Below are 57,671 nucleotides of genomic sequence, written 5' to 3'. Positions count from 1 at the left end.
GAATTTAGAAGAGAAAATTGAAATGTTAAAAAGTGACTATATAGACATAGTAAGCAATCAAGCAGCATCTAAAAATGAACTAAATTCGGTTAACCAGCAATTAGAGAATCAGGAAAAGAGAACATCTCAGCTTGATGAGGAAAATGTTAATTATACAAATGAGCGTGTCCGTATTCAGGAAAAAAAGACAAGTATTTCAGCAAAGCTTAAGGAGCTTTCTGACGAACTAGAGAGATGGTCGACAGCTTGGAAAGAAAAACAAAGTCATTTTGCGGGAATAGAGGCAAAAGTTCAACAAGTGGAAAAGTCTCTTTATCAATCCTACCAGTTTGCCCAGCAGGCAAAATCGAGAAAAGAAATGTTGGAGGAATTGGAAGACGATTATTCTGGATTTTTCCAAGGAGTTAAGGAAGTTCTTAAAGCAAGAGGCAAGTCTTTGCACGGCATTAGAGGAGCAGTTGCAGAATTAATGCAAGTGCCAAAGGAATATAGTGTGAGCTTGGAAATTGCTTTAGGTGGTTCGATGCAGCATATTGTTGTGGAAACAGAACAAAATGGTCGCGAGGCAATTGCGTATTTGAAGAAAAACGGTTATGGACGAGCTACTTTTTTACCAATGAATGTTATTAAAGGAAAATCCCTTTCCGATTCGCAACTAAGGCTAATTCAAGGTCATCCTGCGTTTATTGGCATTGCGGCAGATTTGATTAACTATGATAGTCAATATCGCGAAATTATGCGCAGTTTACTTGGAAATGTCGTTATAACCAAGGACTTAAAGGGTGCCAATGAAATGGCGAAAATCCTTCAGTATCGTTCCCGCTTTGTTACATTAGACGGAGAAATTGTTAATCCTGGTGGTTCCATGACAGGGGGAGCAATCAAGCAAAAGCAAGCATCTATCATCACCAGAAAAGGTGAATTGGAAGAGCTGAAGAAAAAGATTTTTGAAATGGACAAAACATCTCTTAAGCTTGAGGAACAGCTGAAAAAGGGAAAAGCGGCATTGCAAACAGAAGAATCAACCATGGAAGAAGCTCGATTAAAAGTCGAGGATCTTCGTTTCCAAATTCAAACATGGAAAGATGATTTAAAAGAAGTTGAATTTGAAGAAAGAGCCATGAATGATAAATTGTCGCTATATGATCGGAATAAGGCAGATTCTAATCAAGAGCAAGAGCTTCTTCTAAAAAGAAGAACGGATTTACAAAAAGAGCTTGAAGAACAGAATAAAAAACTTACTGAATTGGATAAAGAGATTGCCTTATTAACAGAGCAAAAGAATAAACAATCTGTTTCCAAAGAATCGGTAGTAAATGCAATTAGCGACCTAAGGATCCAGTCTGCGGCAAAAAAAGAAAAGCTTAGACATGAGAAAGAGAAGCTTGCGACCATTTTGCAAGAACATCAAGCAACGGAAGAAAAATGGAAGCTTGTCAGTGAAGATCTTCGCTTGCTTTCTTCTGAAATGAGCAATTCGCATTCTGGAGAAGCGACGCTAGAAGAAGCAGCAGAGCAAAAGTTGCATGAAAAGCAAGAAACTATCCAGCTAATCTCTTTGCGTAGAGAGGAAAGATTGCAAAAGCAAATGCGATTAGAAGAGCTGGAGCTTGAAACGAAGGAGCAGCGCAGACTTCACAGAGGTATCGTCCAGGCTTTAAAAGATGAAGAAGTAAAATTGAACCGTGTAGATGTAGAACTAGATACACGATTAACTAATTTACGTGAGGAATACTTATTAACGTATGAAGGAGCAAAGTTAGATTATCCTTTAACGTTAGAAGTAGAGGAAGCGCGTAAAAAGGTGAAGCTTATTAAATTAGCGATGGAAGAGCTCGGCACTGTCAATCTTGGTGCTATCGAGGAATATGAACGAATTTCGGAAAGATATGAGTTTCTTCTGGAGCAGAAAACAGATTTAGAAGAAGCGAAAGATACTCTTTATCAAGTAATTGATGAAATGGATGAAGAAATGAAAAATCGCTTTGAACAAACATTTGAAGGCATAAAAGAGCATTTTGAAACTGTCTTTCAAAGCTTATTTGGTGGAGGAAGTGCAGATTTAGTTTTAACAAATCCAGAAGATCTCTTAAACACAGGAGTAGAGATAGTTGCCCAGCCACCAGGGAAAAAGCTACAGAACTTAAGTCTGTTATCTGGTGGAGAAAGAGCGCTAACTGCTATTGCTTTATTATTCTCGATTCTGAAAGTGAGACCTGTTCCTTTTTGTATCTTGGATGAGGTCGAAGCAGCATTGGATGAAGCGAATGTATTTCGATTTAGTTCCTATTTAAAACGATATAGCCATGAAACCCAATTTATTGTCATTACCCATCGCAAAGGAACAATGGAAGAAGCCGATGTTCTTTATGGGGTAACGATGCAAGAATCTGGCGTATCAAAGCTAGTTTCCGTACGCTTAAGTGAAACGAATGAGTTAGTAGCTAATGCATAATCCTTTTGCAGACACTAATACTTCTAGTTAATAATTTTTAGTTTCCAAGGCCAATTCCTCCTACAGAATAGCTTAGTAATTGGCCTTGTGAAATTTAATCCTAAATCGTTAATAGAAAGAAAACTTACATAACCACGGGGCATATCAATAAACTTTATAAAAAAAAACCTAAATGAAAGAAGGGATAATAATTGAGTTTTTTTAAAAAGTTAAAAGAAAAAATGTCTCAGCAGACGAGTACAGTAACCGAGAAGTTTAAAGAGGGATTATCGAAAACAAGAAATAATTTTTCCGAAAAAGTCAATGATCTCGTTTCTCGTTATCGTAAAGTAGACGAAGATTTCTTTGAAGAGCTGGAAGAAATATTAATTGGCGCAGATGTTGGCTTTGAAACAGTTATGGAGCTAATTGATGAATTAAAAAATGAAGTCAAGCGAAAAAACATCCAAGATCCAAAAGAAGTCCAGGATGTTATTTCAGAAAAGCTCGTTGCTATTTATCAGAACGGAGAAGACGAATCTTCTACAATTAATATGCAAGCAGACGGCTTAACGGTGATTCTTTTTGTAGGTGTCAATGGAGTAGGAAAAACAACGACAATCGGTAAGCTTGCCCATAAGTTTAAAGAAGAAGGCAAAAAGGTTTTACTTGCTGCAGGAGATACTTTCCGCGCTGGAGCTATTGAACAATTAGAGGTGTGGGGAGATCGTGTCGGAGTGGACGTCATTAAGCATACTGAAGGCTCTGATCCAGCAGCAGTTATGTTCGATGCAGTACAGGCTGCAAAATCTCGTCAAGCAGATATTCTTCTTTGTGATACAGCTGGAAGACTGCAAAACAAAGTGAATCTAATGAAAGAGCTAGAGAAAGTAAAACGAGTTATTGAGAGAGAGGTTCCAGGTGCTCCCCATGAAGTTCTACTCGTGCTAGATGCGACAACTGGACAAAATGCATTAGTACAGGCGAAAACGTTTAAAGAAACAACAAATGTAAGTGGGATTGTCTTAACTAAATTGGATGGCACAGCTAAAGGTGGTATCGTGCTTGCAATTCGCAACGAGTTGCATATTCCAGTAAAATTTGTTGGTTTAGGAGAAAAAATGGATGATCTCCAAAGCTTTGATCCAGAAAGATATGTATATGGCTTGTTTTCAACATTAGTAGAAGAAAGTGAAGAGTAAAAAGTGAATTTACATAGATGTCGCAAAGGAAACTTTGCGGCATTTATTTATTGGCTGTTTTTTTGATTGTTAAATATTTGCAAAGGCGTAATAAAAATAAGAATAAGTAGAACAATAAAAAGTAGCATATTACTTTATTTTTCGGAGGGAAAACGTATGATTATTCAATGCGTTGTTTTACTTGTTCTTATTGGAGGAATTGCCTTAATGATAAAAGGACATCTTGTAGAACATCATGCCTATGTTCAACTTGGAGACTCCTTACCAGCTAAAAAAATGGAGGAAGCAGACTGGGGAAATCTGCTTACTTTAGAAGAAGAAAATCTATTTCTAAATAGTTTATCAGGCATGCGCATGAAAATAATCGGCGCGCTTTTAATTGCGATTCCAGCAAGTATTCTAATTTTATTTCATATTCATTAGTTTTTGGTTTGGCTGAAAAAAGAGCAAGAGTGGCTGATAAAATGGCTAGATGACATATAAATTAGATTTTTGTTTGATTATAAGGATGCTTTTGCTATCAATTCGTCCGAAAAGTAACCAAATCAATAACGGATATATACTAAAACTCCTGTTAACTTTCACAAACAGGAGTTTTTGATTCGAAAATACTAAAAAATAGTTTCTGGCATATAAAACCTTTCGACCATTTCCTTCGTCTAATAACAAAAGAAGAAAAATTTTACAAAAAATATGTATAAAAAGTATAGTATATTGTAAAATTACATTATGAAATTTTTCTAATTTGGTGTAGGGTGAAAACTATTACCAATCGTCTATTAAATAGAATGAAAAAATAAAAAATGGGGGAAACACAGTTTGCGAAAAGTCAAAAAAGTTTTAATCATCTGCTTTATTTTATTTTTGGCCACCACTTTTATTGTGAAAGAAGCAAATGCAGCAAGTACATCCGGCATAAAAATTACAACAGAAGCTGGTTTGGATGGCAAAGTAATGGATGGCAAAGGATTTATGCTAAAGGTCACGATTGAGAATAAAGAGAAGGATTTCAAAGGTGACTTACTTATTCCTTATTCTCCTAGTTATGATATCGGTGGACAAACATTAGTACCTGTCGATATACCAGCAAACAGCAAGAAAACGTATACTGTAACAATACCAGGGATGTCTTCGGATTCTAACTATACTAGTAATAAAATGAAATTATATCGAGATAGCTGGCAAAAAGACGAGGAAGTAAGTTTTACTGGTGTTAAAGAAGTAAGGCTAAACTTAATTTCAGATCAGACTTTAGGCATTCTTACCGATCAGTATGACAAATTTAAAAATTTGCGAAAGCTTTCAAGCAGTTCCATTATTACGACGGATCTACTTAAAGAAGATATACCAGATCAAGCATTAGGCCTTGAAACGCTAAGCTTTTTAATGGTCGATCAATTCTCCTTAACAGAATTAACAGAAGAACAGCAACTGGCGATTAAGAAATGGATAGAAAAAGGAGGAATCTTAATTACCGGTGCAACGACAAATGGAAAGCAAGCATATGGCAATTTAGAATCACTAATGCCATTGGCTCTTGGAAATGAGGAAGAGATTCCATTGTCTGGAATTGACACAAAAACGAAAGAACAGAAAAAGATAACTGCTTATCGGTCTTCGCTAACAGACGGTTCTGACGCCATAACGATACATAATGAGCATCCACTGGTTGCGAAAAAAAATCTTGGGGAAGGGAAAATTATTCAAACCTCTTTTTCACTTAGTGATTCTACCTTACTGAATTGGCAGGGCTTTAATAGTTGGATGGAGAATCTATTGCAAACAGAGAATACACGGATAACGGCAAATTATCAATATAGTGGGAATCCTTTAAGTAATCTTTACTATCAATTTGTCGAATCAAATGAGTATTTTAAAAGCTCAACGATTACAACTGGTCGTTTATTAATAATACTGGCAGGTTATTTATTAGTTATTGTGCCAATATTGTATTTTGTACTAAGAAAATACGATAAAAGAGAGCATGCTTGGTGGATTATTCCGAGTCTTTCGATTCTTTTATCATTAGGAATGTTTATTACTGGGGCAAAAGATAAAATAAAAAATCCGCAGATAAATGAAATGGGTATCTACCAATATAGCAATAATTATTTATCTGGCTACCAAGCAACAACCCTTTTATCGAATAAATCCGGTGATTTTGCTTTAACCTTTGATCAAGATACATATACTCCTTTTCCTTATTTAGGATATGGAGAGCTGCAAGTTAAAGCTATTAAAAATGAAAAAGTGAAAAATAGTGAAATCATTTTTCCAGAAGTAGAATATTGGTCTAGCCGTACCATGTATGGAAAATCCTCTATGCCAATAGAAGGTGGATTTAGCCATGATTTTGCTGTAACAGAAAAAGATATTTCAGGAACGATAACGAATCTGTATCCATTTGATTTTTCAAAAGTCTTTATCTGGTCAGGTAATGAAAAAATCGAACTAGGTCCTATTAAATCTGGTGAAACAAAGAATGTTCAAGTCACACATAGCAATAAATACTTTTCTAGACCAAGTGGAAATGGCAATGGTTATTATATTTACGATTATAATGGCCATGATTTAAAGGAGTTTAGAGAATTAGTGGTGGAAAGCATGGTATTAAGTACGGATTACTTTAAAAACATATCTACTGGAGAGCCGGTGTTAGTTGCGATTACGAATGAAGATATCGTGGATGTTGGGATTGCTAGCGAAAAGGAAACGAAAAATAGCACTAATTTAATCATGGAGCCGATTATTTTAACCAATCATTTTCCAGGAACATTTACGATAAATGAAGGAAATATGGAACAAAAATTAACCGTTATCGAAGGAGCCATTTATAGTGAGAACTACCAAAATAATGATATTTCATTAGAAGATGGCGAGTATTTATATACACTTCAAATTCCTAAATCGTATGATATAAAATCGCTATCGTTTGATTCATTAACTGTTCATCCAAATGGTAATCCAGGTGTCACATACAATATTTATAATAAAGAAACAGATTCTTATGAAAAAATAACTAGTCTTTTTAAAGTAGATAAAGATAAAGTTTCTGCCTATTTAGATGAAAATAAAATAATCAATATGAAGGTAGTAAAAGCAACGAATGGAGATCCATATATTCAGCTGCCATCTGTTAAGATTAAAGGAGAGATAAAAGAATGATAGAAATTAAAGGTCTTTCCAAAAAGTATGGAAAGTTTACAGCGCTTGAACCGCTAGAACTTCAGATTGAAGAAGGATGTGTGTTTGGGTTTGTTGGTCAAAATGGGGCAGGTAAATCGACGACATTTTCCATTCTTGCTACTTTATTAGCACCTACCTCTGGCACGGCAACTATTAATGGAGCGGATATCATGAAGCAGCCGAAAGAGGTAAGAAAACAATTAGGGTATATGCCTGATTTCTTTGGTGTTTATGATCAGCTAAAAGCAGAAGAATATTTAGATTTCTATGGCGCTAGCTATGGGATTCCGGCAGCAAAAAGAGAAAAATTAATCCCACAGCTATTAGAGCTAGTAAATCTTTCTCATAAGCGAAAGGATTATGTGGATCTTTTGTCGAGAGGAATGAAACAAAGACTTTGTCTTGCTAGAAGCTTAATTCATGATCCGGCGGTTCTAATTCTAGATGAACCTGCTTCTGGCTTGGACCCTCGAGCCAGAATTGAAATGCGTGAGATTTTAAAAGAATTAAAAAATATGGGGAAAACTATTCTTATTTCTTCACATATCTTGCCAGAGCTAGCAGAAATGTGTGATGTTATTGGAATTTTGGATCAAGGGAAACTAGTCGCACAAGGGACGGTATCAGCAATTCAGCAGCAATTGCAAAGTGAAAAAATGATTAGTGTAAAAACACTGGATATGCCAAAAACGATTGCATTTTTAGAAGAAAACCCACGAATTACAAAATTGGAAGTCTTGGAGAATGCTAAAACGATTCAATTCCTGTTTAAAGGCGGAGATGAGGAACAGTTGAGCCTTTTAAAAACAGCAGTTAATATGGAGATTCCGATCATTAGCTTCGCCGAAATGGAAAGTAATTTAGAGGATGTATTTATGGAAATTACAAAGGAGGTTGAATTCTCTTGAAAACCTATTTTATGAATCCTGTATTAAATAAAGAGTTAAAGTTACGCTTTCGTTCAGGGAAAACATTTCTTGGAATCCTGTTTTATCTCCTTGCTCTCTCCTTGCTGATGGTTGCTTTTATGTTTGTACTAAGAACATCGAGCCCAGTTGGTTTTTTCAAACCGCAGGAAAGTCGTATGATGTTCATGTTTTTGGCTTTCTTTCAATTAGGTTTAGTTTTATTTATTACTCCAGGTCTTACTGGTGGAGTAATTAGTAGTGAGCGGGAAAGGCAAACCTTAAGCATTTTGTTAACGACAACGCAAAGCAGTTTTACGATTATTATTGGAAAATTACTTTCTTCTGTTGCATATTTGGTTTTATTAATCCTTGCGAGTCTACCAATATATAGCTTTGTATTTCTATATGGTGGTATCTCCCCGACACAGCTAGTGCAAGTATTTTTCTTTAGCTTATTTACAATCTTAGTTATTGGTAGCTTTGGTGTTTTATTTTCGACGCTGATTCGCAAAACGATTGTCAGCATGGTTACAACCTACAGTGTTACCTTATTTATTGTCGGTGGAACGGTCGTGATATCGCTCATTCTCTTTCAAATGGCAGATATCTATTCTAGTTCAGTACCCAAAAAAGTACCTTCCGTCTATTTTAGCGCGATGTTTAATCCCGGTATTGTGCTAGCAGATATATTTGAACCAACCGTTTCTGATCAAATAAAGGAATGGACAGGAATTAAATTTCCTATATGGGCGGCACATGTCATTAGTTATTGTGTAGTCATTGCGCTTTCGCTGACAATTAGTGTCCGTAAATTACGGGCCAATATGAAAAAAGGGAAGTAGATAATCGTATGGAAAACCACAAACAATATAAGGAATTAGTGAAACCGGTAAGACAGTCCCTAGCAAGAGAATTGATTGCAAAAGAGTTCTGTTTTTTACTTGCGGTTTTAGGAGGAGTTTATCTCCTTCTCTATGTTTTTGCCTATTTTTTTGTGCTTCCGTTTTTATCATCCATTCTTTTTCTAACAGCTTGTATTGGTGTCCTTCTTTTTCTGTTTCGATTATGGAGAAAGTGGCCAACTGAAAAACAGGCTGTAAAACTATATAATCAGTTCGTTTCAGATGATTATGCAACGACTGCCTATGCCTATTTACAGAGTAAGGGCGCTGTAGAACAGTTAGTTGTAAAACAGGCGATATCGGAAATGGAACAGAAGCAATTAGCTGTATTAAAACGGAAGAAAAGCTATTTCTCCCCGAAATTTGTTTTATCAGGAGTTGCTTGTCTTGTTATTTGTGTCCTGTTGCAGCTTTTCCCATCCATTAATATGGAAGCAGCGAAGGAAAAAGAGAATGAGATAAAAACAATGGCTAAAGCGGAAAAAGAATTAGAAAAAGCAATAAAAAAAGAAACAAATCAACAAGTAAAAAAAGAACTTAAACAGGTTCAAAAGGAATTAGAGAAGAAGGATACGGTCGAAAAAACCTTTGCGGAATTGGAAAAACAAGCGAAAGAGCTACAGCTAAAAAAAAGAAAGCTTCAAGAGAAAAGCAATGAACGACAAAAAGCGGAAGCAAAGCTGAATGAAGCTGGCTTTATGTCTCTTTCTAAAGCCATTTCAGAGAAGAATCAAGAATTAGTCAAGAAGGAATTACAAAAAGCAAACGAGCAATATGATCAGTTAACAGATAAACAAAAAGATGCCCTAAATCAATTGACTGGTGGAAATAAGCAGTTAACAGAAGAACAGTTACAGCAGCTATTAGACCAGATGGAAGATTTATTAAATAATGAGGAGCTTCTTGAGCAATTGGAATCTGTACAGACTGAACTAGCTCAAGTAGAAAATCTTCTTAAAAATGAAAGTCTTGCAAATGGAATAACAGTACCTAATTCTAGCACAGTTGCTGATGGATCAAGTAATGATGGTGAGAATTCACCAGAAAATGCAAATGCTAATGGCCAACAAGGGCAGAAGGACAATCACGGCTCTACTAATGGAAATGATGGTAGTGACGGCTCAGGGAATGGGGATGGTTCAGGAACAGGGTCGGGCTCAGGATCGGGCTCAGGCTCAGGCTCAGGCTCAGGAAATGGCTCAGGTTCCGGGAATGGTAGTGGGTCTGGAGGTGGAAATGGCTCTGGAGCAGGATTTGGGGGCGGAAGCAGAGAGTTATTAACTGTCCCAGAAAAAGTAGATGGCAAAGATAACATCGAAGTGGATTCAGGTGAATTAGGGAATGGAAAGCAAGGTCAGGTGATAGAAGGGGAAGGTCCAGTTCTGAAAGGGAGTGTTCGTCCATATGAACAAGTATTTTCAGAATATGAAGCTTCTTATAGGGAAAGTACATCAAGATATACATTACCACATGACTTGGAAAAAATTGTGAAGAATTATTTTACTGATATAAAACCAAATGAAAAGTAGGGGAAAAGATGGAAAAAGAACCAGTAGAACAAGATTTTATCCAAGCAGAGTCTTTACTTAAAAAGGTGAAAGAAGAGATTGGCAAGTTTATTGTCGGCCAAGAAAAAATCACTGATGAGGTACTTTGGAGTATGCTAGCAGGCGGACATGTACTTTTAGAAGGACTTCCTGGTCTTGGAAAAACGATGATGATTCGAACAATTTCGGAAGTAATGAACCTTACCTTTGCACGTATTCAGTTTACGCCAGATTTAATGCCTGCAGATATTACTGGTACGATGGTGCTACAGCCTGATGAGAAAGGCAAACAGCAATTTGATTTTCATGAGGGACCTTTATTCAAGCATATTGTCCTTGCTGATGAAATCAACCGAGCAACACCGAAAACGCAAAGTGCTTTATTAGAAGCAATGGGAGAAAAAACGGTCACCATTATGGGAGAAACGAAAAGATTAGAAGCACCATTTTTTGTATTAGCAACTCAAAATCCTCTCGATATGGAAGGAACATATCCATTGCCTGAGGCCCAATTGGATCGGTTTTTATGTAAATTACATGTAACTTATCCTTCAAAAGAGGAATTAAAAGCAATTATTAAGCGGACTACAGGAACAGACTCAACCACTTTGAATCAAGTTGCCACTGTAGAGAATATTATTCATTTGCAAAGTCTTGTTAAACAAATTCTTGTGGCTGACGATATTTTAGACATTGCAGTAAACATTGTTTCTGCTACTCATCCAGGCTCAGAGGATGTGACAGAATTAGGAAACAATTATATTCAGGCAGGCAGTGGACCAAGGGGGCTACAGTCTTTAGTAACGATGGCAAAAGCTAGAGCGTTAGCCTCTGGAAGATTGCATGTTTCTATTGCCGATTTGCGATATGTGGCACTGCCTGTTCTTAGACATCGAATTCTGCTTAATTTTGAAGGGGAGATTGCGGGGGTTACTCCAGATCAGATCATCGAAGATATTTTGGAAAAAACATTACGTATTGAAGCAGGAAAGGGTCGATGAAGAACTATCATTCCTTATTAGCAAGAATGAATCGAAAAAGCCTGCAAGTTTTGATGAAGGGTACAGGAATGCAAAATGGCAGAAGAAATTCTCATATCCATGGCACTTCCCTGGATTTTGCTGATTATAGAATCTATCATCCTGGTGATGATATCCGCCAAATTGATTGGAATGTCTATGGTCGCACGAATAAGCCATATATTAAAAGATTTCAAGATGAAAAAGAGATTTCTGTTAGAATACTCCTTGATGCTACCTCTTCGATGAAACAAGTCCCTTCTAAATGGGAGTTAGCAAGAGAGCTAGCAGCAAGCTTAGCCTATATTACACTGTCTCATGAGGATCGATTGAGTTTTGCTGCTGTTTCAACAAAGCTTTCCTTTCATCGCAAAGGATCGGTTCATAATAAAAGAACCTTTTACGAAATTGTCGATATGAAGGAGCAGACAATAAATGAAAGCTTTACACAATCATTAATTAGTTCTTTATCAGCGCCGTCACAAATGATTGTTTTGATAACTGACGGTTTGGAAGCATTGTCGTTTTTTGAGGAAAGTTTTAAACGGTTAAACCGTCGAAATCAACAAGTATGGCTGATTCAATTACTAAGTGAGACGGAAATAAATCCGCATCTTTCTGGCGATATACAGTTAGTTGATAGTGAAAATGGAAAAATGGTAGATGTAAGTCTTAATAATTCGATTAAAACGCTTTATAAAAAAAGACTAACACAGCATAATCAGGAGCTAGAAATTCTTTGTGCCACACATGGAATCCGTTATTGTCAAATCAGCGATAAATTAGATATACAAACAATCATTTTACGTGAACTAGCATTTACTGGATTGGTTCAATAATTCTTATTCATTTCGAGCCAAAAGGAGAGAAAAAATGCATTTAGCAAATCCATACTACTTTTTGCTGCTATTTTTAATTGGATTATTTATCCTATTATATTTTTTTCGGAAGAAATATACTAAACAAATCATCCCTTCCAATTTACTTTGGGAGGAAGTTCTTAAGGAAATGAAGGCATCCTCATGGTTACATAAATGGCAAAATAACGTCTTATTCTGGCTGCAGCTTATTTGCTTACTTTTGCTGATGTTAGCACTTGTAGGGCCATATTTTGCTAAAGAGGCGATTAAAGGGGAACAAATCATTTTTATGTTTGATACATCGGCTTCGATGGCCGCAAAGGAAAATGCCTCTAATAGATTAGAAGAAAGCAAAGCTGCTGCGTTAGAAATGATGGAACGTATTCAGCAAAACCAATCTGTCACGGTTCTCGAGGTAAATGATCATCCTAAAATACTTCTACATGATGAGTCAGACCGATATAAAGTAAGTGCAGCGATTAAAGACATAGAGCTTTCCTATACCCATGAAGACTGGCAAAGTGCCACAGAACTAACCGCAAGCCTAGCAAAAGAGGGAAAAACGGCTATTCATATTTTTTCTGACGGAGTAGAGAAGGAAAGGATACAGAGTATTAATTCCTTCTACGTAGAAGTACATAATCAAGAACAGGAAAAGCCAGATAATATTTCGATTTTATCTTTTGGTGTATCAAAAAATGGTGATGGAGTAGCAGGGATTGCTATGGTGGAAAATCAATCAGATTCCCTTAAGACAATACCTTTTCAAGTTGAAAGCGAAAAAACAGTGCTTTATCAGCAAGAGATTGAGCTACAGCCAAAAGAAAGAAAAATAATCGCAATAAACGATTTACCCGAGAAATCTTATTACAATGCCAAACTTACTGCTACAGATGATTATGTAATCGATAATAGGCAAACCGCTGTATTTAATAGACAGATTACAACTATGTATACAGATAAGGAAATGAATCCTTTTTTGGTAAAGGGGTTTGAGGCGATTGGTCTTCGTGTCATCCAAATGGAGGATAAAACAGAATTTTTAACGAAACAGGACAGTATTTTCCTATTATCTGGTTCTACGCTACCTGAAAATATTGGGGCTCCGTTTGTATTCTTTTTTACGGATGGAAAAAAAGAAGAATTACAAACAGAGATAGAACAAAGTGAAGATGAATTATTATTACATGTAGATATGAAGGATGTTTTTATCGCAAGTGCTATAAAGCAAACGATGGAAAGTATGAAACCGATTGTTAAAAGTGGAGAGCTGCCGTTGATTCAAAAAGGGGAAGTAAATAATCAGCCAGCCATATTCATTCAATTTGATTTAAAAGATAGTGATTGGCCATTACACCCAAGTTTTCCGATTCTTTTATACAATATGTATCAATGGCTTTCCTCACAATCCAATTATGTTGGAGATTTTCAGCCTTTAGAATCAAGAACCATTTCATTAACAAATCAAGAATCCGATTGGGATATATATAATGAAAATGACCAATTAGTAGACTCCTTTTCGATGGAAGATGGCTTCCAGGCACCGAAGCTACCAGGTGTTTATCAGCTTACAAATGATTCTGAGCTCCTTTATTTTTCTGTGAATTTAGATGACCGAGAGAAGACCATTGAATCGCAAAAGTCGTTTATATTAAACGAGACCCAACTAAAGGAAAATCAGGTTACAAAAACGGAAAGTGATTGGCTATGGTATGTTTTATGTTTACTTGTTCTTATCATTTTATGTCTGGAATGGGAGGTTTATCGCCGTGCAAATAGAGTTTAAATACCCATTCATTCTATTACTATTCCTTCCTGTTGCTTTTCTTCTTTACCGATATTGGAAGCAGATGAAGCTGATGACAAATAGAAAGGAAAGTCAGGTTATACTCTTTTTAAGAACATGTATTTTTTCCCTATTAATCATTGCGCTTGCTATTCCTCAAATAGTTTTGCCGCAAAAAGAAACACAAGTTGTATTTCTAATGGATCGAAGTGCAAGTGTACAAGATTCAGGAGACCAGCAACTCGAATGGCTGGAAAAAAGCGTGCAAAATAAGAACGAAAAAGATGAATATAGTGTTCTTTCCTTTGGAGAGAAAGCAACCATTGAACAAATGATGGGAAAAGAAGGTCTCCGTTTTCCAAAATGGAATGAGGAGACAGGAAAAGATCATACGAATATTGAAGGGGCCATTAATCTTGCCAGTAGTGTTTTTCCGAATAATAGTGGTGGAAGAATTATTCTATTTACGGACGGAAACGAGACGATGGGGAATCTCACCGAAGCTGCGAAGTTATTAAAAAATCGCTCTATCGAATTAGATACTGTTTTGCTCCAATCGCATTCTTATGAAGATACTGCCGTTAGTGAAATAGAAGTGCCTTCCACTTTATATGAAGGGGAACAAGCGTCGGTTTCTGTAACGATTGAGAGTAATATTGCAAAGAGTGGATTGCTTCATTTTTATGAGAATAATAATAAAATTGTTTCCAAGTCAATTGAAATAAAAGAAGGAACAAATGTTATCCCAATCCAGTTTCCAGTGGAACAGGCTGGATTAGTAACCTATAAAGCGGAACTAGAATTGACGAATGATGCTTACGCTGAAAATAACAAGCTGCAGGTCGTGAATATGGTTAAAACGATTCCGCAAATTCTCTTGGTTCAAAATGATTCAAATAAAGCGCTCGTACAAATCATGGAAGGAGCAGGGTATAAAGTAGAGGTACGTTCATCGATTCAGCTGCCAACCGTACTTTCTGGCTATTTGAATTATCAGTCGATTATTTTTAATAATATTGCTGCAACAGATATTACGGAAAATCAAATGAGTCTTATCGAAAAAAGTGTCAAAGACTTTGGTGTCGGTTTTCTCATGACAGGTGGGGAAGATAGCTTCGGGCTAGGGGGATATTTTCAAACACCTATAGAGAAGCTTCTCCCAGTAGATATGGACATCAAAGGAAAAAAAGAAATGCCTTCAATGGCGTTAATGATTGTTTTAGATCGATCTGGAAGTATGGATGGGCAAAAGTTTTCGTTAGCGAAAGAAGCGGCAGCAAGATCGGTTGAATTGCTTCAAGAGACAGATACGTTAGGGTTTATTGCTTTTGATGATAAACCATGGGTGATAGTGGAGCCTAAGCCTTTGAAAAATAAAGAAGAAGTAGTAAATAAAATTCGTTCTGTTCCAGTTGGTGGAGGAACTGAAATATATGGGTCATTAGTGGAAGCTTATGATCAAATCAGTGATTTAGATGTAAAAAGAAAACATATCATTTTACTCACCGATGGACAATCTGCGACGAATAATGATTACGAAGAGCTAATTAATGAAGGCAGTAAGAAAAATGTTACGATGTCAACGGTAGCTTTAGGCGCAGATGCGGACCGAAATTTGTTGGAGGAATTAGCAAAGCTTGGGGCAGGGCGTTTTTATGATGTACAGGATTCAACGGTTATTCCTTCCATTTTATCAAGAGAAACTGTTATGGCGACAAGAACCTATATTGAAGACAATCCATTTTATCCTAATATTAAATCTGGCTATGGATGGGATTCGTTGTTTAGTCAAGGAATTCCCCAGATGAATGCCTATATCGCAACAACACCCAAAGCAGAAAGCACCGTTCCGATTGAAAGCACAAAGGAAGATCCGATATTAGCAGAATGGCAATACGGTTTAGGTAAGACGATAGCTTTCACTTCTGACGTAAATGGTGCATGGAACGGGGATTGGGCTCGCTGGAACCAATGGAGCAGCTTTTTTACAAAAGTGGTCGCGAATACTTTGCCACAGTACGATTCAGAAGCGTATTCTTTATCTGTCGAAAAAGAGCAGGATCGAACCTATTTATCCGTTTCAGCAGATAAATTATCGATGCTCCCGATTGAAACAACCATTATTTCAGAAAGAGGAGAAGTGGTTGAAGGAAATACAAAAATGATTGCCCCTGGAAAATATGAGGTGGATGTTGACAATGATCCAGGTCTTTATTTTATTCATGTCAAACAGACGGATGAGGATGGAAATGTCACCGTTTACCAATCAGGCTTTACCGTCCCTTATTCTGATGAATATTTAATTACCGGAGCCAATGAAGAAAAGGTAAACGAGCTTCTGGCAATAACTGACGGCTCTCAGCTAGAAAAAGAATCACAAGCATTTCGACCGCTAAAGAATCCAGTTAAACAAAAGCAGGAGATTACAGAAGTTTTGCTGTTCATTAGTTTCCTGCTTCTATTGATAGAAATTGCCATTAGAAGATTAGGATTACCAGTTAAATTCCTTGCTGTGTTTGAAAAAAAAGAAGGTGTTAAACGGCAAAAGACCTTTAAGCAAAAGATCAGCTCAGCACCTAGAGAGACACCAGTATCTATAGGGAAAGAGGCACAGCTGGATTCTAATAGAGAAACAAATAAAAAACAAGCAAAACCACCGAAAAAGACGAAAAAGCTAAATACAAAGGAAGAGAACGAAAACCATTTGGATCAATTGTTAGAGATGAAGCGGAAGAAAAAACGATGAGATAGGTTGGTATGATACGAACTGCGGGTATACTTTAAAAGTTATCTGCAGTTTTTTATGGAAGCAGCGGTTTAGGTTATAAACTGGTTTATAAGTAACAGAGGAGCGTTCTTTGAGCCCGAACCGTAAGGAAAAGAAGAGGAGAAGGTAACATAGAAACCTTATAAAAGCCCATTTGTATTTATTAAAAACAAACTAGGGAAGAGACAACATTAAATTGTCGCATTTTTAAAAGTATCTCAGTCAGCCCCCCTACTAGTTTGTACAACGATAACCAGGCGCTTCCGCTTTTCAATTAGTCCAGCTCCGGGTGCCCAGGGGCTGATGGGCTTCACGATGCTACCCTACGATAAGTCAACATCAGTTCACTGCCGTTCACTGTGTTTCCTATATCTCAGGAATCATCGCTCCACCCCACACGCCCCTAAACGGGCACCCTCCGCTTTTCAATTTGTAAAGATATTTTCTTGACATCTTTTTTTCTGGTGTGTAAAATAGTCGATGTAAAGGCTTTTGACTTAACACGGGGGTATTATTCGATGCTTGAGAAAACAACGAGAATGAATTATTTATTTGATTTCTATCAGTCGTTGTTAACACCGAAGCAACGAAGCTATATGTCTCTTTACTATTTGGATGATTACTCTCTTGGGGAGATTGCTGCTGAGTACAATGTAAGCCGTCAAGCGGTGTATGACAACATTAAACGTACAGAAGCAATGCTAGAAGAATATGAGAATAAGTTATTATTACTTCAGAAATTTCAAGAGCGTCAAGTTCTTTTTGAAAAGATGAAAAAAATGCTAGAACATGATACCTTATCTATATCTGCGTTGCGAGAGGCAGTAGAGGAACTAGAGAAATTAGATTAAGGAGGCTGACGTATGGCATTTGAAGGTTTAGCTGACCGACTGCAGAACACGATGCAAAAAATCCGTGGAAAAGGGAAAGTAAATGAAGCGGATGTAAAAGAAATGATGCGTGAAGTACGTCTTGCGCTTCTTGAGGCAGACGTAAACTTTAAAGTGGTAAAAGACTTTGTCAAAAAAGTAAGTGAACGTGCAGTTGGACAGGAAGTGCTAAAAAGCTTAACTCCTGGACAACAAGTTATTAAAGTAGTAAAAGAAGAGCTTACGGAATTAATGGGTGGAGAAGAAAGCAAAATTGGTGTGAATAAACGTCCTCCAACTGTCATTATGATGGTCGGACTTCAAGGGGCGGGGAAAACAACAACCACTGGTAAGCTTGCAAATTTACTGCGTAAAAAACATAATCGTAATCCACTATTAGTAGCTGCAGATATTTATCGTCCTGCTGCGATTAAGCAATTGCAAACATTAGGAAAACAGCTTGATTTTCCAGTTTTTTCACTAGGAGACCAAGTTAGTCCTGTTGAAATTGCAAAGCAAGCGATTGAAAAAGCGAAAGAAGATCATCATGATTATGTATTAATTGATACAGCAGGTCGTCTTCATGTAGATGAAGCCCTAATGGATGAATTAAAGCAAATCAAAGAACTTGCAAACCCAGAAGAAATATTACTAGTTGTCGATGCAATGACAGGGCAAGATGCTGTCAATGTAGCCGGAAGCTTTAACGAGCAGTTAGGATTAACGGGAGTTGTCTTAACAAAGCTTGATGGTGATACACGTGGGGGTGCTGCGCTTTCCATACGTTCTGTTACAAACACACCAATTAAATTTGTTGGTTTGGGAGAAAAAATGGACGCGCTTGAAACATTCCATCCTGAGAGAATGGCTTCTAGAATCCTAGGAATGGGTGATGTGCTTAGCTTAATCGAAAAAGCGCAAATAAACGTGGATGAAGAAAAGGCGAGAGAATTAGAAAAGAAAATGAAATCAGATTCATTTACCTTTGACGATTTTCTTGATTCCTTAAGCCAGGTGAAAAGCATGGGACCACTTGACGAATTAATTAAAATGATGCCAGGTGCGAACAAAATCAAAGGCTTAAACAATATGAAAGTGGACGAAAAGCAAATTGCACATGTAGAGGCAATCATTAAGTCCATGACTAAGCAAGAAAAAGAACATCCAGAGATCATCAATTCTGGCAGAAGAAAGCGTATTGCAAAAGGAAGCGGTAGAACCGTTCCGGAAGTAAATCGACTTTTAAAACAGTTTGATGACATGAGAAAAATGATGAAGCAAATGACCAATATGGGTCAAAAGGGCAAGAAAAAAGGTAAATTAAAATTACCTTTCAACCCGTTCTAACGACAGTTTTTTATATAAAATTGGCTTCGTTTGTCCATTGAAATTGGGCGAAAACAGACTGTTAGAGGGCGTAAATAAAGATTTTTAACACTGACAAGAAAAAACACTTTACAAAGTGTTGGAGTATCTGATAATATACTATCTTGTGTGAAACTATTCGGAGGTGCAATATTAAATGGCAGTAAAAATTCGTTTAAAAAGAATGGGAGCAAAAAAATCTCCTTTTTATCGTATCGTAGTAGCAGATTCTCGTTCACCACGTGATGGACGTTTCATTGAAACAGTAGGAACTTACAATCCGGTAGCAAACCCAGCTATCGTGGAAATCAACGAAGATAAAGCTCTACAATGGTTACAAAATGGTGCAAAACCATCTGATACAGTACGTAACCTATTCTCTAACCAAGGTATTATGGAAAAATTCCACAATATCAAAAACGCTAAATAATTTTTGATGCAATGAAAGAGCTTATAGAAACGATTGTTAAGCCCCTTGTTGATTTTCCAGAGGAAGTGGCCGTAACTGTAACAGAAGAGGATAATCGTATCACTTACTTGCTTTCTGTCAACGAGAATGACATAGGAAAGGTAATAGGGAAGCAAGGGCGAGTAGCGAGAGCCATTCGAACGATTGTTTATGCAGCAGGATCATTACAACAAAAGAAAATTATTGTTGATATTAGAGATTAAATGAAAAGGAAGGAGGGGGAACCCTCCTTCCTTTGTTTTTTAGGAGAAATATGGGTTTGGCTGATTAGTGCGCTTCTTTGGCTGATATCGATGGAGATTTGGCTGATAAATAATTATTTTGGCTGATAAACATGTTACATTGGCTGATATATTAAACTTAAGTGCTAGCATTTCTTCAGAAGTAGCTGTAGTGTTGGTAAAATGATTGATAATTTACTTGTATTTAGACGAAAAATGCAATATATGTTACCTTGTTAGTAGTATGTACAAAGGTTGTCATCTGTTAGGAGGAAGTATATGAAGATTCTTCAGTCTGTAACAGTAAAACAAGTTTTAACAGAGAAAACGCGAAAGTCCATTTCTGAACGATATCGGCAAGAAATAGAGCAACTAGAAAAAGAAGTACAACAGCTTCATTTTGAAGAAAGAAAACAATTGAAAAATCACCCTTCTGGTTCGGAAATTAAACGTTTTTTTCGAAAGGAAGTTACAAATAAATTAGAGAAACAAAAAACGATAGAGTTTCAATTAAATCAATTACATATACTACCATTAGGGACAGAAATCAAGGAGCAAGAAGTAATGGCTGTTGTTGATGTTCAGGTGGGGCAGGCTTGGGAAAATACAAATAAGTCAATTATTGTAAAAGATGGAACAGTGGTTGATATTCGATAGAGGTGAATGCAATGGAGAAATGGTTTAATGTTGGTAAAGTTGTCAATACACATGGGATAAGAGGAGAAATTCGTGTTATTTCTCGTACTGATTTTCCAGAAGAACGCTACAAAATTGGGAATACGATTTATTTTTTTCAGACAGATAAAGCGAATCCGCTTGAATTGAAAATTAAAGGCCATCGAGAACATAAGAACTTCAATCTGCTTACATTTGAAGGCTATGAAAATGTGAATGATGTGGAATTTATGAAGGGCGGCCTTTTAAAGGTGCCAGAGAGCTTTCTTGGAGAACTTGCAGAAAATGAGTATTATTTTCATGAAATTATCGGTTGTAAAGTGGTAACCGTAGAAGGGGAAGAGCTTGGAGAAATTACGGAAATCTTAACACCGGGAGCGAATGATGTGTGGGTTGTGAGAGGCCAAGATAAAAATGAAATCTTGATTCCATATATCGAAGAAGTAGTGATGAAAGTAGATGTGCAAGAAAAACTAGTTGTAATAGAGCCAATGGAAGGGCTGTTTTCTTAATGAAGATTGATGTACTTACATTATTTCCAGAGATGTTCGAAGGGGTTCTTCATAGTTCTATTTTAAAGAAGGCAGAAGAAGGCGAAAAAGCTGCGTACAATGTCGTGAATTTTCGCGATTACGCTGATAATAAGCATCAAACCGTTGATGATTATCCGTACGGAGGAGGTGCTGGAATGGTATTAAAGCCCCAGCCGATATTTGACGCTGTTGGTGCATTAACAGCAAAAAAGGAAGGAACCAAGCCTCGTGTCATTCTAATGTGTCCTCAGGGAGAAAGATACACGCAAGCAAAAGCGGAAGAACTGGCCAAAGAGGAGCATTTAATCTTCATTTGTGGTCATTACGAAGGATATGATGAAAGAATCAGAGAGCATTTGGTAACAGATGAAATCTCCATTGGTGACTATGTCCTAACTGGCGGTGAATTGGGCGCAATGGTTGTCATTGACAGTGTTGTACGGCTATTGCCAGGTGTACTGGGGAAAGAAGCATCCCATGTAAATGATTCGTTTAGCACTGGTTTGTTGGAGCATCCTCATTACACTCGACCAGCTGATTTTCGTGGTATGAAGGTTCCGGATACACTGTTATCTGGAAATCATGCTCATATAGATGAATGGAGAGAAAGGGAATCTTTCCGAAGAACGGTTGAAAGACGTCCGGATTTACTAGATAATTATCCGCTGACAGAGAAGCAGAAAAAGCTTGTAAAGGAGTTAAAAAAGCAACATCATCCAAGTTAACATAATACAATTATATTAAAAATAGCAAAGTTCTATTATTTTTAGAAAAAATATTGCTGTTATTATAGTTTTATGTTAAGATAACACTTGTGACTTAAACAGATGGATTTCTGTGAAGAGTCTTATAACGATGTTCCGCTGCAAGTGGTCTCCATTATGAGTGCAAGAGCGTCTGTTGGAAGGAGTTGAAAACGATGCAAAAATTAATAGAAGAAATTACAAAAGAACAACTTCGTTCTGATCTTCCTTCGTTCCGTCCTGGTGACACTGTACGTGTACACGTGAAAGTTGTTGAGGGTACTCGTGAACGTATTCAGTTATTTGAAGGTGTTGTAATTAAGCGTCGTGGTGGTGGTATCAGCGAAACTTTTACAGTACGTAAAGTTTCTTACGGAGTTGGCGTTGAGCGTACATTCCCTGTTCACACACCTAAAATTGCGAAGCTAGAAGTTATCCGTCGCGGTAAAGTACGCCGTGCGAAACTTTACTACCTACGTAACCTACGTGGTAAAAAAGCTCGTATTAAAGAAATTCGATAATTGTTACCAAAAAAGAGCTTGTTCTTGTAACAAGTTCTTTTTTATATCTTACTTTCCAATTTTACTTCATCCAGAAATTCCGCTAAAATATATCATGTTAGTGAAGCGTTCAATCATACATAAATAACTACCTATATTGTTCAGTTAAGGATTGGTGAAAGGTATGGCAACTGAAAAGAAGAAGAAAAATGAAGTATGGGAATGGAGTAAAGCATTAATTATCGCTGTTTTACTCGCCTTTGTCATTCGATATTTTTTATTTGCTCCCATTGTAGTAGATGGAGAGTCTATGCAGTCAACATTGCTTGACCAAGATCGAATGATTGTAAATAAAATAAACTATAAAGTAAGTGAACCAAAGCGTTTTGATATTATTGTTTTTCACGCGCCAGAAGGCAAAGATTATATAAAAAGAGTAATTGGCTTGCCGGGAGATACGATTGAGTATCGAGATGATGTGTTATATGTCAATGGACAAGCTTATGAAGAGCCCTACTTGGAACATAATAAGGAAGGGCTAAATGGACTACTAACGGAGGATTTCACTGCAACCGTACCAGAGGATGAGTTATTTGTAATGGGTGACAACCGCAGAAATAGCAAAGATAGCCGCCATATTGGTACAATTGGCTATGATAAAATAATTGGCAGTACAAGTGTTGTATATTGGCCGATTTCCGATTTAAAAATAGTAGAATAATGTAAGTGGAAGAAATAGAGGTGCAAGATGACTATACAATGGTTCCCGGGGCATATGGCGAAAGCCAGAAGACAGGTAACGGAAAAATTAAAGCTGGTAGATATTATATTTGAATTAGTGGATGCGAGAATTCCTCAATCATCTCGAAATCCCATGATTGATGAAATCATCCAGCATAAACCGAGAATTGTGTTATTGAACAAAGCAGATATGGCAGATAAAGAACGTACAAAAGAATGGATAAACTACTTCAAAAAGCAAGGTATACAAGCGCTTGCGATTAATTCACACGCAGGGGTAGGAATGAAGGAAATTACTGCTTTAGCAAAAGTAGTTTTGGCGGAAAAATTTGATCGCATGAAAGCAAAAGGAATTAGACCACGAGCAATTCGAGCAATGATTGTCGGAATTCCGAATGCAGGTAAATCTACCCTGATTAATCGATTGGCGAAAAAAAACATTGCCAAAACAGGAAATACACCAGGTGTAACGAAAGCACAGCAATGGATTAAAGTAGGCAAAGAAATGGAGCTATTAGATACACCAGGAATATTATGGCCGAAATTTGAAGACCAAGAAGTTGGATTAAAGCTTGCTTTAACGGGAGCAATTAAAGATACTATTTTAAATTTACAAGATATTGCTATCTTTGGACTACGCTTTTTGGAAAAAGAATATCCAGAACGTTTAAAAGAAAGATATGATTTAGATACGATTCCAGAGGATACGGTTGAACTGTTTGATAAAATCGGCACATTTAGAGGAGCATTATCAGGCGGCGGTATGATTGACTATGATAAAGTGACAGAATTAATAATCCGTGATATCAGAAGTGAAAAATTTGGACCTTTGACATTTGAAAAAACAGAAGATATGTAAAAAGCTCTCAAAGAGAAGTGGCTAAAATCAGACACTTCTCTTTTCTATGTAAAGAGTAGGAGATAAATTTCTAATTTTCATAGTTATAAGGAGAGAAGAAATTTTGTGTCTGAAATGGAAAAATAACGGCCAACATTTTCGGAAGCGAAGTAAAAGCATACCGAACAGATTAAAATAAATAAAATCATCCATAAACCGATATAAATATCGAGGTGTAAAAAATGAAATTAGCAACGATGAAAGAAATAAAAGAGACGCTAGAAGGGATAAAGGAAGTTAATGACCCTTTTATCCTTGAATTACGAAAGGACGAGAGAAAAGGGGCTCAGAAGCTTCTAGAAGCATGGGAGAAGCGTATCGTAAAGGAACAGAAGCTTCATGACCATTTCGTCAAGATGAATCGTTATGAAATAGAAATAAGAAGCAAGGGATATACATATATTGCAGGCATTGATGAAGTAGGCAGAGGACCGCTTGCTGGACCTGTTGTCACAGCGGCCGTTATCCTTCCGGAAGGTTTTTACTTACCTGGTATCGACGATTCAAAGAAATTGTCAGAGAAAAAAAGAGAATTATTTTATGAGGTCATTAAAAATGAGGCAATTTCGATAGGGGTGGGAGTAATCTCACCTACAGAAATAGATCGAATTAATATTTATCAAGCAACAAAAAAGGGAATGTTAGAAGCGATTAATGAGCTTTCCCAAACGCCAGATTACTTACTTATTGATGCAATGAAATTAACCACTCCATACCCTAGCCAGTCCCTTATTAAAGGGGATAGTAAAAGTGTTTCAATTGCTGCGGCAAGCATTATTGCAAAAGTAACGAGAGATCGCATGATGAAAGAGTTACATGAAGTGTATCCTGATTATCATTTTGCGAGCAATATGGGCTATGGCACACAGGAGCATCTAGTAGCTCTTAAGGAATGTGGGATTACGATTCATCACCGCAAGAGTTTTTCCCCTATCAAAGAGATGGTGGAGAATATAAAATAGCTAATGGAATGGTTGTATTTTTGTTAAGGAAGAAAGGAGGAATAAGATGAATATTAACCATATTGTACATGATTTATTTCATGAAAATCGTTTAGGTAACAAAGCCCTTGAATTAAGAGATGGACAACTAGTATATGGAAAATTGACAAAATTATTTCCTCAACAAATGGCAGAGGTACAAATAGGATCGCAAAGAATGCTTGCCAACCTAACCATTCCCGTAACCGTTGATCAAAGTTATTGGTTTCAAGTTTCCATAACGGATGATAAGCCAGTTTTAAAAGTTTTAACCCAAGCAAATGAAGTACCAGAAGAAAAAGGAAATATGACTGGATTGCTTCAACAGCTAAATCTTCCTAACACAAAAGACAATAGATTGTTACTCCATTATCTACTATCTAATAATCTACCAATTACGAATGAAGCGATTGGAAACATAAAGGAATGGCTGCCAAGTTCTTTGGGAAAACAAGAGCTTTCGATTATTGGCCTTATGCTTGAAAGAGAGCTGCCTCTAACAAAAGAAGTATTTTCAAGTCTTTCATCCTTGCAATCAGATAAAGGATTTAGTGTCCTGATAGAGGAGTTGCAACAGCAGCTTTCTTCCCATAAAGTGAAGGAACCAATCTTAAACAATTTGCTTTCTAGTTTAACAGAGGGAGAAAATTTTTCCAAAGATAGTATGGTAGATACGATAAAAACTATAATTCATAAAATGGGCTATTCGTATGAAGCTGGATTATTAAAACGAACTCCGATGGAAGACGAACAAGCCTTTCATCAGGAAATGCTAAAGCCCATGCTACTAGAGTTAATGGGAAAAGACGTTCCAATAGCTGTGAAAGAGACAGCAGGACAACTGATCGATAAAATGACAGGCTATCAGCTTATGAGTCAGCAAACTGGTCCTATTATGCAGCTAGTTACAGAAATTCCCCTTCGTTTTTTCAACCAGCAGGTGGATGTAACGATGCAGTATAATGGCAGAAAAACGGAAGATGGCAAAGTGGATAGCAATTATTGTCGCATCCTTTTTTACTTAGAGCTTGCTCATATGAAGGATACGGTTATTGATTTAAATATCCAAAACCGAATCATGAATATGAGTATCCTTAATGATCAAGCAACTGAAATAATGCCAATAATAAAACAAAAGGAAGAGTCTTTAAAAGAAAGGCTTAGGGAGCTTGATTATAAACTGATGGCAGTTCATGTGAGACCTTTGACAAAAGAAGACAGGCCTATGTGGAGTCCTCAGCAAGCAATGCGAGTAAATGGTTACAAAGGAGTGGATCTTAAAATATGAACAAGCCTAGGCCTTTAAAACGAAAAGAAGCGATAGCGTTAACCTATGAGAAGCATAAACATTCAGCTCCTGCAGTTATTGCAAAAGGGAAAGGCTTAGTGGCTGAGCAAATACTTGAACGGGCGAAAAAAGAGAATATCCCGATTCAGGAAGATGCTTCGCTTGTAGAACTTCTAAGTAAATTAAATATAAATGAACAAATTCCAGAAGATTTATATATGGCAGTTGCTGAAGTGTTTGCATATATTTATTCATTAGAGAAGGAAACGACGAAAAAAGACGCTCCAAAAGGCAAAAAATGAAGAAAAAATATTTTTAAATGTAAAATATTTAAAGATAAAAGACTTTTTTATAGACAAAGAAAGGTTTTTTCATTTAAAATGAAAGCGTGACCATATTTTTGTTTTTTCCAAATAGATAAATAAATCGTAAATCGCTTTTAGGAAAGCCTATTACTACAGTGAAAACGATTATTATGTCAAAAGGAGAAAACAAAAAAGAATGAAATAAATTTCATTCATTCGTTATAAGATGTATTAATGCAGTTGTCTCCAATTTTACAAAAAAGGGAAATCAAAGGGGTGTGGAAGCTTGAATATTCATGAATATCAGGGGAAAGAGATTTTAGAATTAAACGGCGTCTCAGTACCAAAAGGAAAAGTAGCTTTTACAGTAGAAGAGGCAGTGCGAGCTGCAGAAACATTAAACAGTGATGTATGGGTAGTGAAAGCACAAATCCATGCAGGTGGTCGAGGGAAAGCTGGTGGAGTAAAGGTTGCAAAAAGTTTGGAAGAAGTACAGACTTATGCATCAGATATATTGGGCAGCACATTGGTTACCCATCAAACAGGACCAGAAGGAAAATTAGTAAAACGATTATTAATAGAAGAAGGCTGCAGGATCAAGAAGGAATATTACATAGGATTTGTCGTGGACCGTGCAACATCTCGAATCGTATTAATGGCTTCTGAAGAGGGTGGTACAGAAATTGAGGAAATCGCAGAGAAGTACCCAGAGAAAATTGTCAAAGAAGTTATTGATCCAGTAACTGGTCTTACTCCGTTTCAAGCACGTCGGGTTGCATTTGCAATTAATATCCCAAGCAAGCAAGTAAATAAAGCAGTTGCATTTATGACTGGTTTATATAAAGTATTTGTAGACAAAGACTGCTCGATTGCTGAAATTAATCCACTTGTGCTAACAGAGGATGGAAATATTATGGCGTTGGATGCAAAGTTGAATTTTGATTCAAATGCCCTTTATAGACATAAAGATATTGTAGCATATAGAGATTTAGATGAAGAAAACGAGAAAGAATTAGAAGCGTCTAAATATGATCTAAGCTATATTGCCTTAAATGGAAATATTGGCTGTATGGTAAATGGTGCTGGACTTGCTATGGCAACGATGGATATTGTTAAGCATTATGGCGGAGAACCGGCAAACTTTTTAGATGTTGGGGGCGGCGCAACAGCAGAAAAAGTAACAGAAGCGTTTAAAATCATTTTGTCTGATTCAAAAGTAAAGGGAATTTTTGTTAATATTTTTGGTGGCATTATGAAATGTGATGTTATCGCAACAGGAATTGTGGAAGCTGCAAAGCAGGTCAGCCTTCATGTGCCGCTTGTTGTTCGCCTAGAAGGAACAAACGTAGACTTAGGCAAAAAGATTCTTCGGGAATCAGGTGTGGATATTGTAGCAGCAGAATCGATGGCTGATGGTGCTGAGAAAATTGTAACCTTAGTAGAACAAGGAGGGAATTAAGCATGAGTGTTTTTATTAATAAAGATACAAAGGTCCTTGTCCAAGGAATAACTGGTGCAACAGCACTTTTCCATACAACACAAATGATTGAATATAGTACAAAGATCGTTGGGGGCGTAACTCCAGGAAAAGGCGGTACAACGGTAGAAGGAGTACCTGTTTTTAATACCGTGAAAGATGCTGTAGAAGTTACGGAAGCAAATGCATCGGTTATTTATGTACCAGCTCCATTTGCGGCAGATGCGATATTAGAAGCGGTTGATGCAGAACTTGATTTAGTAATTTGTATTACAGAGCATATTCCTGTTCTTGATATGGTGAAAGTAAAACGCTATATGGAAGGGAAAAAGACTAGATTAATAGGTCCGAACTGTCCTGGGGTAATTACACCTGAAGAATGTAAGATTGGGATTATGCCAGGATATATCCATAAGAAGGGCCATGTAGGGGTTGTTTCTCGTTCAGGTACCTTAACATATGAAGCTGTTCATCAGCTTTCCCAGGCTGGTATTGGCCAATCTACGGCAGTAGGAATTGGCGGAGATCCAGTAAATGGAACAGATTTTATTGATACACTAAAGGCATTTAATGAAGATGAAGATACGTATGCAGTAATTATGATTGGAGAAATCGGTGGTACTGCAGAAGAAGAAGCGGCAAGATGGGTAAAAGCAAATATGACGAAGCCGGTAGTAGGATTCATCGGCGGGCGCACTGCACCACCAGGTAAGCGAATGGGGCATGCTGGTGCAATCATCTCAGGTGGAAAAGGAACGGCGGACGAAAAAATTAGCGTTCTATCAGAATGCGGCATAAAAGTAGCGCCAACTCCATCTGATATGGGAGCTACATTGATAGAGGTATTAAAAGAGCAGTCTTTATACGAAAAATGTAAAACACATGAAGTAGTTACAAAATAAAAAAGAAATCTAGTCTTATTTTGCAAATAAGGCTAGGTTTTTTCGTGATATTTTTTTAAGATTAGTTAGGAAGATATGTAATCTGCGGATTTACAAATGCAAACAGTGAAAATGAATACTAGGCATAATTCAAAAAACTATTTATAATGAAGGAAGATAATTCCTTATTTATGAAGTGTTTTTCGTCTTCCTTTTGTATGTTAGCTAATTTTTTGTGAAAAAGTAGACAAGTGAAAGGAAGAAAAGATGGAAATTGTAAACAAAACATTAATTAAGCTACATCACTGTCGAGGAATTAGTTGGAAAATAATAGGGAGTCTTCTGAAAGAAGATCCTACTCTTCAGTTGCATAAAATCCCTTCCTTTTTATCCTCGTTACCTCCTAATGTTGAAAAGGAAATAGTGGAAACAATCCATTCGAATTATGTGGAAGAGCTAATGAACCAGTATCGTTACAATCATATCCACACTATTCCTTTTTTTGATCCATTATATCCACCCCTTCTAAAAGAAATCTACCAGCCGCCTTGGGTTCTTTATGCAAAAGGAGATCTTTCCTTGCTTCAATCGAAAAAAAAGCTAGCGATTGTTGGTTCCCGTTTAGCAACTACCTACAGTACGAAAGTGATGCAACAGCTTCTAAAAGAACTAGTAGAGGAGAAAATCACCACAGTAAGTGGTCTAGCCCACGGGGTAGATTCTATAGCCCATAAGCTTACTATTGATCATGGGGGTAAAACAATTGGCGTTATTGCGGGAGGCCTTTTTCATATTTATCCAAAAGAAAACCGCGAGCTAGCCGGAGAAATGATGAAAGATCATCTCGTGCTATCTGAATATCCCCCATTAACAAAACCACTTAAATGGCAATTTCCAATGAGAAATCGCATTATTAGCGGCTTAAGTAACGGAACCCTCGTGGTAGAAGCGAAGCAGAAAAGTGGCTCCTTAATCACCGCTAATTTTGCCGTCAATGAAGGGCGAGACGTATTTGCTATACCAGGAAATATCTTTAGTCCCTATTCAGTTGGCCCGAATGAATTGATCCAACAAGGCGCAAAGCCCGTACTCGTAGCGAATGATATAATAGAAGAATGGAAGCATTTAGAATAAGTAAAAGCCTCTAATTTATTTATATAAAAATAGTTTTTAATCTCTATTTATCAATTGAAAAATAATCATTATCACAATAGGCAAATGAAAATAGTTTTCAATGCGAAAGGAAAGTGTTACGCTATAAACATAAAATTATTTAAGGAATTATCTTTTTTTATTTAAATTTTAATTGTTTTATCGGTTAATACTTGTACATTCGAGCAGACTGTGTGAAGTGGACACAAGCTGCGGAATTAGAAAGCAACCCTATTAGAAGCAGAAATAATCTTTCCATAAATTAGGGATTATTCATGAAACTTTAAAAAAAACTATTGCTATTTTTAGAAATTTGTTATACATTTTGCAACGTATAGATATTTAACCCGAAAAATTTACATAAATAAAGAGAGTGAAAACGTTTACTAGTTATCGGAATGTTTGACAAATCAAAACATAGTATACAATAATAGTGAATATTTAAATCCCTCTTAAGGAGGACAGTGGATGTCAGATTTTTTAGTAATCGTTGAGTCACCAGCAAAAGCAAAGACAATAGAACGATATTTAGGAAAAAAATTTAAAGTGAAAGCATCAATGGGACATATTAGAGATTTACCTAAAAGTCAAATGGGTGTTGATATAGAAAAACAATTTGAGCCAAAGTACATAACAATCCGCGGAAAAGGTCCTATTTTAAAGGATCTAAAAACAGCAGCAAAAAAAGCGAAGAAAATTTATTTAGCAGCTGACCCGGATCGCGAAGGGGAAGCAATTGCATGGCATTTAGCTAATAGCTTAAATGTGGACATTGAATCAGATTGTCGTGTTGTTTTCAATGAAATCACAAAAGACGCTATTAAAGAGTCATTTAAGCACCCAAGAGCGATTAATATGAACTTAGTGGATTCACAGCAGGCAAGAAGGGTTTTAGACAGATTAGTTGGATATAATATTAGTCCGCTATTATGGAAAAAAGTAAAAAAAGGACTGAGTGCAGGAAGAGTACAATCAGTTGCTGTACGTCTCATCATTGAAAGAGAGCGAGAAATCAAAGCATTTGTACCAGAAGAATACTGGTCTATTGAAGGTAGCTTTATTAAAGGGAAAAATAACTTTGAAGCATCCTTTTATGGAATAAATGGAGAGAAAATCGAACTTCATTCAGAAGAAGATGTTAAGAAAATAACTAGTCAACTAAAAGATAATAAATTTACAGTAGATAAAGTCAGTAAAAAAGAACGAAAGAGAAATCCCGCTGTTCCATTTACTACATCATCTCTCCAACAGGAAGCTGCCCGTAAATTAAATTTCCGTGCGAAGAAAACAATGATGTTAGCACAGCAATTATATGAAGGAATAGATCTTGGTAAAGAAGGAACAGTTGGTTTAATTACGTATATGAGAACCGACTCAACTAGAATTTCCGAGGTTGCCCAAGGAGAAGCATTTGAATTTATAAACAGCAATTATGGGAAAGAATATACAAGAGACGAGAAGAAAAAAGAGAAAAAGAATGCAAAGGTACAAGATGCCCATGAAGCAGTTCGTCCAACTAGCATTGGTCGAGAGCCAAATAAGGTAAAGGAATTTTTATCCCGAGATCAATTTCGGTTATATAAGTTGATTTGGGAAAGATTTATTGCTAGCCAAATGGCATCAGCTATAATGGATACAATGAGTGTCGATCTATCAAACGGCGACGTAAAATTCCGTGCAAACGGCTCAAAAATTAAGTTCCCTGGCTTTATGAAAGTTTATGTGGAAGGCACAGATGATAACGTTGATGAAAAAGACCGCCAGCTTCCTGATTTAAAGGAAGGGGACACGGTATTAAATAAAGATATTGAAACAAAGCAGCATTTCACCCAGCCACCTCCACGTTATACAGAAGCGAGACTAGTAAGAACGCTAGAAGAATTAGGTATAGGAAGACCATCAACATTTGCTCCAACCCTTGATACTATTCAAAAGCGGGGTTATGTAGCACTTGATAATAAACGATTTATTCCAACTGAATTAGGAGAAATCGTCTTAGAATTAATCTTGGAATTTTTCCCAGAAATATTAAACATTGAATTTACTGCCAATATGGAACAAGATTTAGATAATATTGAGGCAGGTAAAGTCGATTGGGTAAAAGTAATTGATGAATTCTATCAAACGTTTGAGAAAAGATTAGAAGTAGCTGAACAAGAAATGCAGACGATAGAAATAAAAGATGAACCAGCAGGAGAGGATTGCGAAGAATGCGGACATCCGATGGTTTATAAAATGGGCCGATATGGAAAGTTCATGGCTTGCAGCAATTTCCCGGATTGCAGAAATACGAAAGCGATCGTGAAGGATATTGGAGTAAAATGTCCGAAGTGCCATGAAGGGAATATAATTGAAAGAAAAAGTAAGAAGCGCAGAATCTTTTATGGTTGCGATCGTTTTCCAGAATGTGATTTTATTTCATGGGATAAGCCACTTCAAAGACCTTGTCCGAAATGCGAAAACATGTTAGTAGAGAAGAAGTTGAAAAAAGGGGTTCAAGTACAGTGCGTAAACTGTGATTATAAAGAAGAGCCACAAAGCTAATGAGGTTTCTTATAAAGATAATCGATCTACTTCGAAAATAACATTAAAGTAATGGTTCCGAGGGTGAGTGATGTGCTCACTCTCTTGTCAATTACTAACATATTATCTTTTGTGTATTTTCCTAAATATAATATATATGGAAGAAAAAGTAGTGGAAATTCGATTATATAAAAAAATATTTATTCTCTTGAAGTAGAAACTTTTCATTCTTTCATTCGTATAGTAAAATGCTATGAGTAATGACTTCATAAAAGTTGCGATTGTCTTTCGTGTTTTCCATGATTATTTAAATGTCTTGCTTTTAAATAGAAGGATGGTTCCTATATTTTAAGATTAGCTTTACAAATCGAAGGGAAAAGGAAGAAATAAACATGAAATGAAAGGATTGTCACAAACAATTCGGAACTTTGTGAAAAATGTGTAAATTTATTGCTTGTAGATAAAAAGTATGATAATATGATGAAGCCATTGTGAGGTGAGGGTATGAAACAGGAATTAAACAATCATGTTCAGGCATTTATTACCTATTTACAGATTGAAAAAAATTACTCACCATATACAATAGAATTTTATATGCAAGATATTGACCAATTTTTTCGCTTTATGAAAGATCAAGTAATAGACAAGTTAGATGACGTAAATCCTTCTGATGTAAGAATATACTTAACAGAGCTTTTTTCACAGCAATTAGCAAGAAAGACGATTGCGCGGAAAATATCTAGTTTGAGAAGTTTTTATCGATTTTTGCTAAGGGAGAAGGAAGTAGGCAATAATCCGTTTTCTGCCGTATCGATTCCTAAGCTGGAAAAGAGATTACCTGATTTTTTCTATGAGGAAGAATTGCAGCAACTCTTTTTATCATGTGATACAAACACACCCCTTGGGCTAAGAAATAAAGCATTGCTTGAATTATTGTATGCGACAGGCATTCGTGTTGGAGAATGTACAAAAATTCAATTAAGCGATATTGATTTTAGTGTTTCTACCGTATTGGTTAGGGGAAAAGGACAAAAGGAGCGCTATGTTCCATTTGGTAGCTTTGCTCATCAAGCTCTTGAAGCGTACATAAAAACTGGTAGGAATAAACTGATGAAAGATAATTCATCTCATTCTTATTTGTTTGTTAATTATCGCGGAGGAATTTTAACAGATAACGGAGTTCGTGATATCTTAAATAAAATGATGGATACTTCATCCTCACAGGGAAAAATTCATCCCCATAAATTGAGACATTCATTTGCAACTCATTTGTTGGCAAATGGTGCAGATATGAGAACGGTTCAAGAATTATTAGGTCATGCATTTTTAACATCAACTCAAATATATACTCATGTAACAAATGAGTATTTAAAAAAGACATATATGTCTTATCATCCTAGGGCATAGTCATTTGGATAAGGAGGAAGTAACATGTCTGAAATGCCACAATTTCATGCAACAACTATTTTTGCGGTAAAACATAAAGGGAAGTCAGCAATGTCCGGTGATGGTCAGGTTACACTAGGGAATGCTGTTGTGATGAAACACACTGCCCGGAAGGTAAGAAAGCTTTTTAACGGGAAAGTAATTGCAGGATTTGCGGGATCAGTTGCGGATGCCTTTACCCTTTTCGAACTATTTGAAGGGAAATTAGATGAGTTTAATGGGAACTTACAGCGTGCATCGGTGGAGCTTGCGAAGCTATGGCGCAGTGATAAAGTTCTTAGAAAACTGGAAGCGATGCTGATCGTTATGAATGAAACAGACCTATTATTAGTATCTGGAACAGGCGAAGTAATTGAACCAGATGATGGTATACTTGCAATTGGTTCTGGCGGAAACTATGCACTTGCTGCAGGTAGAGCGCTCAAAACTTATTCTGGAGATAATCTTTCTGCATACGACATTGCGAAGGCTGCTCTAGAGATTGCTGGTGAAATTTGTGTGTATACAAATAATAATATCATCGTGGAAGAATTATAGGGGAGGATTTTTAATATGCAAAAAAGTGCTAGTTTAACACCTCGTCAAATAGTAGAGCGCCTTGATCAATATATTGTTGGACAAAAGGATGCCAAAAAGGCGGTTGCTGTTGCTTTAAGAAACCGTTTTCGCAGAAGCTTGCTGGATGAAAAGCTTAGAGATGAAATCAATCCAAAAAATATTTTAATGATGGGGCCAACTGGTGTCGGCAAAACAGAAATAGCAAGAAGGATTGCTAAGATTGTTAACGCGCCATTTGTTAAAGTAGAAGCAACTAAGTTTACGGAAGTAGGTTATGTCGGACGTGATGTAGAATCAATGGTTCGTGATCTTGTTGAAACATCTGTACGCTTAGTGAAAGAAGAAAAGATGTTTCAAGTTAGAGAGAGAGCAGAAGTTGCTGCAAATAATCGACTTGTTGAATTATTGGTTCCTTCTGCTGCAAAGAAAACCTCGAACTACAAGAATCCTTTGGAAATGCTTTTTGGCGGTGGAGCTACAGATACAGACGAAGAAGAGTCAACTGTGGAAGAAACTAGTAAGTCAGAAAAAAGAAAAATAGTAAAAGAAAAGCTTGCCTTAGGCGAACTAGAAGACGAAGTAGTAACGGTAGAAGTAGAAGAACAACAGCCTTCTATGTTTGATATGCTTCAAGGTTCTGGCATAGAGCAAATGGGAATGAATATGCAGGATGCCTTAAGTAGTTTTATGCCGAAGAAAAAGAAAAAGCGCAAATTAACGGTTAGAGAAGCAAGAAGCGTTTTAACAAACGAAGAAGCGCAAAAACTAATCGATATGGACGAGGTTACACAGGATGCTCTCGTTCGTGCAGAACAAATGGGTATAATCTTTATCGATGAAATCGATAAGATTGCTAGCAAGTCAAATGGCAGTTCTTCAGCGGATGTTTCAAGAGAAGGTGTGCAGCGAGACATTTTACCTGTAGTGGAAGGATCGACAGTCGTAACAAAATACGGTTCGGTTAAAACGGATCATGTCTTATTTATTGCTGCAGGTGCTTTCCATATGTCTAAGCCATCTGATTTAATCCCAGAATTACAAGGAAGATTTCCGATTCGTGTTGAGCTTACGAAACTAACAGTAGATGATTTCTATCGTATACTTGTGGAGCCAGACAATGCATTGATTAAGCAATATCAAGCATTATTGCAAACAGAAGGTATAGAAATTGAATTTTCTGACGAAGCTATTCGTAAGATAGCTGAAGTAGCTTATGAAGTAAATCAAAATACAGATAATATCGGTGCGCGTAGACTTCATACAATTCTAGAAAAACTATTAGAAGACTTGTCTTTCGAAGCACCAGAAATAACAATGGAAAAAATAACGATTACTCCGAAGTATGTGGAGGAGAAGTTAGGAGCCATCTCAAGAAATAAAGATTTAAGTCAATTTATACTATAATTTTGTAGAACTAAAATATACTCCTGAAAAGGTAACGGTATAAGTAGACATAGATTATTTCAAGTGTTGGTTTGAGTTAACAGGAGGAATATGAAATGGATTTATTAACGAAAACAAGAAAAATAAACGCAATGCTGCAAAGAGCTGCAGGTAAGCCAGTAAACTTTAAGGAAATGTCTGAAACGTTAAGTGACGTTATCGAAGCAAATATTTTCGTTGTGAGCAGAAGAGGGAAATTACTAGGGTTTGCAGTTAATCAGCAAATTGAAAATGATCGCATGAAAAAGATGCTTGAAGATCGCCAATTCCCAGAGGAATATACAAATAGCTTGTTTAACATTCAAACAACTTCAAGTAATTTAGAAATCGAAAGTGAGTATACTGCTTTCCCAGTTGAGAATAAAGAATTATTTGCGAAAGGTCTTACTACCATTGTACCTATTATCGGTGGTGGCGAAAGACTTGGAACATTAATTCTTGCAAGATTACAAGAACAATTCCATGATGATGATTTAATTCTTGCAGAATATGGTGCTACAGTAGTTGGAATGGAAATTCTTCGTGAAAAAGCAGAAGAAATCGAAGAAGAAGCAAGAAGCAAAGCTGTTGTTCAAATGGCGATCAGCTCTTTATCTTATAGTGAATTAGAAGCAATCGAGCATATTTTTGAAGAGTTAAATGGTAACGAAGGTTTATTAGTAGCTTCTAAAATTGCAGACCGTGTTGGTATTACAAGATCTGTGATTGTAAATGCATTGCGTAAATTAGAAAGTGCTGGCGTTATTGAGTCGCGTTCTTTAGGAATGAAAGGTACTTATATTAAAGTGCTAAATGACAAGTTCTTATTAGAGCTTGAGAAATTAAAAACAAATAAATAAAAAGTATCTATTGAATATTCATTAATAAAACAGATGACGATAAAAAACCTTTTCAAATCATTGGAAAGGTTTTTTTGCGTTATATGAGCAGGAAGAAAGATTAACATGTTGGTTCGATTATACTATTAGCTATCGTTCGACAAAAACTGCGGATTTTCCAATTATTTTTCATTTACATTACAGAGTAATAACATGTATATTTGTGTACATAGCCAATTAATCATATCGATTAGTAACTAATAACCATGAAAATAGTAACGGTAAAGGTTCGAAAAACACCAACTCATACCTGTTTTTAGGAATAATTATGTCAATTATGAACTAAAATAGGTAAAAAGCATCATTAAAATTATCCTCTTTTCCATAGACATATTATTGCAAATTCATTAAAATTAAATCTATCATGTAAAAAAAACGTCACAAAAAAACAAAATTCAACAATTTTCTCAAAATTCGTTTCTCGAGGTGTAAAAAATTGAATCTTTTTTCTAATACAATAACAACCTTAGAAAATGCAATAAATTATTCTAATCAAAAACAAAAGGTTATAGCACAAAATATAGCAAATGTAGATACACCAAACTATAAAGCGAAGACAGTGACTTTTAAAGATTCGTTATCTAGTGCTATGAATGCAAATGTCACAAATAGTAAGCATATGTCTTTTTCCGCTAGCAATGCTTCAACAACAGTCGTTTCCAAAAGTGGAGTTACTTATAATAACAGCGGTAATAGTGTAGATATGGATAAAGAAATGACAGACCTTGCGACAAACCAAATATATTACAATGCGTTAATTGATCGAATTAGTGGGAAATTTAGTTCGCTTGAAAATGTAATTAGAGGAGGGAAGTAAACATGACTATTTTTAATAGTATAAACACTACTGCCTCTGCTTTAACTGCTCAACGGTTAAGAATGGATGTTATATCTTCCAATATGGCAAATGTAGATACAACAAGAGGTAAATTAGTAGATGGAGAGTGGGAGCCATACAAACGAAAACAAGTTGTTTTTCAAGAGCAAGAAGGTTCGTTTGCTTCCCATTTGAATGCTGCAAGAGGAACAAGCTCAGATACAGGTTCAGGAGTTAAGGTATCTAAAATTGTAGAAGACGAAACACCATTTGAGATGGTTTATGATCCGGAAAATCCAGATGCAGATGAAAATGGGTATGTAAGTATGCCGAATGTAGATCCTTTGCGGGAAATGGTTGATTTAATGAGTGCCTCTAGGTCATATGAAGCCAATGTTACTGTTTTAAATGCTTCTAAGAGTATGTTAATGAAAACATTAGAAATTGGTAAATAAAAACGAATAGGAGTAATGAAATGGAACCTTTAAATTTTTCTGCAGTATCTTCTGCATTTCCATTAACGAATACAGCAACTACTAATAAAACATCTGTTGCAAATACACAAAAAAACTTTGCGTCCTTTTTAAAAGAATCCATTAACAGTGTGAACCAGGCACAAAATGAATCAGATGCGCTAACAAATAAGCTAGCAAGAGGAGAAAACGTCGATTTATCTCAAGTAATGATCGCATCTCAAAAGGCTAGCATCACGATGCAAGCTACAATGGAAATACGTAATAAAGCAGTAGAAGCTTATCAGGAAATAATGCGAATGTCAGTGTAATAGTAAGAATGTTTTCAATAAACGAAGTTGGAGGATAAGAGGTAACTCCCTTCCTCTCCGTAAAAAGCAAGTGTCCATGCGATTAATGGGCTTCGTTGAAAAAGAAACACTCATGAGAAAACTGATGACATAAAAAGATGGGCGGTTATTACCTAAACAAAATTACGGTAGCCGGGGGAAGAGAATGAAAGAGAATCTAAATAAAATATTTAATCCTTTAAAAGAGTATTGGCAAAGTCGTTCGAAAAAGCAAAAGACTGTGATAACAAGTAGCGGACTTTTGCTTCTTCTAGTTGTTATATTTTCAGTTTATTTTTTTACGAGAGTAACACTAGTGCCACTTTACAGTAATTTAACACCTTCAGAAACAGGAGCAATCAAAGAGAGTCTTGATAGTAGAGGTATAACTTCTGAAATTTCTAATGGGGGTACGGTTATTAGTGTTCCAGAAGAAGTAGTAGATACATTGAAAGTTGAACTTGCAGCAGAAGGAATACCGCAGTCAGGTAGCATAGACTACTCCTTTTTTAGCGAAAACGCAAGCTTTGGAATGACAGATAATGAATTTAATGTATTAAAATTAGATGCCCTGCAGACAGAAATCGCAAACCTAATAAAAGGTGTGGATGGGATTAATGACGCGAATGTTGTTATCACTTTACCAGAAGAAAGTGTATTCGTTTCTGATCAAGGAGGAGAAGCTACAGCCTCTATCGTGTTAAATACAAAATCAGGCTATAACTTCTCAGAAAATCAAATAAAAGGGTTATATACACTCGTGTCCAAAAGTGTACCAAACCTTCCTACAGATAATATCGTCATTACTAACCAGAACTTTGAGTATTTTGACTTAAATTCTTCAAATAATTCTGCGACAGATACTTTTACTGCGCAAAATAATGTAAAAAAACAAATTGAACGTGATATTCAAAGACAAGTACAAACCATGCTAGGAACGTTAATGGGTCAAGATAAGGTCGTTGTATCTGTTACTGCTGATATTGACTTTACCCAAGAAAACAGAGAAGAAAACCTAGTAACGCCTGTTGATGAAGAAAATATGGCAGGAATTGAAATAAGCGCCCAAAATATTACGGAAACATATACAGGGGAAAATGCTGCTAATGGGGGGGTTGTCCAGGCAGAAGACGAGACAGATACAACAACTTATAATACAGAAACAGGATCCGGTAATGGAGACTATGAAAAAGTCGAACAAACCGTAAATAGTGAAGTAAATCGTATAAAAAAACAAATTGTTGAAAGTCCATATAAAATTCGTGATTTAGGTATACAAGTCATGGTAGAACCACCTGATGCTAATGATACTACTTCCTTACCACAGGAAAGCATTGATGATATTTCCAATATTTTAGGAACAATCGTTCGTACATCTATTGATAAAACGTCAACTGGTGGAGAACTGACGGATGAAGATATCCAAAGCAAGATTGCTGTGTCCGTTCAGCCGTTCAATGGAAAAACACAAGCAACAGAGGTAGTACAAACATCAATTCCTTGGTGGATTTATGCTGTTGGAGGAGCATTGCTTGCGATTATTATTCTATTAATCTTCTTATTTATAAATGCAAGAAAGAAAAAGAAACAAGAAGATGTGGAAGAAATTATTCAACCAGTTACTCCTGTTAAGGATATCAATGAAGAACAAGAAAATGAGGGGTCAATCAGAAGAAAGCAGCTTGAAAAAATGGCAAAAGAAAAACCAGAGGAATTTGCAAAATTACTACGTACATGGATAACAGAAGATTAAGGAGTGTTGTTAAATGGCAAGAAAAGAATCAAATGAATTATCCGGCAAGCAAAAGGCAGCCATTCTCCTTATATCATTAGGTCCTGATGTTGCAGCTTCGGTTTATAAACATTTAAGTGAGGATGAAATTGAACGATTATCACTTGAGATATCAGGAGTTAGAAAAGTGGAGAATACTTCTAAAGAAACGGTGTTAGAAGAATTTCATAATATTGCACTTGCTCAAGATTATATTTCTCAAGGCGGTATTGGATATGCAAAAACGGTGTTGGAGAAGGCTCTTGGAGAAGAACAAGCGTCTATCATCTTAAACAGATTAACTTCTTCTCTCCAAGTAAGACCTTTTGATTTTGCGAGAAAAGCCGATCCGAGCCAAATATTAAATTTTATTCAAAATGAACATCCACAGACAATTGCTCTTATCTTATCGTATTTGGATCCAACGCAAGCAGGGCAAATTCTATCTGAACTGCCACAGGAAGTACAAGCAGATATTGCCAGAAGAATTGCGGTAATGGATAGTACTTCACCAGAAATAATTAATGAAGTGGAACAAGTTTTAGAAAGAAAGCTATCTAGCACTGTTACACAAGACTATACACAAACGGGTGGCATTGAAGCTGTCGTTGAAGTGCTAAATGGAGTAGACAGAGCAACAGAACGGACGATTTTAGACGCGCTTGAAATTCAAGATCCAGAATTAGCAGAAGAAATTAAGAAGAGAATGTTTGTCTTTGAGGATATTGTTACATTGGATAACAGAGCAATCCAAAGAATTATTCGTGATTGTGAAAATGAAGATCTTATGCTTGCTCTTAAAGTTTCTGGAGATGAAGTGAAAGAGATTGTCTATAGCAATATGTCGACAAGAATGGCTGAATCCTTTAAAGAAGAAATGGAATTTATGGGGCCAGTTCGCTTAAAGGATGTAGAAGAAGCACAATCAAGAATTGTTGCAGTTATTAGACGACTTGAGGATGCTGGAGAAATTGTAGTTGCCCGCGGCGGAGGAGATGATATCATTGTCTAGGTTAATTAAGTCAAGATATTCCAATCCTGATGCTAAGAAAGAGAAACTAATTTCAATTAAGTATATAGATACCTTCGATTCTGACTTTGAACAATCAAGGGAAGTAACACAAACGGAATATAACAACATAATAGCTACTGCACAGAAAGAAGCAGAAGAAATAAAGAGACTCGCCTTAGCTGAAGCTGAACAAATAAGTCTTCAGCTTTCAGAAGAAAGGCAAAATTGGGAATTAGAAAAAGCACAATTAATAGAAAACGCGAAGCAAGACGGCTATCAGGCAGGATTTGAGACAGGTAAAAACGCTGGATACAAGGAAGCATATAGTTATATCCAACAAGCGAAGGATACTGTAATAGCATCCAAGACAGATTATGAAAAGTATCTACAATCTGCTGAAAGCACTATTTTAGAGCTAGCTATTGAAGTGGCAGGGAAAATAATGAACAACAAGATAAAGGAAGACGAGCAACATTTCATTCCTCTTGTCCAGCATGCCTTAAAAGAAGTAAGAAAACAAAGAGAAATACAATTACATGTTAACCCTATCCATTACGAAATGGTAGTAGCAGAAAAAGAGGAGCTGCTCCAATTATTTCCGATAAAGCCTAGTCTATTTATTTTTCCGGATGAATCAATGGAGGAAAATGGCTGTATCATTGAAACAGCAACTGGTCGTTTGGATGCTAGTGTAGATACACAATTACTCATGATTAAAGAAACACTACTTGAAATATTGGAGAGTGAGGAAGGATGAAAGCACAGGCTTTATTAAGCACCATTTCGTCCATTGACTCTTATAAGCAATATGGTCGTGTGAAAAAAGTAGTCGGATTAATGATAGAGTCACAAGGTCCAGAAAGCTCGATTGGGGATGTTTGCAATATTCATATTGGCACAAAGCATAAACGGATCATTAAAGCAGAAGTGGTCGGATTTAATGATGAAAATATTATTTTGATGCCATACACAACAGTTAATGATATTTCACCAGGGTGCCTAGTTGAAGCTTCTTCTGAGCCATTAGAAATAAAGGTTGGACCAGGATTAATCGGAATGGCTGTTGATGCATTAGGAGTGCCTTTAGATGGTTCGTTGCTGCCAAAAGGGTTAAAGTCTGTTCCAATTGATCAGGAGCCCCCTAACCCAATGACAAGACCACCTATATCTCAATCGATGGAAGTGGGTGTTCGATTAATTGATGGGCTACTAACGGTCGGAACTGGCCAAAGACTTGGGATTTTTGCAGGTAGTGGTGTCGGAAAAAGTACGTTATTAGGAATGATTGCACGAAATACAAAAGCAGATTTGAATGTTATTGCTTTAATTGGAGAACGTGGAAGAGAAGTACGTGAATTTATTGAACGTGATTTAGGACCAGAAGGTTTAAAAAGGTCGATTGTTGTCGTTGCGACATCTGATCAGCCAGCACTAATGAGAATTAAGGGTGCTTATACAGCTACAGCCATTGCAGAGTATTTTCGAGATAAGGGGTTAAACGTCATGCTGATGATGGATTCTGTTACACGGGTAGCAATGGCACAACGGGAAGTCGGTCTAGCTATTGGAGAACCACCAACTACGAAAGGGTATACCCCTTCTGTATTTGCGATACTGCCTAAGCTTTTAGAACGAACAGGGACAAATGAATATGGTAGTATAACAGCCTTTTATACCGTATTAGTTGATGGGGATGATATGAATGAACCAATCGCAGATACGGTGCGTGGAATCTTGGATGGGCATTATGTCTTAGATCGGGCGCTTGCGAATAAAGGACAATATCCAGCCGTCAATGTCCTGAAGAGTGTTAGTCGGGTAATGAATCATATAGTGCCCAAAGAACATGTGAAAGCTGCAGAGCGATTGCGGGAGCTTCTTAGTACCTATATGAATTCCGAAGATTTAATCAATATAGGTGCTTATAAGAAAGGTTCTTCTAAAGAAATCGATACGGCAATTCGATTGTATCCAAGTATTCTATCTTATATAAAGCAGGCTACAGATGAGAAGGTTTCAATTGAGGAAAGCCTCCATTCCTTATTAACTTTAATTGGAACTGAGGGATAAAAGATGAGTTATCAATTTAAATTTGAAAAAATCTTAACTATTCGAGAAAGAGAAAAAGAAGAAGCTAGCTCGGCTTATAATCAATCAGTAACTAGATTTGAAGAGGCTGCTGAAAAACTGTATGAGCTATTAAAAAGAAAAGAAGAGCTAGAAGCATATCAAGCTGACAAAATGGCGACAGGTTTATCTGTTCAAGAAATTAGACATCACCAGCAATTTGTGGGCAATTTAACAAAAACTATCGAACATGCACAAAAAATGGTGCAAAATGCACGAAATTCGATGGTTTATTTTCAAGAAAAAATGCTAGAAAAAAATATCGAAGTCAAAAAATTTGTGAAGATAAAAGAAAAAGATCATTCCAATTATTTAGCGTTAGAAAAAGCAGAAGAGGCAAAACAAATGGACGATATTTCGCTTCAACAATATATGCAACATGAAAAGGTGGGTGGTTAAATGGAAAACTCATGGGAAGAAAAAAAGAAGCCATTTAATTTTTTCCAGCGTTTTCTTATGGTTGCTATCATTCCAAGCCTGTTTGCAGTCATTGTCCTTGTGTTATTGCTCATGTATTCGGGAGCAGATATTGCAGAAAAGGGAAAAGAGTTACTAAATACGATTCCTTTTCTAAATGAAGAAAAAAAGTCGACGGATAAATTGCTAGAAAATAATAAAAATACGATTGTCTCCTTACAAACAAAGCTGGAAGAACGGGAAGAGCAAATAAAATCGTTAGAGTCCCAGTTAGAAAACAGTGAAAATAGAATTCAATCTGTCAATTCGGAAAAAGAAAAATTACAGAGTGAGCTAACTTCTCTTCAGTCTGCTCAAGAAGAAACAAAAAAGGCAGTTGCTGAAATTGTGAAGACATATGATACAATGTCGCCTAAAAATGCTGCGGCCATCTTGTCAGAAATGAGTGAAAGCGAAGCATTGAAAATTTTGGCAGAGCTTAAACCAGCAAAACTTGCGTCGATATTAGAGAAAATGGAACCATCCATTGCTTCAAAATATACGGAGCTTTTAGCCGCTAATACAACGGTAAATCCTTAAGTAAAAGGTTTTCGACTTGAAAGGGGGTGAAAAATTGCAGCTAGGAATGATTAATTCATTGAGAAAAATGGAATTAGCAAGTGGTAGTCAAGGAATACCAAGCGAAAAAATAGATGGACAGTTTATGTTAATGTTAAATGCCCTAAAAACAAGACCTCCACAAAATGAGTCCAGTCAAAAGGACGGACAAGCAAAAGAGGGCATAAATCAGCTATTAGACATACTATCTAGTTCAGCGGATGTAAGCCTTATGTCAAATAGGGAAGATAAATTGGAGGCAGAAGCAGTAAGCTTTTCGACAGAAGATGATCAGCTTTCATTAAATCTGAAACATTTAGTTACCACTTATCATTCTTTTTCGGATAGGGAAGAAACGCTTGATTTAGATGTATCGAATCTGGATTCCATTTTAACAAATACATTTGCTAATCTAGAAAGCAAAATCACTCAGGTTTTAAAGAACGAAACGAATACGAAGATTGCCCCAGATATGTTTAATCAAACAGAATTACCGGTTTTACTTTCGGATTTAAAACAGTTTGAGCATACAGCGAATAATCTGCCTGATATTTCGGTTAATGAAAAAATTTCGGAAACGGTACAAGATTTACAGGGGTTAATCGTTTCTATAACCAAATTCATCGAATCAAATGAATCAACGAAAAAAAATGTGGAAAAGGATACTAATCTTAAAGCAGGATATTCATTTACCAATGAAAATAATTTTATCGTTGGATATAATAAGCTGTCTTCCACAAAAATCACCGTGCAAAAAGCAGATAAAGAGCAAGCAATAGAAGTGAAACAAGAAGATACGGATGCTATTTTGAGTGAAGCTGATCCAAGTAGTTTTATGTTTTCAAATCCTGAGAAGCTTGAAGTGGAGATAGAAGCTCCAACATCAGAAATATTACAATCATCTGTGAAGAAACTTGAACATAAGTCTGAGACAAATGTTTCTGAGAATTCAATTGGGAAAAATGAAGATATTAGGAATTTTAGCCCTACTGAACAGCCAAGTGGTCGTATGAATAAACAAATGGTTGATCAAGCGAATATTAACCCTCGAGTGAAGAATACAGATACAAATCATGCGCATGAAGGAAATCATCTAGTTCAAATGAATGGAAAACAAGATTATGCAGAAGGATATCAAGAGGGATTAATCCTACCAACTGATCAAAATAATCAAAATAGCGTATCCAAAGTAAATAATGCAGTAGAATCTCTAGTTAAGGAAACAACGATAGCAGCTGAGAGCACTGGTGAAATGATTTCGAAAGCTCCAACTCCTAATACAGTGATAGATAGGACGAAAGATAATCCTTTGTGGATCGCAATTAATCCAAATAATGGATTAGAAAATCAAAAAGAAAACAGCCAATCTATAAAAAATAGTTTGCTTGATTCCAATTCAGAAGAAACAGCAACATCCTTTAACGAAGCAGAATTAATGGCTAGTAAGGAAAATGGGGAAAACGTAAAAAGATTTTCGACTATGGATTCAAAGCTGTTAGCAATACAAAATCGTGTATTGTTAGAAACTAGAAATGTGGTTGGAAAAGAAGCAAATACAACGAAGCAAAAGATCGATACTTTGCAATCAACCCAATCGAATCTTTTTCAAGGAGATAATCGCCTTACAGAAGCAACAACGGAGCTTAAATCGATTATTTCTTCTATTCTATCCAAGCTAGATAAACAACCAGAAGGAAAGAGTGCAACAGTTGTTCAAAAAGTCATGAATCCGATAATGGTAAGCTCCTTACGAAAAACAGGAGACATAATCTTACCATATGTAGGAATGAAGGAAGCAGTTGAAGTAAGTCAGGAAGATGCAAACACGAATGTGCTTCCATCTATGCAAAATTCCTATATAAAACAACATCCGTTTGTATTGTTAACAGACACAGGGAAAATGGCACAGCCAAAAGATGTCGAGGAACAGTTTACTAAACTATTAGCAAATAGTACGTTTACAAAAGTCGGCGATATGCAAAAGCTCTCCATTCGTCTTGCGCCAGATCATTTAGGATCAATTCGAATCGAAATTACGCAAAATGAGGGCAATATGATAGCTAGAATTATTACCACAAATGCTGAGGCAAAAGAAGCTTTAGATAAACAGCTTACTAGCTTAAAGCATGGATTTACTGCACAAAATTTGCAAGTGGATAAACTGGACATCGTTGTCTCTACTCCACCACAGGAGAAACTGCAAAAAGAGCAACAGCAGCAACAAGAACAGCAACAATCTCAATCACAAAGAGAGAAGAAAGATGCTGATGAAGAGGAGAAAAATCGAAAATCTTCTTTTTTTGATGAACTATTAAATATGGAAATATAGAGGAGCAAGTAAAAGATGGCAAATACAATTAATGATTCTTCTCTTTATTTATCAGACTATCAGAAATCAAATAATTCTACTGGCAGTTCGTCTTTAGGAAAAGATGATTTCTTGAAAATTTTGATTACTCAATTGCAAAACCAAGACCCAACTAGTCCGATGGATGATAAAGAGTTTATCGCACAGATGGCTCAATTCTCAAGCTTAGAACAAATGCAAAATTTGAATACATCTATGACAAACTTAATTTCCCTGCAAACACAGTCCAATTTAATTTCTTATGGACAATTTATGGGGCAAGATGTGAATTGGAGCAAGGTAGAAACCGATGACGAAGGGAACAGTACGACAACTTCTGGAGTAGGAAAAGTAAGCTCCATTGCTTATACAGAAGATAGCGTCGTATTTACACTAGAAGATGGAACACAAGTTACTCCAGCAAATATATCGAGCATGAGTTCAAGCTCTTCAGAAAACAATCTAGTACTAGCAAGCCAGTTAATTGGAAAAACGGTTTCTTATTACAATGAAAATAAGGAAGAAGTGAGTAGCAAAGTTCAGTCTGTATCTTTAAAAAATGGACAAATACTACTAACATTAGATGATGAGGCGGGGAGCCAAATTACCTCAGGACAAATTACAAAAATTGAATAGGAAGTGATTAGATGGATAAGCCTATTTATCCCTCCATAAAATCACAAGCTGCTATTAAAAATGGTATTGAGGCGATTAAATCCAAGTCAACTGTGCATAAAGCACAAAATCTCACATCGTTTTCGACTCATTTCCATCAGTCCATTTCATCCTTAAATACGCTGAATATTAGTAAACATGCAAACGAGAGACTTCAGCAACGGGGGATTGAAATAGATGATGCCAAATGGAAGGCGATAGAAGAAAAAGTTACCCAAGCAAAGAAAATGGGAATAAAAGAATCACTCATACTTTTAAATAATGCCGCATTAATCGTAAGCGCAAAAAACAATACGGTAATTACAGCAATGGATCGTGACGAAGCGACAGATCAAATTTTCACTAATATAAATGGAACAATCATTATGAATTAAAAAAAGGCTGGACCAAAAATGGAGGCCAAAAGCTGCTGAGTGATAGAGGCAGTTCATTCGAAGGGAGATAATTATACATGTTACGTTCATTATATTCAGGAATCAGTGGAATGAAAAACTTTCAAACAAAATTAGATGTTACTGGTAATAATATCGCAAACGTAAATACGTATGGATTTAAAAAAGGTCGTGTGACGTTTAGTGATTTAATAAGTCAAACAACAGCATCTGCAACTGCACCGTCAGCAACAACAGGGGGGATTAATGCAAAACAGGTTGGGCTAGGTGCACAAATTGCTTCTGTCGATACATTGCATACTCAAGGTAGCATGCAGACAACGGGTAGAATATTAGACTTAGCTATTTCAGGAGATGGTTATTTTGTATTAAGATCACCAGGCTCTACTACAGATTACTATACAAGAGCTGGTAATTTCTACTTGGATGGAGATCGTAATATTGTGGCGACAAATGGTATGGTGTTACAAGTAGAAAATGGAATTACCGATGTTACAGTTACTACAGATGAAGATGGTAATACAGATACAACAGTAGAGAGAGCTGGGGAAAATACTACATCGGGAACAAAAATTCCTGAAACTGCACAAAGTTATAGTATATCTGCAGATGGAAAAATCAGTTATGTTGATGAAAATGGTGAGACTCAAGAAGCTGGACAAATTGTCATGGCGAAAGTAGCAAACCCAGAAGGTTTAACGAAATCTGGAGCAAATTTATATCAAGCTTCTAATAACTCAGGTGATTTAGCTACTGGTGGACTTGTAACATCTGGTGTTGCTGGAACAGGTTCCATTAACAGTGGATTCCTTGAAATGTCGAACGTTGACCTATCAGAAGAATTCACAGATATGATTGTTTCTCAAAGAGGATTTCAAGCAAACACTAAAATTATTACAACTTCTGATGAAATTCTTCAAGAACTAGTTAACTTAAAACGATAATTTTAATTGGAGGGGAAGAGGCTTTCCGTTAGGTTAGCCTCGCATATAAAAAATGATACATTTAACTCGACTAAACGGGAAAAAGTTTTTATTAAATGCTTTATTTATTGAAACAGTCGAATCCTTTCCTGATACAACTATTACTTTAACAAATGGAAATAAATTTGTTGTTAAAGAAAGGGAAGAGGAAGTTTTAGAGAAAATGAATCATTTTTTTCAAAAGGTGAACCTCTTCGGATTACCACATGTGGGAGAGAAGGACGATGAAGAATAATAAAGTTATTATTACAATGCTTGTTTTATTACTAGTCATAACACTAGCCGGAGCTGGAGCATTCATTTATATTTGGAAATTCACTGGCGATGAGAAGGACAAAGAACCTTCGATTGAAGAAATCTTGGAATCCTCTGTTGAAATGGAAGAAATTACGACGAACTTAGCATCCGATAATTTCATTAGAATATCCTTTACGATTCAGACAGATAGTAAGAAGGCGAAGGAAGAACTAGAAAAACGGGACTTCCAAGTGAAAAATATTATTATTCAAGAGCTATCTGAGAAAACTACAGAAGACTTAAAAGGAAAAAAAGGACAAATTCAATTAGAGAACGATCTCAAGGATAAGATTAACGAACTGATGCAAGAAGGCAAGGTAGTCCAAGTTTATATTGTAAACTCTCTACTCCAATAAAATAAAAGAGAAAAAGATGGAGGTGAGTAATTTTGTCAGCTGATATTTTATCCCAAAATGAAATAGATGCCCTTCTTTCTGCACTATCCTCTGGTGAGATGGATGCAGATGAATTGAAGAAAGAGCAGCAGGAAAAAAAGGTTAAGGTCTATGATTTTAAAAGAGCATTAAGATTCTCGAAGGATCAGATTCGAAGTTTAACAAGGATCCATGAAAATTATGCTAGATTATTAACTACCTTTTTCTCTGCACAATTAAGAACATATGTGCAAATTACAGTTACATCAGCAGATCAAATTCCATATGAAGAGTTCATTCGCTCGATTCCTAAAATGACCATTTTAAATGTGTTCGATGTTCCACCACTAGAGGGAAGAATCCTGATGGAAGTGAATCCTAATATAGCCTATGCTATGATGGATCGAATGATGGGTGGGAGAGGCAGCAGTATCAATAAAGTCGAAAATTTGACAGAAATTGAAACAAAAATAATGTCAAATACTTTTGAAAGTGCCTTTGATCACTTTAGGGAGGCAATGGAAGATCTTATAGAAATTGAACCTAGCCTTGCAGAGTTTGAAGTAAATCCACAGTTTTTACAAATGGTTTCTCCAAATGAAACAGTAGTAGTTATTTCGTTAAGTACTACGATTGGTGAAACGAGTGGAATGATTAATATATGTATTCCCCATGTGGTGCTTGAGCCTATCATGCCAAAGCTATCCGGACATTATTGGATGCAGGCAGAGAAAAAGGAAAGATTGCCTGAATTTACATCTCGTCTTGAAGAGAATATTCAGCAGTCGATTGTGCCATTAGTAGCTGAATTAGGTACATCTGATATTTCTATCCAAGATTTTTTAATGTTGGATATTGGTGATGTAATTGAAATGAATCAAACGATACAACAACCCTTAATTATTAAAGTTGGAGATATCCCTAAATTTATTGGACAACCAGGAAAAGTAAATAAAAAAATGGCCGTTCAGATTTTAGGAACTTTAGAGGAGGGGAAGGAAGATGGTGAGTAAGGATATGCTATCACAAGATGAAATTGATGCTCTCTTAAGGGGAGATACTGTAACAAACGAAAGTCCAGAGATGGATGTAGAAAAGTACTTATCGGATATAGAAAAAGATACGTTGGGGGAAATTGGAAATATATCCTTCGGTAGCTCGGCAACAGCTTTATCTACATTATTAAACCAAAAAGTCGATATTACAACACCAAGTGTTAGTGTAATCTCAAAAAATATGTTATCAGACGAATTTCCGCAGCCCTATGTGGGGATTAGAGTCAATTATACAGAAGGATTTACTGGTATGAATTTACTTGTTATTGAACAAGCGGATGCTGCTGTTATTGCTGACTTAATGCTTGGTGGAGATGGGCTTAATGCTAGTAAGGATATGTTAGATGAAATCCAGTTAAGTGCTGTTCAAGAAGCAATGAACCAAATGATGGGTTCTGCAGCTACATCCATGTCCACCATTTTTAGCAAAAAAGTCGATATATCGCCTCCTAGTATTGATATTTTAGATATAAATCATGGAGAAGGAACGGATACGATTCCGGATGAAGACATTTTTGCGAAAATTTCCTTCCGCATCAGGATAGGAAATTTAATAGATTCTAAAATCATGCAATTATTACAGCTTTCTTTTGCGAAAAATTTAGTAGAAGGATTATTAAATCCAGATATTAAAGAAGAAGGCGTTTCAAATATTCCCGAAGTCGATTATAATTCAGTATATGAGCCAAAAGAACCGATGCAAGAGTCACGTGTACAAAGTAATAATCAGCAAGTATCTAACGAAATGCCTAATAATAATAATCAGGTCAATTATGCCAATACAAATGCTAATCAGAACAACGTGAATCATCAGCAACAATATTTTGGCTCAGGTTCTAATACACAAGGTCCGCCACCCAATGTGCAGCCTGCAGGGTTTTCTAGCTTTGAAATGCAACCACAAATGACGACAGAAACAAAAAATCTAGATATGTTGTTAGATATACCTTTACAAGTAACGGTTGAGCTTGGAAGAACAAAAAGATCCGTTAGAGAAATATTAGAGCTGTCCTCAGGTTCCATTATTGAGTTAGACAAGTTAGCCGGAGAACCAGTGGATATTCTTGTAAATAATCGTTTGGTAGCACAAGGGGAAGTAGTGGTAATTGATGAGAATTTCGGTGTTCGTGTAACCGATATTGTTAGTCAAAAGGATCGATTAAAGAATTTAAAATAATTTTGGGGGTATTGAGGAAAATGGCACAAAAAATACTAATTGTTGATGACGCAGCATTTATGCGAATGATGATCAAGGATATTCTATCAAAGAATGGATATGAAATTGTTGGAGAAGCTGCAGATGGTATGCAAGCAATTGAAAAATTTAAGGAAACACAACCAGATTTAGTAACAATGGACATTACCATGCCAGAAATGGATGGGATTACAGCTTTAAAAGAAATTAAAAAGCTAAACCCAAATGCGAAAGTTATTATGTGTTCAGCAATGGGACAACAAGCGATGGTTATTGATGCAATACAGGCGGGTGCGAAGGATTTTATTGTTAAGCCATTTCAAGCAGATCGTGTATTAGAAGCAATCAGTAAAACATTAGGCTAAAAATGAAAATAGAGGGTGCCGAATGTGAATAAAGTATATTTATTAATTCGTTGTTCACTACTCATCATTGTTCTGCTAGGCTTTGGAACGAAAGCCTATGCAGAACAAATTGATAAAAGTGTATATGATATTTTACATAATGAAAAATCAGAAGAGAACAAAAAGCAAGAAGATGCAAATAAAGATACAACAGAAGAAAGTACGAATGCTGAAGATCAAACATCGGATCAGTCTGAATTACTGCTAGATGAATCAGATAGAGAGGAATCAGGTTCCATTGGTGTTACCATTTGGGATTTTATTAAGATGATCTTTGCAACCATATTTGTCATTTTTTTAATGTATTTTATTCTGCGATTTATCAATAAAAGAAATCATGGTTATAAGAACGCGCAAATTATTGAAAATATTGGTGGTACTGGCTTAGGTTCCAATCGATCCATTCAATTAATAAAAGTAGGGAATCGATTACTAATAGTAGGTGTTGGAGATAGTATTCAATTAATTAAAGAGATTGATGATGAACAAGAGTATAAAGAAATTTTAGAAGAATATAATCGGAAATTAGATCAGCTAGTACAACCAAGCGATATTGTGACAAAGGTGAAGAAGATAGTAGCTTCCGGTCATTCTACATCGAAGCCAAAAGAGTCTTTTACTATGCGTTTGTCAAAAGAACTAGAGCGAATATCGAGAGAACGTAAGGAAAAGATGGATGTACTGGAGAAGAAAAAGAAAGGAACGTCTGAAAAAAATGAATGAGTTTATGCAGTTGTTTAGTAACAATGATCCAGGAAATGTTTCAACTTCTGTTCAATTGTTATTATTATTAACCGTCCTTTCTTTAGCACCTAGTATCATCATTTTACTAACTAGTTTTACGAGAATAGTGATTGTTCTTTCCTTTGTCAGAACGGCGCTTGCAACACAGCAAATGCCTCCTAATCAAGTAATTGTTGGGTTAGCTTTGTTTTTAACATTTTTTATTATGGCTCCAACTTTTCAGGAAGTAAACGATAAAGCACTGACCCCTTTATTTAATGAAGAAATTACATTAGAGGAAGCATATGATAACGCAGCATTACCCTTTAAAGAATTTATGAGTAAGCACACGCGTCAGAAAGACTTAGCGCTGTTTTTAAACTATTCGAATGCAGAAGCTCCTGAATCAATTGAAGATATTCCTTTAACTACAATGGTTCCTGCTTTTGCAATTAGTGAATTAAAAACAGCCTTTCAAATAGGATTTATGATTTTTATCCCATTTTTAGTCATTGATATGGTTGTTGCAAGTATTCTGATGTCTATGGGGATGATGATGTTACCACCTGTTATGATTTCCTTGCCGTTTAAAATTCTACTTTTCATTATGGTAGATGGTTGGTATCTAGTTGTAAAATCACTGTTAGAAAGTTTTTAAGAAGGTGAAAAAATGTCACAGGAAATGGTTATTTCCATTGCTGAGAAAGGTATACTTACCGTTTTAATTGTCAGTGGTCCATTGTTAATTATTGCTTTAGCAGTTGGACTAATAATCAGTATTTTTCAAGCTACAACACAAATTCAAGAACAGACTTTGGCCTTTGTACCAAAAATCGTAGCTGTTCTTGTTGGGCTTGTTTTCTTTGGATCATGGATGTTAAGTCACATGCTTTCCTATACGAAAGATATATTTTCGAATCTAACAAGGTTTATTGGTTAGAAAGATGATGGATGAACTTTTATCAAATTTTCCAGCATTTTTACTTATCGTCGTTCGGGTTACTTCGTTCTTTTTAATGTTGCCTATATTTTCTTATCGGACGATTCCTACATCTTTTAAAGTAGGTTTAGGCTTTTTTTTATCTTTAATTATGTTTTGGGGAATGGATGTGCCAACACTAGCAATTGATTCAACCTACTACTTTCTTATTATGAAAGAAGCCATGGTAGGGATACTAATTGGATTTGTTGCCTATATGTTGTTTGCTGCCATTCAAATCGCAGGTGGTTTTATAGATTTTCAAATGGGATTTGCTATTGCAAATGTCATAGATCCCCAAACAGGTACGCAAAGTCCACTTACTGGTCAATATTTAACCATTATTGCTATGTTCTTTTTGTTAGCATCTAATGGTCACCATTTGTTATTAGATGGAATTTTTTATAGCTATCAATATATACCGCTAGACCAGGCTTGGATTCATTTTGGTGATGGGAATTTGGCAGAATTTCTCCTTAAAACATTCAGTTTAATGTTTGTAATTGCCTTTCAAATGTCCATTCCTATTGTCGGGAGCATCTTTCTTGTTGATGTGGGATTAGGAATTGTCGCAAGAACCGTTCCACAATTAAATATCTTTGTTGTTGGGGTTCCCATTAAACTAATTGCAGGCTTAGTCATTCTCTTTATTGTTATAGGGGTACTCATGTCTTCCGTCTCTCATTTATTCTCGTCCATTTTAACAACAATGAGGGGAATAATGAACATATTAGGAGGTGGTGGATAAATGAAACTCCTACGAGTGAATCTACAGTACTTTGCAGGAGAAAAAACAGAAAAAGCTACTCCTAAGAAAAGACAAGATACTAGAAAAAAAGGACAAGTTGCAAAAAGTCAGGACGTTAATACAGCACTTGTTCTTTTAGTTGTATTTGGTGTATTAAGCTTCACAGGTGGATATCTTTTAGATGGATTAATGTCCATTCTCACTTTTACTTTTAGTGATTTTACGAACATTAACACTTCTGTAAATTCTATGCAGGCCTTGTTTTTAGATATTGTGAAGGAAGCTGCACTTCTATTAAGCCCTATTTTAATTGCAGCCCTTGTTGGGGGCATCGTAGCTAATTATATGCAAGTTGGTGTTTTGTTCTCGCCCGAAGCAATTAAATTGAAATTAGAAAAAATAAATCCTCTGTCAGGATTTAAGAGAATGTTTTCCCTTCGCTCTATTGTTGAGCTCTTAAAGTCTTTGCTTAAAATTACGGTAATCGGCATCGTTGTTTTTTCTGTTCTATGGGGAAAAATGGATGAAATCCTTATTCTTTCCCATAAATCAATCGGTTCTATTGCAGTGACAATTGCTAAATTGACCGTGCAAATGGGACTTTATGCGTCCGTTGCACTGTTAGTCATATCGCTAATGGACTATATGTATCAACGATATGACTATGAAAAAAATATTCGGATGTCAAAGCAAGACATTAAAGATGAATATAAAAACATGGAGGGGGACCCATTATTAAAGTCAAAAATAAAACAAAAGCAAAGAGAAATGGCGATGCACCGAATGATGCAGGATGTGCCTTCTGCAGATGTAGTCATTACTAATCCCACTCATTATGCAATTTGTTTAAAATATGATGAGGAAAAGTATGATGCACCCTATGTTGTTGCCAAGGGAGTAGATTTTATTGCACAAAAAATAAAGCTAGTGGCAAAAGAAAATAATGTTGTGATGGTAGAAAATCGTCCATTAGCACGAGCTATGTATAATCAAGTAGAGATAGGAGATTTAGTGCCTGAAGAATTTTATAAAGCAGTTGCGGAAATTCTTGCTATTGTCTACCAGACGAGAGATAAATAATGCGAGAATTATTAGTAAATGAATTATTGTAAATAATAAGGAATCAAATGTGCGTTTTTAAGGAGCGGAAGAAATGGCAAGGAAAGACTTAATCGTAGTGATAGGAGTAATTCTCATTATTGCAATGTTAATTATTCCATTTCCAACGTGGTTATTAAGTGTTCTTATCTTACTTAATATTACATTGGCGCTACTCATCCTATTATTAACTATGAATATGAGTGAAGCTCTCGAATTCTCTATTTTCCCTTCGCTTTTGCTATTAACAACCCTTTTTCGACTAGGGCTTAATGTATCCACTACTAGATCCATTTTATCTACAGGGGATGCAGGTGGGGTAGTACATACCTTTGGAACCTTTGTTATTGGCGGAAATATTGTTGTTGGGTTAGTGGTCTTTTTAATTCTGGTTATCATTCAATTTGTAGTTATTACGAAAGGTTCAGAGCGTGTATCAGAAGTCGCAGCTCGTTTTACATTAGATGCTATGCCAGGGAAGCAAATGAGTATTGATGCTGATTTAAATGCTGGAATTATTTCCGAGCAAGAAGCAAGACAGCGTCGAGAAAAAGTAAGTAGAGAAGCAGATTTTTACGGTTCTATGGATGGTGCCAGTAAATTCGTTAAAGGGGATGCCATTGCTGGTATTATTATTGTTTTTATCAACCTGATTTTTGGAATTGTAATTGGAATGACCCAGCTTGGAATGGCAACCGCAGATGCTGCCCAGCACTTTTCTTTACTTTCAGTAGGGGACGGAATTGTCAGCCAAATACCTGCATTATTAATTTCTACTGCAACAGGTATTGTGGTAACAAGAGCTGCTTCTGAAGGTAACCTAGGTTCTGATATTACATCACAGCTAATGGCTTATCCGAAAATGCTGTATGTTGCTGGCGGAACCATTTTTCTCTTAGGATTATTTACACCGATAGATGACTTTTTAACCATTCCTATTGCAGGACTTCTTATCTTTGGTGCCTATTACTTGTCGATAAAGCCAAAGCCTGATTTGGAGCAGATGCAAGAGATGGAGGAAGAAATACAGACAGATGAGTTGAAGAGTCCAGAAAGTGTCGTTAGTTTATTAAATGTGGATCCAATTGAATTTGAGTTTGGATATGGACTGATTCCGCTTGCAGATGCTAATCAAGGTGGAGACCTGTTAGATCGAGTTGTTATGATTAGGAGACAACTAGCAATAGAATTAGGACTGGTAATACCTGTTGTCCGTATAAGAGATAATATTCAATTACAGCCAAATGAATATCGGTTAAAAATAAAAGGGAATGAGAGAGCGCGCGGAGAGCTATTGTTGGATCATTATTTAGCAATGAGTCCAGGGATGGATGATGATGCTATAGAAGGTATTGATACTATTGAGCCATCCTTTGGGCTACCAGCTAAATGGATTACAGAAAGCACAAAGGAACAAGCAGAAATATTTGGATATACAGTAGTAGATCCGCCATCTGTCGTATCGACCCATATTACGGAGGTTATTAAGGCAAATGCTTATGAATTATTAGGCAGACAAGAGACAAAACAATTAGTGGATCATGTGAAGGAAAGCTACCCAATCTTAATTGAAGAAGTGACACCTAGTCCGTTATCTATAGGAGAAATCCAAAAGGTTCTCGCAAAATTGTTAAAAGAAAATGTTTCTATCCGCAATTTGCCAGTGATTTTTGAAACATTAGCAGACTTTGGGAAGATGACATCTGATACAGATTTACTTGTTGAGTATGTAAGACAATCATTAGCTCGTCAAATAACCAATCAATATTCAAATCAAAATGATTCCCTAAAAGTTGTAACTTTATCAGGAAAAGTGGAAAAACTAATAGTGGATAATATACAACAAACAGAACATGGAAACTTTTTGGCACTTGATCCAAGTGTTTCTCAGTCCATTTTAGAAAGCATCGCAGGACAAATTGAGCAACTGTCTGTCATGGAACAGCTACCGATTCTTTTATGCTCACCAGCTGTTCGTATGTATGTAAGACAATTGACAGAACGCTATTTTCCACAAGTTCCAGTATTATCGTACAATGAATTAGAAGCAAATGTGGAAGTTCAAAGTGTGGGAGTTGTGAATATCGAATGAAAATACAAAAATATATAGCACGTGATATGCCGGAAGCTATGAAAAGAATTCGAGCTGAATTAGGAAATGATGCCGTTATTCTTCATTCTAAAGTGATTTATACAGGAGGCTTCTTAGGCCTTTTTAAAAAAAGAAACATAGAAGTCCTTGCAGCAATTGATCCAAGTGTTTCGGATGTGCCCGTTCCTCAATATAAACAAATGAAGAAGA

Annotated in this window: 57 protein-coding genes (2 of these 57 cut by a window edge); all 57 read left to right on the top strand. The window is 36.2% G+C overall.

The window, feature by feature from the left end; all coding sequences use genetic code 11:
- Positions 1–2,455, top strand: the 3' portion of a protein-coding gene (gene smc, locus ACTQ5K_RS07405) for a chromosome segregation protein SMC (protein WP_031534416.1). Its footprint begins 1,115 nt before the window's first position; 2,455 of the gene's 3,570 nt are visible here — the last part of the coding sequence; its start codon lies off the left edge, out of view; its stop codon occupies positions 2,453–2,455.
- Positions 2,456–2,646: 191 nt separating this feature from the next.
- Complete coding sequence (gene ftsY / locus ACTQ5K_RS07400; RefSeq protein ID WP_235247697.1) at positions 2,647–3,636, top strand: signal recognition particle-docking protein FtsY; 990 nt, start codon at positions 2,647–2,649, stop codon at positions 3,634–3,636.
- A gap of 156 nt (positions 3,637–3,792) precedes the next feature.
- Positions 3,793–4,059, top strand: a complete 267-nt coding sequence (locus tag ACTQ5K_RS07395; protein ID WP_031534420.1) for a hypothetical protein — start codon at positions 3,793–3,795, stop codon at positions 4,057–4,059.
- A gap of 396 nt (positions 4,060–4,455) precedes the next feature.
- Complete coding sequence (locus tag ACTQ5K_RS07390; RefSeq protein ID WP_251627323.1) at positions 4,456–6,801, top strand: hypothetical protein; 2,346 nt, start codon at positions 4,456–4,458, stop codon at positions 6,799–6,801.
- A complete protein-coding gene (locus tag ACTQ5K_RS07385; protein ID WP_251627322.1) occupies positions 6,798–7,730 on the top strand; it encodes an ABC transporter ATP-binding protein in 933 nt (310 codons plus the stop codon). The genes ACTQ5K_RS07390 and ACTQ5K_RS07385 overlap by 4 nt, the downstream gene beginning before the upstream one ends.
- Positions 7,727–8,572 (top strand): ABC transporter permease, encoded by an 846-nt coding sequence (locus ACTQ5K_RS07380; protein WP_251627321.1) that lies wholly within the window; start codon positions 7,727–7,729, stop codon positions 8,570–8,572. Before ACTQ5K_RS07385 ends, ACTQ5K_RS07380 begins: the two co-directional genes overlap by 4 nt.
- Positions 8,573–8,580: 8 nt before the next feature.
- Positions 8,581–10,161 (top strand): hypothetical protein, encoded by a 1,581-nt coding sequence (locus ACTQ5K_RS07375; protein WP_251627320.1) that lies wholly within the window; start codon positions 8,581–8,583, stop codon positions 10,159–10,161.
- Positions 10,162–10,169: 8 nt separating this feature from the next.
- Positions 10,170–11,180, top strand: coding sequence for an AAA family ATPase (locus tag ACTQ5K_RS07370; RefSeq protein WP_251627319.1), 1,011 nt, complete (start codon positions 10,170–10,172; stop codon positions 11,178–11,180).
- Positions 11,177–12,037: a DUF58 domain-containing protein gene (locus ACTQ5K_RS07365; RefSeq protein ID WP_441993810.1), complete on the top strand. Its 861-nt coding sequence runs from the start codon at positions 11,177–11,179 to the stop codon at positions 12,035–12,037. Before ACTQ5K_RS07370 ends, ACTQ5K_RS07365 begins: the two co-directional genes overlap by 4 nt.
- 34 nt (positions 12,038–12,071) lie before the next feature.
- Positions 12,072–13,844, top strand: a complete 1,773-nt coding sequence (locus tag ACTQ5K_RS07360; RefSeq protein ID WP_235247692.1) for a BatA domain-containing protein — start codon at positions 12,072–12,074, stop codon at positions 13,842–13,844.
- Positions 13,828–16,590 (top strand): VWA domain-containing protein, encoded by a 2,763-nt coding sequence (locus ACTQ5K_RS07355; RefSeq protein WP_235247691.1) that lies wholly within the window; start codon positions 13,828–13,830, stop codon positions 16,588–16,590. The genes ACTQ5K_RS07360 and ACTQ5K_RS07355 overlap by 17 nt, the downstream gene beginning before the upstream one ends.
- A 539-nt stretch (positions 16,591–17,129) precedes the next feature.
- Entirely contained in the window at positions 17,130–17,462 is a 333-nt protein-coding gene (locus ACTQ5K_RS07350) for a putative DNA-binding protein (protein ID WP_031534436.1), read from the top strand.
- 12 nt (positions 17,463–17,474) lie between these two features.
- The gene (gene ffh, locus ACTQ5K_RS07345; RefSeq protein ID WP_251627315.1) at positions 17,475–18,827 is read left to right on the top strand and encodes a signal recognition particle protein; all 1,353 of its coding nucleotides are present in this window, start codon (positions 17,475–17,477) and stop codon (positions 18,825–18,827) included.
- 175 nt (positions 18,828–19,002) lie between these two features.
- On the top strand, positions 19,003–19,275 hold the full coding sequence (gene rpsP, locus ACTQ5K_RS07340; protein WP_031534440.1) for a 30S ribosomal protein S16: 273 nt from the start codon (positions 19,003–19,005) through the stop codon (positions 19,273–19,275).
- Positions 19,276–19,286: 11 nt separating this feature from the next.
- Entirely contained in the window at positions 19,287–19,517 is a 231-nt protein-coding gene (locus ACTQ5K_RS07335) for a KH domain-containing protein (protein WP_031534442.1), read from the top strand.
- A 297-nt stretch (positions 19,518–19,814) separates the two neighbouring features.
- On the top strand, positions 19,815–20,192 hold the full coding sequence (locus tag ACTQ5K_RS07330; protein WP_235247690.1) for a YlqD family protein: 378 nt from the start codon (positions 19,815–19,817) through the stop codon (positions 20,190–20,192).
- A gap of 11 nt (positions 20,193–20,203) precedes the next feature.
- The gene (gene rimM / locus ACTQ5K_RS07325; protein ID WP_031534446.1) at positions 20,204–20,722 is read left to right on the top strand and encodes a ribosome maturation factor RimM; all 519 of its coding nucleotides are present in this window, start codon (positions 20,204–20,206) and stop codon (positions 20,720–20,722) included.
- A complete protein-coding gene (gene trmD, locus ACTQ5K_RS07320; protein WP_251627314.1) occupies positions 20,722–21,468 on the top strand; it encodes a tRNA (guanosine(37)-N1)-methyltransferase TrmD in 747 nt (248 codons plus the stop codon). The genes rimM and trmD overlap by 1 nt, the downstream gene beginning before the upstream one ends.
- Before the next feature lie 194 nt (positions 21,469–21,662).
- Positions 21,663–22,007 carry a 50S ribosomal protein L19 gene (rplS, locus tag ACTQ5K_RS07315; RefSeq protein WP_031534450.1) on the top strand — a complete coding sequence of 115 codons (345 nt, stop codon included), beginning with the start codon at positions 21,663–21,665 and terminating at the stop codon, positions 22,005–22,007.
- 163 nt (positions 22,008–22,170) lie between these two features.
- Positions 22,171–22,707 (top strand): signal peptidase I, encoded by a 537-nt coding sequence (lepB, locus tag ACTQ5K_RS07310; protein WP_031534451.1) that lies wholly within the window; start codon positions 22,171–22,173, stop codon positions 22,705–22,707.
- 27 nt (positions 22,708–22,734) lie between these two features.
- Positions 22,735–23,586, top strand: coding sequence for a ribosome biogenesis GTPase YlqF (ylqF, locus tag ACTQ5K_RS07305; RefSeq protein ID WP_031534453.1), 852 nt, complete (start codon positions 22,735–22,737; stop codon positions 23,584–23,586).
- Positions 23,587–23,807: 221 nt separating this feature from the next.
- Positions 23,808–24,587, top strand: a complete 780-nt coding sequence (locus ACTQ5K_RS07300; RefSeq protein ID WP_031534455.1) for a ribonuclease HII — start codon at positions 23,808–23,810, stop codon at positions 24,585–24,587.
- A gap of 46 nt (positions 24,588–24,633) precedes the next feature.
- Positions 24,634–25,893, top strand: a complete 1,260-nt coding sequence (locus ACTQ5K_RS07295) for a hypothetical protein (RefSeq protein ID WP_031534457.1) — start codon at positions 24,634–24,636, stop codon at positions 25,891–25,893.
- Positions 25,890–26,195 (top strand): EscU/YscU/HrcU family type III secretion system export apparatus switch protein, encoded by a 306-nt coding sequence (locus ACTQ5K_RS07290; protein ID WP_031534459.1) that lies wholly within the window; start codon positions 25,890–25,892, stop codon positions 26,193–26,195. The genes ACTQ5K_RS07295 and ACTQ5K_RS07290 overlap by 4 nt, the downstream gene beginning before the upstream one ends.
- Before the next feature lie 289 nt (positions 26,196–26,484).
- Positions 26,485–27,657: an ADP-forming succinate--CoA ligase subunit beta gene (sucC, locus tag ACTQ5K_RS07285; RefSeq protein WP_235247687.1), complete on the top strand. Its 1,173-nt coding sequence runs from the start codon at positions 26,485–26,487 to the stop codon at positions 27,655–27,657.
- A gap of 2 nt (positions 27,658–27,659) precedes the next feature.
- Entirely contained in the window at positions 27,660–28,577 is a 918-nt protein-coding gene (sucD, locus tag ACTQ5K_RS07280; RefSeq protein ID WP_441993809.1) for a succinate--CoA ligase subunit alpha, read from the top strand.
- 246 nt (positions 28,578–28,823) lie between these two features.
- Positions 28,824–29,690 carry a DNA-processing protein DprA gene (gene dprA / locus ACTQ5K_RS07275; protein ID WP_441993808.1) on the top strand — a complete coding sequence of 289 codons (867 nt, stop codon included), beginning with the start codon at positions 28,824–28,826 and terminating at the stop codon, positions 29,688–29,690.
- A gap of 486 nt (positions 29,691–30,176) precedes the next feature.
- Complete coding sequence (gene topA, locus ACTQ5K_RS07270; RefSeq protein ID WP_349204038.1) at positions 30,177–32,252, top strand: type I DNA topoisomerase; 2,076 nt, start codon at positions 30,177–30,179, stop codon at positions 32,250–32,252.
- 483 nt (positions 32,253–32,735) lie between these two features.
- Positions 32,736–33,638, top strand: coding sequence for a tyrosine recombinase XerC (gene xerC / locus ACTQ5K_RS07265; protein WP_031534468.1), 903 nt, complete (start codon positions 32,736–32,738; stop codon positions 33,636–33,638).
- A 33-nt stretch (positions 33,639–33,671) separates the two neighbouring features.
- The gene (gene hslV / locus ACTQ5K_RS07260) at positions 33,672–34,214 is read left to right on the top strand and encodes an ATP-dependent protease subunit HslV (RefSeq protein ID WP_284561348.1); all 543 of its coding nucleotides are present in this window, start codon (positions 33,672–33,674) and stop codon (positions 34,212–34,214) included.
- Between the two features lie 15 nt (positions 34,215–34,229).
- Positions 34,230–35,639, top strand: coding sequence for an HslU--HslV peptidase ATPase subunit (gene hslU, locus ACTQ5K_RS07255; protein WP_031534471.1), 1,410 nt, complete (start codon positions 34,230–34,232; stop codon positions 35,637–35,639).
- A gap of 95 nt (positions 35,640–35,734) precedes the next feature.
- Positions 35,735–36,517 (top strand): GTP-sensing pleiotropic transcriptional regulator CodY, encoded by a 783-nt coding sequence (gene codY, locus ACTQ5K_RS07250; RefSeq protein ID WP_031534473.1) that lies wholly within the window; start codon positions 35,735–35,737, stop codon positions 36,515–36,517.
- Positions 36,518–36,992: 475 nt separating this feature from the next.
- Positions 36,993–37,373 carry a flagellar basal body rod protein FlgB gene (gene flgB / locus ACTQ5K_RS07245; protein ID WP_441993807.1) on the top strand — a complete coding sequence of 127 codons (381 nt, stop codon included), beginning with the start codon at positions 36,993–36,995 and terminating at the stop codon, positions 37,371–37,373.
- Between the two features lie 2 nt (positions 37,374–37,375).
- Positions 37,376–37,828, top strand: a complete 453-nt coding sequence (gene flgC / locus ACTQ5K_RS07240) for a flagellar basal body rod protein FlgC (protein ID WP_031534477.1) — start codon at positions 37,376–37,378, stop codon at positions 37,826–37,828.
- 20 nt (positions 37,829–37,848) lie between these two features.
- Positions 37,849–38,157, top strand: a complete 309-nt coding sequence (gene fliE, locus ACTQ5K_RS07235) for a flagellar hook-basal body complex protein FliE (protein ID WP_031534479.1) — start codon at positions 37,849–37,851, stop codon at positions 38,155–38,157.
- 184 nt (positions 38,158–38,341) lie between these two features.
- Complete coding sequence (gene fliF, locus ACTQ5K_RS07230; protein WP_441993806.1) at positions 38,342–39,928, top strand: flagellar basal-body MS-ring/collar protein FliF; 1,587 nt, start codon at positions 38,342–38,344, stop codon at positions 39,926–39,928.
- 13 nt (positions 39,929–39,941) lie between these two features.
- Entirely contained in the window at positions 39,942–40,958 is a 1,017-nt protein-coding gene (gene fliG / locus ACTQ5K_RS07225; RefSeq protein ID WP_031534483.1) for a flagellar motor switch protein FliG, read from the top strand.
- On the top strand, positions 40,951–41,715 hold the full coding sequence (fliH, locus tag ACTQ5K_RS07220; RefSeq protein WP_031534484.1) for a flagellar assembly protein FliH: 765 nt from the start codon (positions 40,951–40,953) through the stop codon (positions 41,713–41,715). The genes fliG and fliH overlap by 8 nt, the downstream gene beginning before the upstream one ends.
- Complete coding sequence (fliI, locus tag ACTQ5K_RS07215) at positions 41,712–43,028, top strand: flagellar protein export ATPase FliI (protein ID WP_031534485.1); 1,317 nt, start codon at positions 41,712–41,714, stop codon at positions 43,026–43,028. The genes fliH and fliI overlap by 4 nt, the downstream gene beginning before the upstream one ends.
- A gap of 3 nt (positions 43,029–43,031) precedes the next feature.
- The gene (gene fliJ, locus ACTQ5K_RS07210; RefSeq protein WP_031534486.1) at positions 43,032–43,484 is read left to right on the top strand and encodes a flagellar export protein FliJ; all 453 of its coding nucleotides are present in this window, start codon (positions 43,032–43,034) and stop codon (positions 43,482–43,484) included.
- A complete protein-coding gene (locus ACTQ5K_RS07205) occupies positions 43,485–44,081 on the top strand; it encodes a MotE family protein (RefSeq protein ID WP_031534488.1) in 597 nt (198 codons plus the stop codon). It abuts the gene before it with no gap.
- A 34-nt stretch (positions 44,082–44,115) separates the two neighbouring features.
- Entirely contained in the window at positions 44,116–46,428 is a 2,313-nt protein-coding gene (locus ACTQ5K_RS07200) for a flagellar hook-length control protein FliK (protein ID WP_441993805.1), read from the top strand.
- A 15-nt stretch (positions 46,429–46,443) separates the two neighbouring features.
- The gene (gene flgD, locus ACTQ5K_RS07195) at positions 46,444–47,082 is read left to right on the top strand and encodes a flagellar hook assembly protein FlgD (protein WP_441993804.1); all 639 of its coding nucleotides are present in this window, start codon (positions 46,444–46,446) and stop codon (positions 47,080–47,082) included.
- Positions 47,083–47,093: 11 nt separating this feature from the next.
- Complete coding sequence (locus ACTQ5K_RS07190) at positions 47,094–47,495, top strand: TIGR02530 family flagellar biosynthesis protein (protein WP_235247683.1); 402 nt, start codon at positions 47,094–47,096, stop codon at positions 47,493–47,495.
- A gap of 77 nt (positions 47,496–47,572) precedes the next feature.
- On the top strand, positions 47,573–48,457 hold the full coding sequence (flgG, locus tag ACTQ5K_RS07185; protein WP_031534496.1) for a flagellar basal body rod protein FlgG: 885 nt from the start codon (positions 47,573–47,575) through the stop codon (positions 48,455–48,457).
- 52 nt (positions 48,458–48,509) lie between these two features.
- On the top strand, positions 48,510–48,731 hold the full coding sequence (locus ACTQ5K_RS07180; RefSeq protein WP_031534498.1) for a flagellar FlbD family protein: 222 nt from the start codon (positions 48,510–48,512) through the stop codon (positions 48,729–48,731).
- Positions 48,721–49,149: a flagellar basal body-associated protein FliL gene (fliL, locus tag ACTQ5K_RS07175; RefSeq protein WP_031534500.1), complete on the top strand. Its 429-nt coding sequence runs from the start codon at positions 48,721–48,723 to the stop codon at positions 49,147–49,149. Before ACTQ5K_RS07180 ends, fliL begins: the two co-directional genes overlap by 11 nt.
- A 32-nt stretch (positions 49,150–49,181) precedes the next feature.
- Positions 49,182–50,180, top strand: coding sequence for a flagellar motor switch protein FliM (fliM, locus tag ACTQ5K_RS07170; RefSeq protein ID WP_031534501.1), 999 nt, complete (start codon positions 49,182–49,184; stop codon positions 50,178–50,180).
- The gene (fliY, locus tag ACTQ5K_RS07165; protein WP_349204036.1) at positions 50,170–51,399 is read left to right on the top strand and encodes a flagellar motor switch phosphatase FliY; all 1,230 of its coding nucleotides are present in this window, start codon (positions 50,170–50,172) and stop codon (positions 51,397–51,399) included. The genes fliM and fliY overlap by 11 nt, the downstream gene beginning before the upstream one ends.
- 20 nt (positions 51,400–51,419) lie before the next feature.
- Entirely contained in the window at positions 51,420–51,782 is a 363-nt protein-coding gene (locus tag ACTQ5K_RS07160) for a response regulator (protein WP_031534505.1), read from the top strand.
- A gap of 24 nt (positions 51,783–51,806) precedes the next feature.
- Positions 51,807–52,544, top strand: coding sequence for a flagellar biosynthetic protein FliO (locus ACTQ5K_RS07155; protein WP_031534506.1), 738 nt, complete (start codon positions 51,807–51,809; stop codon positions 52,542–52,544).
- On the top strand, positions 52,537–53,202 hold the full coding sequence (fliP, locus tag ACTQ5K_RS07150; RefSeq protein ID WP_031534508.1) for a flagellar type III secretion system pore protein FliP: 666 nt from the start codon (positions 52,537–52,539) through the stop codon (positions 53,200–53,202). The genes ACTQ5K_RS07155 and fliP overlap by 8 nt, the downstream gene beginning before the upstream one ends.
- 12 nt (positions 53,203–53,214) lie before the next feature.
- Positions 53,215–53,484: a flagellar biosynthesis protein FliQ gene (gene fliQ / locus ACTQ5K_RS07145; protein ID WP_031534510.1), complete on the top strand. Its 270-nt coding sequence runs from the start codon at positions 53,215–53,217 to the stop codon at positions 53,482–53,484.
- A gap of 7 nt (positions 53,485–53,491) precedes the next feature.
- Positions 53,492–54,271 carry a flagellar biosynthetic protein FliR gene (fliR, locus tag ACTQ5K_RS07140; RefSeq protein WP_031534512.1) on the top strand — a complete coding sequence of 260 codons (780 nt, stop codon included), beginning with the start codon at positions 53,492–53,494 and terminating at the stop codon, positions 54,269–54,271.
- The gene (gene flhB, locus ACTQ5K_RS07135; RefSeq protein ID WP_031534514.1) at positions 54,272–55,351 is read left to right on the top strand and encodes a flagellar biosynthesis protein FlhB; all 1,080 of its coding nucleotides are present in this window, start codon (positions 54,272–54,274) and stop codon (positions 55,349–55,351) included.
- Positions 55,352–55,424: 73 nt separating this feature from the next.
- A complete protein-coding gene (gene flhA, locus ACTQ5K_RS07130; RefSeq protein WP_031534518.1) occupies positions 55,425–57,461 on the top strand; it encodes a flagellar biosynthesis protein FlhA in 2,037 nt (678 codons plus the stop codon).
- Positions 57,458–57,671, top strand: the beginning of a protein-coding gene (flhF, locus tag ACTQ5K_RS07125; protein WP_031534520.1) for a flagellar biosynthesis protein FlhF. It continues 977 nt past the right edge of the window; the window shows 214 of its 1,191 coding nt (coding positions 1–214); it begins with the start codon at positions 57,458–57,460; its stop codon lies off the right edge, out of view. The genes flhA and flhF overlap by 4 nt, the downstream gene beginning before the upstream one ends.

This window comes from Niallia sp. Sow4_A1, assembly GCF_052116745.1.
GTDB classification, from domain to species: domain Bacteria; phylum Bacillota; class Bacilli; order Bacillales; family Cytobacillaceae; genus Niallia; species Niallia hominis.
Note: the sequence above shows the minus strand (reverse complement) of the source record. Positions and strands in the feature narration are given on the sequence as shown.

What these genes read in the sequence shown, in the direction of transcription:
- ACTQ5K_RS07395 (WP_031534420.1), top strand. Translation starts at nt 3,793, where the DNA reads ATGATTATTCAATGCGTTGTTTTACTTGTTCTTATTGGAGGAATTGCC.
- ACTQ5K_RS07385 (WP_251627322.1), top strand. Translation starts at nt 6,798, where the DNA reads ATGATAGAAATTAAAGGTCTTTCCAAAAAGTATGGAAAGTTTACAGCG.
- ACTQ5K_RS07375 (WP_251627320.1), top strand. Translation starts at nt 8,581, where the DNA reads ATGGAAAACCACAAACAATATAAGGAATTAGTGAAACCGGTAAGACAG.
- ACTQ5K_RS07370 (WP_251627319.1), top strand. Translation starts at nt 10,170, where the DNA reads ATGGAAAAAGAACCAGTAGAACAAGATTTTATCCAAGCAGAGTCTTTA.
- ACTQ5K_RS07365 (WP_441993810.1), top strand. Translation starts at nt 11,177, where the DNA reads ATGAAGAACTATCATTCCTTATTAGCAAGAATGAATCGAAAAAGCCTG.
- ACTQ5K_RS07360 (WP_235247692.1), top strand. Translation starts at nt 12,072, where the DNA reads ATGCATTTAGCAAATCCATACTACTTTTTGCTGCTATTTTTAATTGGA.
- ACTQ5K_RS07350 (WP_031534436.1), top strand. Translation starts at nt 17,130, where the DNA reads ATGCTTGAGAAAACAACGAGAATGAATTATTTATTTGATTTCTATCAG.
- ffh (WP_251627315.1), top strand. Translation starts at nt 17,475, where the DNA reads ATGGCATTTGAAGGTTTAGCTGACCGACTGCAGAACACGATGCAAAAA.
- rpsP (WP_031534440.1), top strand. Translation starts at nt 19,003, where the DNA reads ATGGCAGTAAAAATTCGTTTAAAAAGAATGGGAGCAAAAAAATCTCCT.
- ACTQ5K_RS07335 (WP_031534442.1), top strand. Translation starts at nt 19,287, where the DNA reads ATGAAAGAGCTTATAGAAACGATTGTTAAGCCCCTTGTTGATTTTCCA.
- ACTQ5K_RS07330 (WP_235247690.1), top strand. Translation starts at nt 19,815, where the DNA reads ATGAAGATTCTTCAGTCTGTAACAGTAAAACAAGTTTTAACAGAGAAA.
- rimM (WP_031534446.1), top strand. Translation starts at nt 20,204, where the DNA reads ATGGAGAAATGGTTTAATGTTGGTAAAGTTGTCAATACACATGGGATA.
- trmD (WP_251627314.1), top strand. Translation starts at nt 20,722, where the DNA reads ATGAAGATTGATGTACTTACATTATTTCCAGAGATGTTCGAAGGGGTT.
- rplS (WP_031534450.1), top strand. Translation starts at nt 21,663, where the DNA reads ATGCAAAAATTAATAGAAGAAATTACAAAAGAACAACTTCGTTCTGAT.
- lepB (WP_031534451.1), top strand. Translation starts at nt 22,171, where the DNA reads ATGGCAACTGAAAAGAAGAAGAAAAATGAAGTATGGGAATGGAGTAAA.
- ylqF (WP_031534453.1), top strand. Translation starts at nt 22,735, where the DNA reads ATGACTATACAATGGTTCCCGGGGCATATGGCGAAAGCCAGAAGACAG.
- ACTQ5K_RS07300 (WP_031534455.1), top strand. Translation starts at nt 23,808, where the DNA reads ATGAAATTAGCAACGATGAAAGAAATAAAAGAGACGCTAGAAGGGATA.
- ACTQ5K_RS07295 (WP_031534457.1), top strand. Translation starts at nt 24,634, where the DNA reads ATGAATATTAACCATATTGTACATGATTTATTTCATGAAAATCGTTTA.
- ACTQ5K_RS07290 (WP_031534459.1), top strand. Translation starts at nt 25,890, where the DNA reads ATGAACAAGCCTAGGCCTTTAAAACGAAAAGAAGCGATAGCGTTAACC.
- sucD (WP_441993809.1), top strand. Translation starts at nt 27,660, where the DNA reads ATGAGTGTTTTTATTAATAAAGATACAAAGGTCCTTGTCCAAGGAATA.
- dprA (WP_441993808.1), top strand. Translation starts at nt 28,824, where the DNA reads ATGGAAATTGTAAACAAAACATTAATTAAGCTACATCACTGTCGAGGA.
- topA (WP_349204038.1), top strand. Translation starts at nt 30,177, where the DNA reads ATGTCAGATTTTTTAGTAATCGTTGAGTCACCAGCAAAAGCAAAGACA.
- xerC (WP_031534468.1), top strand. Translation starts at nt 32,736, where the DNA reads ATGAAACAGGAATTAAACAATCATGTTCAGGCATTTATTACCTATTTA.
- hslV (WP_284561348.1), top strand. Translation starts at nt 33,672, where the DNA reads ATGCCACAATTTCATGCAACAACTATTTTTGCGGTAAAACATAAAGGG.
- hslU (WP_031534471.1), top strand. Translation starts at nt 34,230, where the DNA reads ATGCAAAAAAGTGCTAGTTTAACACCTCGTCAAATAGTAGAGCGCCTT.
- codY (WP_031534473.1), top strand. Translation starts at nt 35,735, where the DNA reads ATGGATTTATTAACGAAAACAAGAAAAATAAACGCAATGCTGCAAAGA.
- flgC (WP_031534477.1), top strand. Translation starts at nt 37,376, where the DNA reads ATGACTATTTTTAATAGTATAAACACTACTGCCTCTGCTTTAACTGCT.
- fliE (WP_031534479.1), top strand. Translation starts at nt 37,849, where the DNA reads ATGGAACCTTTAAATTTTTCTGCAGTATCTTCTGCATTTCCATTAACG.
- fliF (WP_441993806.1), top strand. Translation starts at nt 38,342, where the DNA reads ATGAAAGAGAATCTAAATAAAATATTTAATCCTTTAAAAGAGTATTGG.
- fliG (WP_031534483.1), top strand. Translation starts at nt 39,942, where the DNA reads ATGGCAAGAAAAGAATCAAATGAATTATCCGGCAAGCAAAAGGCAGCC.
- fliI (WP_031534485.1), top strand. Translation starts at nt 41,712, where the DNA reads ATGAAAGCACAGGCTTTATTAAGCACCATTTCGTCCATTGACTCTTAT.
- fliJ (WP_031534486.1), top strand. Translation starts at nt 43,032, where the DNA reads ATGAGTTATCAATTTAAATTTGAAAAAATCTTAACTATTCGAGAAAGA.
- ACTQ5K_RS07205 (WP_031534488.1), top strand. Translation starts at nt 43,485, where the DNA reads ATGGAAAACTCATGGGAAGAAAAAAAGAAGCCATTTAATTTTTTCCAG.
- flgD (WP_441993804.1), top strand. Translation starts at nt 46,444, where the DNA reads ATGGCAAATACAATTAATGATTCTTCTCTTTATTTATCAGACTATCAG.
- ACTQ5K_RS07190 (WP_235247683.1), top strand. Translation starts at nt 47,094, where the DNA reads ATGGATAAGCCTATTTATCCCTCCATAAAATCACAAGCTGCTATTAAA.
- flgG (WP_031534496.1), top strand. Translation starts at nt 47,573, where the DNA reads ATGTTACGTTCATTATATTCAGGAATCAGTGGAATGAAAAACTTTCAA.
- ACTQ5K_RS07180 (WP_031534498.1), top strand. Translation starts at nt 48,510, where the DNA reads ATGATACATTTAACTCGACTAAACGGGAAAAAGTTTTTATTAAATGCT.
- fliL (WP_031534500.1), top strand. Translation starts at nt 48,721, where the DNA reads ATGAAGAATAATAAAGTTATTATTACAATGCTTGTTTTATTACTAGTC.
- fliY (WP_349204036.1), top strand. Translation starts at nt 50,170, where the DNA reads ATGGTGAGTAAGGATATGCTATCACAAGATGAAATTGATGCTCTCTTA.
- ACTQ5K_RS07160 (WP_031534505.1), top strand. Translation starts at nt 51,420, where the DNA reads ATGGCACAAAAAATACTAATTGTTGATGACGCAGCATTTATGCGAATG.
- fliP (WP_031534508.1), top strand. Translation starts at nt 52,537, where the DNA reads ATGAATGAGTTTATGCAGTTGTTTAGTAACAATGATCCAGGAAATGTT.
- fliQ (WP_031534510.1), top strand. Translation starts at nt 53,215, where the DNA reads ATGTCACAGGAAATGGTTATTTCCATTGCTGAGAAAGGTATACTTACC.
- fliR (WP_031534512.1), top strand. Translation starts at nt 53,492, where the DNA reads ATGGATGAACTTTTATCAAATTTTCCAGCATTTTTACTTATCGTCGTT.
- flhB (WP_031534514.1), top strand. Translation starts at nt 54,272, where the DNA reads ATGAAACTCCTACGAGTGAATCTACAGTACTTTGCAGGAGAAAAAACA.
- flhA (WP_031534518.1), top strand. Translation starts at nt 55,425, where the DNA reads ATGGCAAGGAAAGACTTAATCGTAGTGATAGGAGTAATTCTCATTATT.